Consider the following 56,572-nt stretch of genomic DNA (forward strand, 5'->3'; position numbering starts at 1 on the left):
AGAGGGCGTTGTCCGCGCCGCGGACGTAGATATTGCAGACGGTGTTGTTGCGGGAGACGATCGACGGTCCGCCGGTGAACCCGCCGGCGGGGGCTCCGTGGTTGAACCAGCCGGACCAGCCACCGCTTCCGGTCCAGGCTTTGGACCAGACGTTGCCGTCGGTGCCGCGCACGAAGACGTGTTCGTGGTTATCTCCCATGGACCCAGGGGCGGGTTCGGAGGCGAGAACACCGCCGTCGTTGTGGCGTCCCCAATCGTGCCAAGCGCCGTTCCAGAAGGCTTTCTGCCAGAGGGCGTTGTCCGCGCCGCGGACGTAGATATTGCAGACCGTGTTGTTGCGGGACACGATCGACGGTGCACCGGCGAAACCGCCGGTCGGGGCACCATGGTTGAACCAGCCGGACCACGTCATTGAGAACTCCTCAACCTTTGGAGCCGCCGCCGGTGGACCAGGCGTCGCTCCGCATCGACTCAGGGCGAAACAGACCCAGTGTGGACCAGACGGTGTTACTGAGGCGTTACCGCGGCCGTCGGCGCAACCGGCGCCCCGCCTCTGCGCGCCGGGCAGGGCCCCCTTGTGGATTGCGTCGTAAGGCAACAAGCTGGCAGGACCATCCAGGACACCCGGCCATCAGAACACGCAGGGGAGGGGATATGACCATCGCGGCCCTCATCCTTACCCTCGCGCTGCTCGGCGCTCTCACGGTGATGCAGTTCCTGCTCATTGCTGGGGCGCCGATAGGCCACTATGCCTGGGGCGGCAAGCACCGTGTGCTGCCGGGCAAACTGAGGATCGCTTCCGGAGCCGCGATTGTTCTGTATGGAGTCTTCGGGGCACTCCTGCTGAGCCGGGCAGGAGTCGTTCCGGGTGGTGGTGACCCCCCGGTGATCGTGGCCACCTGGTTCCTCTTTGCCTACTCGGCTCTCAGTGTTGTGGGCAACCTGGCATCCCGCAGCCGACAGGAACGGCTCGTCCAGACTCCTGTCAGTGCCCTGCTAAGCATCGGAATCCTGATCCTGGCGCTTGCTCCTGCTCCCTAGCGCCAGGACCGAAGTTCTGGCTCAGTCGTCCGACACCATGACCAAGACGTCAATGTTGCCTTGGACGGCGTTGCTGTAGGGGCATACCTGGTGGGCCTTGTCCGCCAGGGCCTGTGCCTCGTCCTGTGACAGGCCGGGCACCACCACTTCGAGGGTTACCTGAAGTGAGAAGCCGCCGTTGTCGTTGCGGCCCAGACCCACCTTCGCACCCACACTGGAGTCTCCCAGATCTGCTTTGGCCTCGCGGGCGACCAGTTGCAGTGCCGAGTGGAAGCAGGCCGCATATCCGGCGGCGAACAGCTGTTCGGGGTTTGTCCCAACACCCGAACCGCCGAGTTCCTTCGGCGCTGCCAGGACAAAATCGACCTGGCCGTCGTTGGTGCGGGTCCGGCCGTTCCGTCCGGCTCCGGTGGCGATGGCCTCGGCGGTGTAGATGGCGTTCATGGTTCTCCTCGGTGATAGGTCAAGCGGTTGGTGGATGGTCTGGGGATGATCTGGCAACATTGCAGAAGCGCGCTGCGAGGACGTGGAGCGCAGCGAGTTCCTCATCGCTCATCGCGAGTTGGTCCCGTAGGTCCCCCTGAAGGGAGGAAGCCCGGGATTCGAGCCCCGCGCCCCGCTTGGTCAGTCGGATGGTAACCGTGCGGCCGTCCTGGCTTTCCCGGCGACGCTCCACCAGTCCGAGAGCCTCAAGCCGTTTCAGCAGCGGCGAGAGGGTGCCGCTATCCAGGTGCAGCCGTGACCCCAGTTGCGACACGGTGCTTCCGTCCTTTTCCCAAAGGACTAACAGCACGAGGAATTGCGGATAGGTGAGACCAAGGGGTGTGAGCGCCGCCTGATAGGCGCCGGCCATGGTTCGTGCGGCGTCGTAAAGCGCAAAGCACAGTTGATTCTCGAGCCGAAGGTCACCTTCCATTCCCTCATCCAATCACCAAACTAAATTGTGCACAACTTATCGTGGCGCCGACCGGCGCGATCGGCCCGGAAGAGCGCAACGGGCGCCCGCACCAGTTAATGCGGGCGCCCGTAGAGCTTGCGGGAGTGTCTTTTGGCTGAGGGCCTAGTGGAAGGTCTTCCCATTGACTCGCTCGGATGCGCCCACCCGATCCAGGTAGGGGGTGATCCCGCCGAGGTGGAAGGGCCAGCCGGCACCGAGGATGACGCACAGGTCGATGTCCTCGGGTGCGGACACCACTCCCTCATCGAGCATCCGGCCGATCTCGTCGGCGAGGGCGTCCTGGGTCCGGCGGAGCACCTCGGCGCTGTCCGACGGCTTGTCCCCACGGGACATCAGCGCCAGGGTTGGCTCGGGCACCGTCTCGGTGCCGTCCTCGCCCTTGACCCATAGTCCCTTGATCCCGGCGTCGATCAGCTTCTGCTGGTTGGCCGAGACGTGGAACCGCTCGCCAAACGCGGCGTGCAGGGATTCCTGGACGTGCTGACCCACCGGCAGGCCCACCAGGGCGAGCAGACGGAACGGGGTCATCGGAAGCCCCATCGGGCGCAGCGCATTGTCAGCAGTCGCCGCGTCGGTGCCCTCATCGAACACGGCCGTGATCTCACCGAACATCCGGCCCAGGATGCGGTTGACCACAAACGCGGTCGCGTCCTGAACCAGTACTGCGGACTTCTTGAGTTCCTTGGCCAGTGCAAAAGCCGTGGCCAGAACGGCGTCGTCGGTGTGTGGTGCCTTGACGATCTCCAGCAGGGGCATGGCTGCCACGGGGTTGAAAAAGTGGAAACCTACCACCCGTTCGGGGTGGGCGAGATCGGCGGCCATGTCGGTGACCGACAGGGAGGAGGTGTTGGTCGCGAGGATGCACTCGGGAGACACCACTGCTTCGACCTCCGCGAAGACCGCCTTCTTGACGTTGAGCTCTTCGAAGACCGCCTCGATGACGAAGTCGGCGTCAGCGAACGCCTGCTTCGAGACCGAACCGGAGACCAGCGCTTTGGTCCGGTTGGCAACATCGGGTGAGAGCCGCTTCTTCGACAGCAGTTTGTCGACCTCGGCGTGGACATACGCCACTCCCTTGTCGACCCGCTGCTGGTCGATGTCGGTGAGGACCACCGGGACCTTGAGCTGCCGGGCGAACAGCAGCGCCAACTGCCCCGCCATCAGACCGGCGCCGACGACGCCTACCTTGGTCACCTTGCGGGCGAGCTTGCGGTCCGGAGCCCCTGCGGGACGCTTGGCCCGCTTCTGCACCAAATCAAGGAACGCGTACACGGTCGAGTGGAACTCGGGCGTCTGCATGAGGTAGGTCAGGGCCTCGCACTCGGCGGCCGCCGATTCCTCGCGGGTAAGGTTCTTCCCCGCTTCAAAGAGGTCAAGGACCTTCCCGGGAGCGGGTGCGGCGTTGGACGTCTTGGCTGCGACGAAAGCCCGGCCAGCCGCGGCTGCCGCATCCCAGTCACCGTCAGTGTAGGTGGCATGCCCGGCACGGCGGGCGTCCACGGCTGACGGGTCTTTCAGGACGCTGGCCGCCCAGGCGAGGGACTGCTCTAGGAAGTCGGCTGGTTCCAACAACTCGTCGGCGATGCCGAGCCCGAACGCGGTGCGCCCGTCGAGCATCCGGTTGTTGCTGAGTGGGTTCTCGATCATCACCTTCATGGCCGCTGCCGGACCAATCAGCCTCGGGAGGCGATAGACGCCACCCCACCCGGGGACGAGCCCAATGAATGCTTCGGGCAGGCCGATGCCGTTCGCGCCGGTGGAAATGGTGCGGTAGTCGGCAGCGAGGGCCACCTCCAGTCCACCACCGAGCGCCACACCATTGATGAACGCGAAGCTCGGGACGCCAAGGTTCCCCAGAAGGTTGTAGGCCTCGTGCCCCAGCTCAGCCATCAGGGCACCGTACTCGGCGGCTTTGAGCGATTTGACGGTCGACAGGTCGGCACCGGCAACCAGGAAGTACGGTTTTCCGGTGATGCCGACGGCGGCCAACTCGCCGTTGGCCGCGCGCGCCTTCAGGCCTTCGAGCACCCGGCCAAGTTCGATGAGCGTGTTGGGCCCGAGGGTGGTGGGCTTGGTGTGGTCCAACCCGTTGTCCAGGGTGATCAGCGCGAGGGTCCCGCCACCGTGGGGCAGGTCGATGTCCTGCACCTGGGAGTGGGTGACGACCTCATCAGGCACCAGCGCTGCGAGTTTCTCATAACGGTCAAAGCTCATGCTGCGTCCTCCGCTGCGTTAGACGAATAGTCAGGGTGGTGGGGGTTCTCCCAGATCACCGTGGCGCCCATGCCAAGCCCGATACACATGGTGGTCATGCCGTACCGCACCGACGGGTCCTCCTCGAACTGACGTGCCAGCTGCAGCATCAACCGGACTCCGGAGGACGCCAGCGGATGGCCGACCGCGATCGCGCCGCCATACCGGTTGACGCGCGGGTCGTCGTCGGCGATGCCGAAGTGGTCCAGGAAGGAGAGCACCTGGACGGCGAACGCCTCGTTGATCTCAAACAGGCCGATGTCCTCGATGGACAGGCCCGCCTGGCGGAGGGCCTTCTCGGTGGCGGGTACCGGTCCGATCCCCATCACCTCGGGCTCGACCCCGGCAAAAGCGTAGGCGACCAGTCGCATCTTGGCGGGAAGGCCCAGTTCAGCGGCGGTGTCGGCGGAAGCGAGCAGGGCAGCGGTGGCGCCGTCGTTCAGGCCCGCAGCGTTGCCAGCGGTAACCCGGCCGTGCGAGCGGAACGGGGTGCGCAAGGCCGCCAGGTCCTCGGTGGTGGTGCCCGGCCGGGGCGGCTCGTCAACAGTATTGAGGGTCCATCCCGTGCCCTCCTTGCGGGAAGCGACGGGTACCAGATCGGGCTGGATCTGTCCTCCCGCGTAGGCGGCGGCCAGCTTTGTCTGGCTGGCGACGGCGTACGCGTCAGCGCGGTCCTTGGTGATCGCGGGGAAGCGGTCGTGCAGGTTCTCGGCGGTGTTACCCATGTTCAATGCGGCAGGATCCACGAGACGTTCGGACATGAACCGCGGGTTCGGATCGGTGTCGGCACCCATGGGGTGGTTCCCCATGTGCTCGACGCCGCCGGCGATCACGACGTCGTAGGCCCCGAAGGCGATGCCCGACGCAGTCGTCGTAACGGCAGTCATGGCGCCGGCACACATCCGGTCGATCGCGAAGCCGGGCACCGTGCGGGGGAGGCCAGCGAGGAGGGCCGCTGTGCGACCGATGGTGAGCCCCTGATCCCCAGTCTGGGTGGTGGCGGCGATGGCGACGTCGTCAATCCGCTCAGCCGGGAGCGTCGGGTTGCGGCGCATCAGGTCCCGGATGCATTTGACCACCAGATCGTCGGCACGCACCCCGGCGTAGATTCCCTTTTCGCCAGCTTTGCCGAACGGGGTTCGGACGCCATCGACAAAGACGACGTCCCTGATCCGGCGACCTGTAGCGGTCCGTGCTGGCACTGTGTTGGTGCTCACCTGTTGCTCCTCATCGAGTCTTCGTGCGATCTGCGATTGCGATTCGACCTTATGTTACTAGCGGGTAACTTAGCCTGCAAGAAGGCCTCACCATCGCGGGTCCCGCCGGAAGCCCTCAGCGGTTCGGATCGGCCGTCCGCGGTGCCTTCCCGGGGAGGGGATCGGGGTCCAGGAAGGCGACGGTGAGGACGGCAGCCGTCTTCTCGATCTGCCAGGGGCGTGCACCCAGCTCAGCGAGGGCTGCGCTGATCGACTCAAGCGTGATCTCCGCCGGTGGCCGCCAGGCCACCCGCCGCAGGTAGTCGGGGGTCAAGAGGTTCTCGATCGGCAGGTTCAGGCCCTCAGCAACCGCCGCCAATCGGGGACGCGCGGTGGCCAGGCGTGCTGCTGCCTCGGGGTCCTTGTCCGCCCACACCCGAGGGGGTGGCGGCGAATTGGTGGGTAGCTGCATCTCCGGCAGGTCGGCAAGGGCTCGCGCCTCGCTGATGCAGCGCAGCCAGCGCGGGGCCTCCCTCGCGGCGGCGCGACCGTGAAAACCGGTCGTTCCGAGCAACTGGGGGACCGTGCTGGGCATCGCCTTGGCGGCGGCCAGGATCGCCGAGTCCGGGATCAGGCGACCGGGCGCGATGTCGCGGTTCTTCGCCAGGTCCTCGCGCTCAAGCCACAGCTGTCGCACTGCTGCCAGCTGCCGCCGGTCCCTGATCTGGTGCAGGCCGGACGTTCTGCGCCACGGATCGACCCGCGGTTCGGCGGGCGGGGTGCTTCGGATGTGCTCGAACTCCTGTTCGGCAATTTCGAGCTTGCCGTCGCGGGAGAGCAAACTGATCAGCTCGGTGCGCAGTTCGGTGAGGACCTCGACGTCGAGCGCTGCGTACCGTAGCCACGGCTCCGGCAGGGGACGCCGGGACCAGTCGGCGGCTGAGTGTTCCTTGGCAAGGGTGTACCCCAGCAGGCTTTCGATCACGGCGGCGAGACCCACCCGGGGCATCCCGGCAATCCGTGCCGCGAGTTCGGTGTCGAATAGCCGGTCGGGCCACATGCCCAGCTCTGACAGGCAGGGCAGGTCCTGGGAGGCGGCGTGGAGAATCCATTCGACTCCCTCCAGCGCCTCATCGATGATCCGTAGGTCGGAAAAGGGCTCAGGGTCAATCAGCCAGGTGCCCGCCCCGGCCCGGCGGATCTGCACCAGGAAAGCCCGCTGCCCGTAGCGGAAGCCGGACGCGCGCTCGGCGTCAACCCCTGCGGGACCGGTGCCCTGGGCCAGCGCACGGGCCGCGCGTTCCAGACCCGCCTGCGTGTCGATGACCAGCGGTACGCCGTCACTGGGTTCGTTGAGCAGGGGAAGGGGGAGCGGTTCAGCGACGTCCTCAGCTGGCGCGCCAGCATCCGGGGTGCGATCGTCAGGATGCTCAGAAGTCTGCGAGGTCATGATGGATCCAGTCTAGCCGCGCCGTTAACGCGGCTGTGCCAGTGGGCGCACGCGTCAGTTGAAGCCATGGGCGGGCGGCCCTAGTTGCGGCGCCGGTTGGGCAGCGAAGTCACTCCGTCGGGCAGGGGCGGGAGGCCAGCGAAGGTGCAGACCATGTCCGCCCACGCCTCCAGATGGTTCCGTACCCTCGGCGTCTCAGGGGTCCAGGATGCCCTGAGCTCAATGTCGATGCTGTCGGGCCGGTCGGTCAACGTGCCGTAGCTTTCCGACAGGATGCGGGTCGCGGTTCCGCCGGCCGAGCCGTACTCGGCACCGTGGTTCTGCAACGCCTCGACCAGCCAGGTCCAGGCAACCGAACCCAGCAGCGAGTCGTTGCCCATCTCCGGTTCAAGCTGAGCCCTGATATAGGTGACCACCCTGAAGGTACCGCCCCACAGGTCCGAGCCGCTCGGGTCGTGCAGGAGGATAAACCGCCCGGTGGCCAGTTCCTCGGGTTCGGTCCCCGCGAACGCGGCACGAGCCGGTCCGTGCACGGGCATCCGCTGGGGTCCGGTCTGGAAGACTTCCGCTCCAAGGGCCACGGCAAAGGGTGCCAACCGCGAGGGGGCAGGTATTTCATCCAGCCGGATCTCGCTGCGGCATTTTGCCTCCCGGAGTTCGGTCAGGGCCGACTGGAACTCGCGGGGCATGGGGGTCAGATCGCCAATTGCGCTCACTCAGGAAGGCTATGGCACTTGCGCCCGCGCACCGGTCAGGCTCGCCGATGTGTCAGCAGCTGGTTGAGCTAGCCCTGGGGGATGCTGGCGGCCGTTTCGCGTCGGATTGCTTCGGCAAAGGCGTCGACGTCCTCGGCGGTGGTATCGAACGAGCACATCCAGCGCACCTCGCCGGTGGCAGCGTCCCAGTCGTAGAACTTGAACTGTTCACGGACCCGGTTGGCCGCATCCCGGGGAAGCACCGCGAAGACGGCGTTGGCAGCTGTCTGTTGGGTGAGCTGCACCCCCGGGATCTCCTGCACCAGCAGGGTGAGCCTCGCGGCCATCGCGTTTGAGTGCACAGCTGAACGCAGCCACAAACCATCCTCCAGGAGGGCGATCAGCTGGGCCGAGATGAATCGCATCTTGGAGGCCAGTTGCATGTTCATCTTGCGCAGGTAGGTCAGGCCGGTGGCCGCCTCGGGGTTCAGGACCACCACGCACTCCCCGAACAGCAACCCATTCTTGGTGCCGCCGAAGGAAAGGATGTCGACGCCAGCATCCCGGGTGAAGGCCCGCAGGGGAAGGTTCAGCGCCGCCGCGGCGTTCGCGATCCGGGCGCCGTCCATGTGGAGGTGCATGCCGCGGGCATGGACATGATCGGCGATAGCCCTGATCTCTTCGACCGTGTAGAGGGTGCCCAGTTCGGTGGTCTGCGTGATCGACACGGCCAGCGGCTGGGCGCGGTGCTCGTCACCCCAGCCCCATGCCTCAAGGTCGATCAGGTCAGGTGTCAGCTTCCCATCCGGGGTCGGAACCGCGAGGAGCTTGATACCGGCGATCCGCTCGGGGGCCCCATTTTCGTCCTTGTTGATGTGGGCGGTTTGCGCACAAATGACCGCCCCCCACCGGGGGAGCAACGACTGCAGGCTGAGGACGTTTGCGCCGGTGCCATTGAAGACGGGGAACGCCTCGGTGCCCGCGCCGAAGTGTTCCTGCATGATTTCCTGCAGGCGGTGCGTGTACACGTCGTCGCCGTAGGCGGTCTGGTGTCCGCCGTTCGCAGCGGCAAGCGCGGCGAGGACTTCAGGATGCACGCCCGAGTAGTTGTCCGAGGCAAAGCCGCGGATGTCGGGGTTGTGCAGGGAGGCTGTGGGGGCGATGGTTTCAGTCACTTCTCAATTATCACCTAGGCAGCGCTCGTGGCGAGCGTTGGCGTCGCGGTCCCCGGGGCCCAGCGGGTTCACCGGCGTCAGGCGGAGGCATAACGATCCGGTGCCGGCGGCCGGGGATCTGTTGAATGAGGCTGTAATCGGTACTACGCTCTTGTGGGCCCGAACACTGGTTGGATGCCCCGGGCGTTCAGCTCACTATGCAGCCATCCAGGAAGGCAGAGGGTTCAATGCTTGACCGTATGTTCTCGGTGACCCGGCGGGTCGGCGTCGTCGTGGGATGGATCGTGGTCCATGTCCTGATCGGGATCGGGCTGGCCCTGCTCCTTGCCGCCGCCATCATCCAGTTCTTCTGGGGCGAGATTTCGGTCAACCAGATGCTCCTGAACATTGTTGCAGTGGAAACCGATGGCGGAGGCGGACCCATCGTCTGGGTGAGCATCCTGGGGATCGGTGTGGCCCCGTTGCTTATAACGGTGGGGCTTGCTCTCTGGCTGTACTTCCGCCGCCGCAAGGTCCGCCACAGCGGCGGCTCCATCCAGCCACGCCGCCCACCCTGGATCATGCGCATGGTCTCCACGGTTCTGGTGGCCGCAGTGGTTATCGGTGGCTCCACCGCTTTCGCCGCGACCGTGGGGGTGGGGGACTACCTCGACGCGGTCAACTCCGATTATGAGGTCGGCGACTTTTATGTGGAGCCGACAGTGACCAGCGACGCGGACAAGCGCAACCTGGTTCTCATCTACCTCGAGTCGGGTGAGGGAACACTCGCGGACGACGAATTGTTCGAGAAGGACGCGTTCGCCCCCCTTAAGGCCGTCACCCCGGCAGCGGACGGCTGGCAGACCGTCGAGGACCTGCAGCAATACGAGGGCGGAGGCTGGACCATGTCCGGCATCACCTCGACGCAGTGCGGTATCCCGCTCAAGGGTATTGGCTCCAGTTCCGGCGGCGGCGCCTACAACGCGCTGGGTGGAAATGTCCAGACTTACCTCGACGGGGCGACCTGCCTCGGAGATGTCCTGGGCCAGCACGGCTACACGAGTGTTTTCCTGGGTGGCGCAAACGCCTCGTTCGCCGCGAAGGATGTTTTCCTGGACAGCCATGGCTACGCCGAGGTGAAGGACCTGTCCTACTGGCGCACCCTGGGCGAGCCAGCCACAGCCTTCCGCACCGACTGGGGGCTGAGCGATGAACGCCTCCTGGCTCATGCCAGGGACGAGGTTGACGAACTGCACGCCACTGCCGAGAGGACCGGCCAGCCCTTCAACCTCTCGCTGTTGACCCTGGATTCACATGAGCCGGTTCACATCTACGACTATTGCGAGGTGGACACCCGGAACGAGGTCACCTCCGCGTTCTTCTGCTCGATGACTCAGGTGGCGGGTTTCGTGGAGCACATGGAGCAGCAGGGCTACCTAGAGGACACGGCCGTGGTGATCATGGGCGACCATCTCAAGCAGATCGGCGGCGGCCATGCGTTCCAGGATGAGCTGGAGGACCACGGCAACCGGACCATCTTCAATCGGATCTGGGTGCCGGGCGGGGACGGGGATGCAGATCTGCGCCCCGGTGTGGACCAGCTGAGTATGTACCCCACCATCCTGGAGGCTGCAGGGCTGACACTGTCGGGTCGGGAAGCTGGCCTGGGCGTCTCAGCCTTTGCCTCGGAAGCGCCCCCCGGATCGGCGCAGGCGATGGACCCGAGCCACTATGCGGAACTGGTGACCTCGCTCTCCCCGGAGTTCTACGCGGAGGCCTGGAGCGGTGAGGACGCCGCCGCTCAATAGTGCTGGCCGCAGTTACCCGGCCAGGACGATCCGCTCACCGTTGATCGACTGGGCGTCCGCGGCATACAGTTCGGCCACCGCTGTCGCCAGCTCATCGACGTGGGTGTAACCCGGGAACCTGCGTTCCGGATGTTTCGCCCGTAATGCGTCATCCAGGAGCGCCTTGACCACCAGGATGGTGGCAGCGGCAGTGACCGGGGCGCCATCGTCCCCTGCCTGCTGATCGGTCCGGAAACCTTCAGCAACTGCGCGCGTCCAGGTCTCCGCCGCCGACTTGACCGCGGCATAGGAGGCGACTGCCGCCGTCGGGCGGTCGACGGCGGTCGAGGAGACGATCGCCAGCCTGCCCGTCGACGACGCGAGGAGCGGGGCGTAGAAGGCGCGGCTGGTATTACGCAGCGTGGTGAGGCCATGGGCGTGAAGCGCATCGTAATCGTCGTCGGTCTGTCCCGTGATCCTGTTGCCACCGCGCCATCCGCCCACCAGGTGGATCAGTCCATCGACCGACGGATAGTCGGTGCTGAGTGCTGTGGCGACCGCGTTCACGGCAAGGACGTCAGTGAGGTCGCACACGCGGCGGTCGACACGGTCGAGGTGGCCGAGGGCAGCCTCGAGCCGGCCGGCATGGGATCCCAGAGCGACCACCGTCGCGCCGTATTCCGTCAGGAGGGTTGCACACGCTACCCCTGACGCTCCGGCAGCACCGGCGACGACGACGGTCAGGCCGTCGAGTGAGGGCACCGCTGCGTTCACGCTGCGGTCCCGGTGATGCCGGCAGTGGATTCGATGACTGGTTTCATCTTGCGGTCCAGCGCTTCGAAGAACATGGACAGGGGGAATTCATCGTCCAGGACGGCATCGGTGAGCCCGCGGGGCGGGCCGGTCAGTTCGAGCGCGTCGGGGCCCTTCGCCCACACCGACGCCGGGTGCGGCGTGACGGTGTCGGTCACCAACTGGTAGGCAGCAAGCCAGTGGGCGATCTTGGGCCGGTCGATTGAACGCCAGTACAGCTGTTCGATCTTCTCGCCCAGGGCGATGACGACGGCGGGAACCTCCGCCCAGTCGATGCTCAGGCGGCTGTCGGTCCAGTGCAGGACGTGGTGCTGGTGCATCCACGCGAACAGGAGCTGACCTCCCAGACCGTCGTAGTTCCGGACGCGGCTGCCGGTGATGGAAAAGCGGAAGATCCGGTCGAAGATGACCGCGTACTGCACCAGCCGGGCATGACGGCGGGTCTCATCGGGCGCCGATTCGTCCTGGGCGATCCGCACCGATTCCCGGAAGGCTGTCAGGTCGCAGCGCAGTTCCTCGAGCGAGTAGAGGAAGTAGGGCATGCGCTGCTTGATCATGAAGGGGTCGAACGGCAGATCGCCCCGCATGTGGGTGCGGTCATGAATGAGGTCCCACATCACGAAGGTCCGCTCCGCCAGCTGCTGGTCCGCGACGAGTTCCGCTGCTTCGGCGGGCAGGTCTAGTTTGGTGATTTCGGCCGCTGCGGTGACCACCCGGCGGAACCGTGCCGCCTCACGGTCGGCGAAAATGGCGCCCCAGGTGAACTGCGGCGTCGAACTCACAGCAACCGTTTCGGGGAACAGGACAGCCGAGTTGGTGTCGTAGCCGGCGGTGAAGTCGAGGAACCGGATGGGGACGAAGAGCCTGTTGGAGTAGTCCCCGGCCTCCAGTTCGGCGATGAACTCGGGCCACAGCACCTCGATCAGCACTGCTTCCACCAGGCGGTTGGTGCTGCCATTCTGGGTGTACATGGGGAACACCACCAGGTGCTGGAGCCCGTCCACCCGGTGCTGCTGGGGCTGGAATTGCAACAGGGAGGCAAGGAAATCGGGAACACCGAAGCCCGTGTCGCGCCAGGACGTGAAGTCTTGCACGACGGCAGTGAGGTAGCCGGCGTCGTGCGGAAAGAGTGGGGCAAGCGCGTCAATGGCTTCGATAATTGTGTCTACTGACGAGGATGCTGCCGGATGGTCGGCTGACTCAGGGACCGAGCCGTCCTTGATCTGGAGAGCCTGGAGGGCCGACGCGGCGGCCTTGAGCCGATGCCACGCAGGCGTACTCTCGGGAGCGCCAGCGGGCCGGCCCGTGACGGGGAGGGTTGTCGCTTCTGCTAGCAGGAGGCTGGGGTTCGTCGTCGTCGTGGTCATGGAAGTGAGCGTAGCAACCCTCAAGGTTTCCTTACCCAAGATCCAGCCAAGAGTAAGCAACTCTTATGATTCTCGAGCCGGGCGTGGCGGGGAGACCCAGACATGCTGGACCTCCCCTGCGGGTTTACCTAGGCCTGTTCCACCAGTTTCATCGAGACTGAATTGATGCAGAACCGCTGGTCGGTGGGGGTGCCGTAGCCCTCTCCCTCGAACAGATGGCCAAGGTGTGAATCGCAATTGGCGCAGCGGACCTCGGTGCGCTGCATGCCCATTGAGTTGTCGTGCAGATAGCGGACCGTGTTCTCAGCCAGCGGCGCCCAGAAGGAGGGCCAACCGCAGTGCGAATCGAATTTCTCGTTGCTGGTGAAGAGCTCATGCCCGCACGCACGGCACTGATACACACCCTTGGTAGTGGTGTCGTAATACTCGCCGGTGTAGGGCCGTTCCGTGCCAGCCTGACGGAGGACGCGGTATTCCTCACTGGTCAGCTCGGAACGCCACTCGTCGTCGGTCTTCTGGACAGGGACTTCGCTGGGTTCTGTTGTGCTCATGACTTCTTCAACGCCTAGGAATCCCCAATAAATCCCGAACCGGAATAGAGATGCAGCACAGGCACCCCGAGCCGGTCCTGGGCCTGGTTCGCCCAGTCGGTGTGGAGCGTGTCCGCGACGGCGTGTGGCCGGGTGATGACCACCGCCTGCCGGGCACCATGCTGGCTCACGGCGTCGACCATTGCCTCGACGGCGTTGCCGGTGGCAATGAAGCCACGCGCAGGGAGCCCATGGGCTTCGGCGACCCGCATGGACGCCTCAAGGGCGGCCTCCGCACTTTCCCTGGATTCCTGGGCCGACTGCTGCCCCTGGGACAGATCGCGGAAGGCGTCGGCGAACTCCAGCAGGCTCAGGTGGTGGAAGAACTCGACCATCACATTCTTGTGCCGGTCATCGGGAATCAGCACCAGCAGCGTTGTCTGTTCCTCACCGACAAGGGTCAGCAGGTTCTTTGCGTCGCCATCGTTGAGGCTCTCTTCGGTCAATACCACTATCGTCTCAGCCATGAGCCAAGACTAGTGCTCAACGTCCCGCCACCCTAGCGAGGACACCTGAGCCTGCGACACCCCGCAGGCGTTTGTCACCGAACACTGGGATCACAGGCAAGAATGGGGTATGCGAAATTTCCCCGTCACCGCGCCGGAGTCTTCCACCACCGCCCCGTGGCTCCGCTGGACGATGCTCGGGGTAGGGATTGGCACCGCGGTTGGCTCCTCCGTCGCGGTCGCCACGTCGGGACTCGCAGCACATTTCGCCCGGCAGGTAGTCACTCCGGCACGCGTCAGGGACGAGAACCTGGACATTCTGGCCGTGGTCGGCACGGGCACGGGCCAGCAGGTCATCCTCCCCGCCAATGACGACACCACTGTCGAGGGCACCTACAGCCTGTACTTTGACGGCGGCCGTGGCCACGCGCGCATCGGAGCGATCCGCTCCTACGTTCCCCGGGAGGGGACTGTGCAGCGGGAGGTGGAAACCGTGTATTCGGGCAATCTTGCCGGGGCCACCCGCGGGTGGTGGAGCGGTGCTGTCTTCCCTTCGCCGTCGGCTGTCGGGTTTGCCGATGAAGAGGTGGGCATCCCGGTGGATGGGGGAGTCGCGCCAGCCTGGCTGATCCGTGCCGAGGAAACCTCAAAGGACTGGGCGGTGATGGTGCACGGCAGGGGAGTGCAACGCACCGAAGGGTTGCGGGCCGTGCGGCTGGCGCGCTCGCTCGGGATGACCTGCCTGCTGGCGTCCTACCGGAACGACGGCGAGGCTCCGCACGCCGCTGACGGCAGGTACGGGTTGGGGATGACCGAGTGGCGCGACGTCGAGGCGGCCATTGACTACGCGGTGGCCCACGGCGCCGAGGGCGTGGTGCTCTTTGGCTGGTCGATGGGTGGCGCCATTTGCCTGCAGACCGCCGATCTCTCCCGGCACCGGCAACGCATCAGGGCCCTGGTCCTTGATGGGCCCGTGATCAACTGGATCGAGGTCCTTGCCTATCACGCACAGCTCAACCGCATCCCCGCACCGATCGGGAGGCTGGGGCAGTGGCTTTTGACCAACCGTGCCGGCCGCAAGGCCACCGGCCTGGCGGCGCCGCTCGACCTGAAGAGTCTCGACTGGGTGGCACGGGCCGAGCAGCTGACCATTCCCACCCTGATTATCCACAGCGAGGACGACGAGTTTGTCCCGGTGGGCGCTTCGGCAGAACTCGCCGAGCGGAACCCGGCGTTTGTCAGCTTCGAACGGTTCCATCGGGCCCGGCATACCAAGGAATGGAACGTCGACCCGGTGAAGTGGGAGCAGACCGTCGCCAACTGGCTGGCGCCGGTGCTGCACGGCCGTGCCCGGCCAGGGGTCAGGAACTGACCGGGCCGCTGCGCTAGGCCGGCTGGCCCGCGCGCACCGTCCGTTTGATCCGGCCGAGCATGGCTGTCATGCCGCGCATCCGTAGCGGGGTGATCGCCCGGGTCAGGCCCAACCGGTCCGGAACGTCGTCGGGGACGGCGAGGATCTCCGCCGAGGGAAGTCCGTCCAGGCCCTCATGGAGGACCCCTGCGAACCCACGCGTGGTGGGAGCCTCCGGCGGCGCCGAGAAGTAGAGGTGCACAATCCGCTCGGGGCTTTCGTCGATCTCCACCTTGAGGAACAGCGGGGTCTGGCACTCCACAACCTGCTCCAGCAACTCCGGGTGCTCCAACAGATGCGCGGGGAGTGCCGGGAGACCCTGGGAGAACTCCAGCAGCAACTGCAGCCGGTCGGGCTCGTCCAGCGCCTGGAAATCCTCGACGATCTCGTCGAGTTTGGCTGGTAGCGGCGCGGTCATGACGTGGGAACCTCGCCGCGCTCTTCGCCCTTGACGATGGGGACCCGCACGGCGTTGCCCCACTCGGTCCAGGAGCCGTCATAGTTGCGTACCTTGCTGAAACCGAGCAGGTAGAACAGGACAAACCAGGTGTGGCTGGACCGTTCGCCGATGCGGCAGTAGGCAACGACGTCGTCGTCGTCCTTCAACCCGACCTCGTCACGGTAGATGGCATCGAGCTCGGCCCTGCTGCGGAACGTCCCGTCCTCGGCAGCCGCGCGCGCCCAGGGGACGGATGCGGCGGAGGGGATGTGCCCGCCACGGAGTGCGCCTTCCTCGGGGTAGGCCGGCATGTGGGTGCGGACACCGGTGTATTCGTCGGCCGAGCGGACGTCGATCAGGGGCTTGCCCAGGTGGTCGAGCACATCGCTCATGTACGCGCGGATCGGAGCGTCGTTGCGCTCGACCACCGGGTACTCGACGTTCTGGGTGGCAGGCACGTCAGTGGTGGTCGGGCGGCCCTCCGCGAGCCACTTGTCGCGGCCGCCGTCGAGCAGCCGGACATCCTCGTGGCCAAAGAGGGTGAAAACCCAGAGGGCGTACGAGGCCCACCAGTTGCTCTTGTCACCGTAAATGACAACTGTCGAGTCACGGGTGATGCCCTTGGCTGACATCAGGCGGGCGAAGGCGGCGCCGTCGACGTAGTCACGGGTGACCTCATCATTGAGGTCAGTGTGCCAATCCACCTTCACCGCACCGGGGATGTGGCCCGTGTCGTAGAGGAGGACGTCCTCGTCCGACTCGACCACCACCAGGGAATCGGTGTCGAGGTTTTCCGCCAGCCAGGCGGTGGAGACGAGCCGTTCGGGGTGGGCATAGTGTGCGAACTTCTCATCGGGATCTGCTGCGACTGACATCCGTAGGCCTTTCTCGCGAAGAATATGTGGTCTCTACTAGCGTAACCACGCCTGCCCGCAAATATTTCCGGGCGGTTCACCGCACGCCACAAAAGGCGTGGGGCGGGCGGTCACGAAGCAGTGGTCAGCTGAACGTGCCGTATTCTTGCCTACCGTGGCAACTATCGAACAGCTCTCCCAGCGCACCCCCAAAGTTTCGGTCGACGAACTGCTGACCGGGTTCTATCCGTCCCCCCGGTTCGGCGACGTGTCCTTTGACAGCTACCGTCCCGATCCCAACCAGCCGTCCCAGGCTGCGGCAGTGAAGGCGCTGTCCGATTTTGCGGACACCGTCAACCAGCCGGAACCGACTGGACTGCGCAAACTGTTCGGCGCGAAGAAGGCGCCAACGCGTGCGGGGATCTACCTGGACGGCGGGTTCGGCGTCGGCAAGACCCACCTTTTGGCATCCCTCTGGCACGCCACCTCGGGCAAGAAGGCCTTCGGCACCTTCGTGGAGTACACCAACCTGGTGGGTGCCCTCTCCTTCCGGCGCGCGGTGGACGCGCTCAGCGGGTACGCGCTGGTGTGCATCGACGAGTTCGAGCTAGACGATCCGGGGGACACGGTGCTGATGTCCCGGCTGATGCGTGAGCTCGCCGACGCCGGGGTCAAGCTCGCGGCGACATCGAACACACTGCCCGGGTCGCTCGGCGACGGACGGTTTGCTGCAGTCGACTTCCAGCGGGAAATCCAGGTGCTCGCCGACCAGTTCGATGTACTGCGCATCGACGGTGAGGATTACCGCCACCGCGGTCTTCCGGAGGCTCCCGAGCCCTTCAGCGAGTCGGGTCTCCACGACCGTGTGCGTGAGCTCAAGGGCGGGCCCGACGGCATTCTCGCCGAGGATGTTTTCAGCGACCTGGTGAAGCATCTCTCAGGAGTGCACCCGAGCCGCTACCGCCAGTTGATCGACGGTGTGGACTACATCGCCTGGCACAACGTGGGCACCATCTCCGAGCAGGCCGTGGCACTGCGGTTCGTGGTCCTCGCTGACCGGATCTATGACAAGGACATCCCGGTCCTTGCCAGCGGCGTCGCGTTCGACCAGCTGTTCACCGAGGAAATGATGACCGGCGGCTACATGAAGAAATACCACCGGGCCGTCTCCCGGTTGACTGCCCTGGCCCGTCAGGGGAGCGAGGCCTAGCTCGCCAGCCCGGGCGGTAGAGACCCAGCGGATTCCTGCCAAACCGGGTAAGCATGCAAAAAGTGCCGGTACTGCCTCACGGCAGGACCGGCACTTCTTTGTCGAGCAATAGGCCTTATACGGCCGGAGGAACTCCAGGGCCAGCTGGCCGGTTGGTGTCCCCGCGGTCGGTCTTGTCAACCATTTCGGAGGCTTTGGTCTGAACCTTGTCGATCTTGTCGGCGTACTTGCCTCCGGTCTTGCTGTCAACGAAGTTGCCAGCGTGACCGATGCCTTCCTTGATCTTTCCAGAGTTCTCGCCCACCAGCTCGGTTGCCTTTTCCTTCAGCACTCCGGCCTTGCCTTTGAGCCCGTCAAATACAGACACAGGCACCTCCTTTCGATCCGGGAACCTGTTGTTCCCTCTGCGAGATATCTTAGGGCGCTCCATTGGCAGTTCCAAGGACGTAGCCTGTGGTTTGCCTGAGTGTCCGCCATCGGCGTATTTCCGGACGGTATTGCCCGGGGTACGCCGATGTGACAGCCTTGGAGGGCCAGATGGCACCCGGACGAGGTGCGCCGTACCCGGTCAGCGACAAGACGGCGTTTCAGGAGTGAGACTGTCATGGCATGGATTGTTCTAGTGGTATCCGGCGTCCTTGAAGCCGTCTGGGCCACAGCCCTCGGCAAGTCGGAGGGATTCACCCGGCTGGTTCCGTCAATCATCTTCGGTGTGGCGGTAACGCTCAGCATGATTGGCCTGGCTTGGGCGATGCGCACCCTTCCCGTGGGGACCGCCTACGCGGTCTGGGTGGGAATTGGCGCGTCCCTGACCGTGGCGTACGCGATGATTTTCGACGGCGAAGCCGCCTCGGTGATCAAGGTGCTGCTCGTGCTGGGCATTGTGGCCTGCGTGATCGGCCTGAAACTGCTGCACTAGCAGCAGGGCCCTGCTGGAAGCGAACAAGCGTGTTGCTGTTCCGCGATCCCACCGTCCGAGGCTGGTCGGTGGGATTGTCTAGACAGTCCCACTGACGAGGCGCGTTGGGTGGGATGCAGCACGCGTGCTGGCGGCGTGTGAACTGCGATGGAAGTGGAGCGGACGACGGGATTCGAACCCGCGACATCCACCTTGGCAAGGTGGTGCTCTAGCCAGCTGAGCTACGTCCGCGAAAAAGCGGTACCCGGTGATTCCGGAGAATCACGGGAACCGCTTGGAGTGGGCGATACTGGGATCGAACCAGTGACCTCTTCCGTGTCAGGGAAGCGCGCTACCGCTGCGCCAATCGCCCATCGAAATGGGTGCAAGCTCCGTACTGGAGGTGGGGACGGGATTCGAACCCGCGTATACGGCTTTGCAGGCCGCTGCCTCGCCTCTCGGCCACCCCACCGTACCTAGTAAAACCAGGACCGTCGAAAGGTGCTCCGACAGTTACAGTGACTTGCGAGCGGACGACGGGATTCGAACCCGCGACATCCACCTTGGCAAGGTGGTGCTCTAGCCAGCTGAGCTACGTCCGCATGTTGATTGTTGATTCACAACCGCGTGAAAATCCGTGGATTTACAGGGTTATTCGTCGTTTTCCAACGAGTAAAAACTCTATAGGAGGAAATGGGGTTCGTCCAATCCGGGTCCGGCGACGCCGGAATGTGGCCAAATATAGATTGTCAGTATCCGGTGTCAGACTGGATGTATGACTCAACCGCTGCTGGCTCATTCGACTGAGCACGGACGCATGTATTCCCGTTCGACCACCGACCGTCCGATCGTCCCGTCGATCACCACGGTCATCTCGCAGGCCACCACCTCCCTCGACGGCTGGATCGGCTACATGGCTGCGAACGCCGTCGCGAACGACCCGCGGGTACCCGCAGCTCTCGGCAACCCCTCGCAGCTGCGCACCGTGGTCAAGGACGCTTCCGTCGCCGCGGAACGCTACCGGGATGAGGCCGCCGACCGGGGCACCCGGGTGCACTACTACTGCGAACAGGTTGCCCTTCGGGACCTGGAGAAGCCCCACGACGTCGACGGCGCCCGGGCGGCCCTCGCGGAGAACGGCGAGGAGGCCTTCGCTGCCCGCTTCGATGAATGGTGGACCCTGTACCAGGTGAGGCCGATCGCTGCCGAACTCACCGTCTGGAACCATGAAGTCGGCTACGCCGGCACCCTTGACCTGCTCGCCGAGATCGGTGGCAGGCTATGCCTGATCGACTTCAAGACGAAGAACACCGACCGAGACGGGCAGGTGAAGCCCCTCGACGACAAGGTGGTGATGCAGCTCGTCGCCGGTATGAAGGCCCAGGAGTCACTGGTCGACGGCGAAGCCGGTACCTGGGAACCGTGGAAGTATGACCACGAACTGATCCTGCTGGGCGTAGCCATCGGCAAGACCGAGGTGCGCGCCATGCGCGCCAACCCGGAGGTTCTCAAGGAGCACTGGTTCCGCTTCTGCGCATTGCGCCGGTCGTGGGAGGCCGGCCTGGATGCCGCCGCCGCCGGGCGGGCACTGCTCCCCATCGGTCCACCACCCGTCACGGCCGGTGGCGCCGTCGCCAGCGGATCTGCCCGCTAGGAACTCCCCGACTGGGGGTGCGGCCGGATTCCCGCCTAGAATTGCATCGCATCACACCATCCCCAACGTTAGGACCACTCACAGCATGGCCGTCTTGAGCATTCGGATCATCGGTGACCCGGTATTGAGAACCCCAGCTGCCGAGGTCACCCAGTTCGGCCCCGAGCTGGCCCGGTTGGTCGCCGACATGGTTCAGACCATGGACGACGTGCATGGTGCAGGTCTCGCGGCGCCCCAGGTGGGTGTGAGCCTGCGCGTCTTCACCTTCAGGATCGGTGACGCTTCGGGCTACGTCGTGAACCCGGTACTTGAGGTGGGCACCGAACTTGTGCCCGAAGAACCGGAAGGGTGCCTGTCCATCCCGGGACTTGGGTACCCAGTGCCACGTGTGAGTTGGGCCAGGGTCACCGGCGTCGACCTCAACGGAGAGCCGGTCGAGTATGAGGGAACCGGGATGCTCGCCCGCTGCTTCCAGCACGAGACCGATCACCTGAACGGCTCGCTGTACATTGACCGCCTGGTGGGGGAGCACCGTAAGGCAGCCATGCGCGCGATCCGGAGCTCCACTTACTCATCGGTGGCGGACCAGACCGCCCGTGAACGGGCGGAAACCATCGGCTCAAGTTTCGGGCTCGGCGCTGCCTCAACCCGGCAGGACGGCCAGCCCAGCGGACGCGGATCCAGACGATGAGGATCCTCTTCGCTGGGACGCCGGGTGTCGCGGTTCCGTCTCTCGACGCGCTCGTCGATGCCGGGTTCGACGTCGTCGGGGTGCTGACGCGCGAGGACGCCCCGCTGGGGCGCAAACGCATCTTGACGCCCAGCCCCGTAGCGGCACGGGCGGCAGACCTGGGTTTACCCGTCATCCGCGCCAACCGGATCGACGACGCAGTGACCGAGCAGATCTCCGCCCTGAATACCGACGTGGCGGCAATTGTCGCGTACGGCGGACTAGTCCCGCAGCCGGCGCTGGACGTCCCGGTCCACGGCTGGATCAACCTGCATTTCTCCCTGCTGCCCGCCTGGCGCGGAGCGGCCCCCGTCCAGCACGCGGTCATGGCCGGTGATGAAATCACCGGAGCCTCCACCTTCCGCCTTGAGGCGGGCCTCGACACGGGCCCCGTCTTCGGAACGATGACCGAGGCGGTCCGCCCCAGCGATACCAGTGGTGAACTCCTGGAGCGGCTCGCCCACAGCGGCGCAGTGCTGCTGGTGCAGACCCTTTCAGCTGTGGCAACCGGTCGGGCCGACGCAGTCCCGCAGCAGGGAGAGGTGAGCCTGGCGCCCAAACTCACCATTGATGACGCCCGGGTGGATTGGACCCAGCCAGCACTGGCGGTGCGGCGCCGTATCAACGGGGTCACCCCAGAACCGGGGGCCTGGACCCAGTTCGGCGACCAGCGGGTCAAGATCGGCCCGGTCTCGCCGTGGACCCCCGATCCGGAGCTGCCCCCTGCGGCGGTGGTTGACCTCGCACCCGGTGAAGTGGCGATGGACGGGACCTCGGTCCTGGTGGGAACCGGATCCTCGGCGGTAGTCCTGGGCGAGGTCCAGCCGGCGGGCAAGAAAATGATGCGAGCACAGGACTGGGCGCGCGGCGCCCTACAACAAGGAGAGCTGGTTTTTTCGTGACGAGGCACATCCCGTGAGCAATCCCGGCCAAGGCAACCCTGCAGGACAAGGCAAGAATTCAGGACAAGGCAAGAATTCCGGGCACGGCAAAGCCGGCGGGCCCGAGCGGCGCCGGAATGCGGCCGGACGGGAACGCAACCGTCCCGAACCGCGTGGATTCTCGAGCGCTGCGCCCTCGGAACGGACACGACGCGCTGACCCGGCGCGGCTGGTCGCTTTCGAGGTACTGCGCGCCGTCGAGGCCGACGACGCCTACGCCAACCTTGTGCTTCCCGTCAGCATCCGCAAGCACCGCCTCGACAAGCGCGATGCGGGTTTCGCCACCGAACTGGCCTATGGGGCGCTCCGTGGCCAGGGAACCTACGACGCCATCCTGGCGAAGTGCGTCGACCGGCCGCTGGACAAGCTTGATCCAGCCATTCTCGACGCCCTGCGGATCGGCACCCACCAGCTCCTCGCCATGCGGGTACCCGCCCACGCAGCCCTGGATCAGACAGTCGGTCTGGCCAGGGCCGTGATCGGCGCTGGCCCCTCTGCACTCATCAATGCGGTCCTGCGACGGGTATCGGCCAAGTCCCTCGAGGAATGGGTCGCTGAACTGACCGCCGGGCTGACGGACGCCACGAAGATCAGCTCCCTCACCCACAGCCACCCCGAATGGATTGTCCGCGCGCTCCGCGGTGCCCTCGTGGACCATGGCAGGGACGTTTCTGAAATCGAGACGCTCCTCGCCGCCAACAACGCTGCGCCGGTGGTCAACCTGCTCGCTCTCCCCGGACTGGGAAGCCTTGACGAAGCGTTTGACGCCGGAGCCATACCGGGCGAGCTCGCCGAAGACTCAGCGCTCTTCTCGGCAGGCGATGTGGGCCGGCTTGAAAGCATCAGGGTCGGCACCACCCGGGTACAGGACGCCGGCTCCCAGCTGGTCGCCCGGGCACTGGCTGCCGTGGCCCTCGACGCCGGCGCCCCCGTCGGCGGGCAGCGCCACGAACAGTGGCTCGACCTCTGCGCCGGGCCCGGTGGAAAGGCAGCCCTGCTCGGCGCCCTCGCGCAACAGGGCGGTCACACCCTCGTGGCGAACGAACCAGCCGAGCACCGCGCCCAGCTGGTCCGCCAGGCCCTGCGGCCGCTCGATCCATCCACCTGGACCGTGCGGGTGGGCGACGGACGGACAGTCGCCGATGACTTCCCGGACACCTTTGACCGGATCCTCGTCGACGCACCCTGCACCGGACTGGGGGCCCTCCGTCGGCGGCCGGAAGCCCGCTGGCGGCGGAAGCCGTCCGATATCGGCGGACTGGGGGCATTGCAGCGTGATCTGCTCGCGGCGGCCCTCACCGCAGTCCGGCCCGGCGGCGTGGTGGCCTACGTGACCTGCTCACCGCACCCCGCCGAGACCTCGGCAGTGGTCCAGGATTGCCTTCGGCGGCGCGACGACGTCGAATTGATCGACGCGGGGGAGGCACTCGACGGGGTCAGCCTGACCGGCTCGCTGGCTGCCGGTCACGAGAAGACCGCCCAGCTGTGGCCCCACGTCCACGGCACCGACGCGATGTTCCTCGCGCTGATCCGCCGTACCGCCTAGAACCGAGTGCCCCTGCCGATCGGGGTAGGTTGTGGGAAGACCACCGACACATCCGCTTCAAGGAGTTCCATGACCGCCTGCTGCATCAACCCGAGCATCCTGTCCGCCGACTTCGCCAACCTGCAGAGTGAGTTGGGGCGCATCGCCTCAGCGGACGCCGTGCATGTGGACGTGATGGACAACAGCTTTGTCCCCAACCTGACGCTGGGCCTGCCGGTGGTCACACGGATCCAGGAGGTCAGCACTCTCCCGCTCGACGTGCACCTGATGATTGACGACGCCGACCGCTGGGCTCCCGGTTACGCCGAACTGGGTGCCGCTTCGGTGACCTTCCACGCCGAGGCTGCAGCCGCCCCAATCCGGCTCGCCCGCGAGTTGCGCAGCATCGGCTCGAAGGCCGGGCTGGCGCTGCGCCCAGCGACGCCCGTGGAGCCGTACCTGGACCTGCTGGGCGAGGTGGACCTGCTGCTGATCATGACTGTCGAACCGGGCTTTGGTGGACAGTCCTTCCTGGATGTCATGCTTCCCAAGATCCGCCGGGCAGCCGAGGCGGTCCGAGGGGCCAACCTTCCGGTCGCCATCCAGGTGGATGGGGGTATCACCGAGGACACCATTCTTCGCGCGGCCGAGGCCGGTGCAACAGTATTCGTCGCAGGGTCAGCGATCTACGGGGCGGACAACCCGGACGAGGCCGTCTCGCGGCTCCGCGAAGCGGCGCAACACGCCTCCGACGCGCGGTAGTTCCCGGCCGCTCGGCAGCCCCCATCGTTGAGGGGGGCTGCCTCAGGCGGAAGCCTCGGGGTCGCTGATCGTGATCCTGATGGAGCGGGCGTCCACCGCCGCCTGCTTGAGGATGTCCAGGCGTGGATCGGGGACCACCAGGAACCTCAACTGCGGCAGGGACTGGAACCGGCGCAACACGGGGTTGGCCAACGTTTCAGCCGCGAGCGTGCGGTCGCCGCCGAGCTGCAGGCTTCCGGGCGGGTGCTCACCGAACAGCCGTGCGGCGTGGGTTGCTGCAGCGTCGGCAAGCCCCGACGCCTGATTGGCCCGCCGCCGCGCGAACCGCTGTTGCGACCAACCGCCGGCAGCGGTCCGTGACTGGACGTACTTGGTACCGGTCTTCGAGACGATCAGCTTCCCCGCTTCGGCAACACCGGCCGCGTAACCACCCCGCCGGACCAGGAGCAGGCCGATGGGGTCTTCACTGGTCGCGGAGGCAATCAGCCCCGCTACCGACAGATTGACGCCGGACCCGGGGTCGGGGGCCTCCCGGGGCGGGTACAGTTCGGCCACGCAGCCGTTCGCCCCACGCAGCACCATACCCCCACGAGACAGGGTCTCGGCGTCATGCCCGGACGTGGACACCAACCCGCCGTTGCCCGCCGCGAACCGGTCCACCCAGCCGGGCAGCCGCTCCGGAGACACCAGCACCGTACGGGGTGATCCCACGTCTGACTCCGATCCGGCGTGACGCCGTTCTTCAGCTGGCTGGCTGCGGCCAGCGGTTGGCTGACGGCCGGTATCCCCGGCGTCAGTGCTTCACAGTAGCCTTGGCAGTGTGAATGATCTATTCAGTGCCGCCTACGGGTCTGACGACGACGATGACGACGCACCCGTCAGGAGCGCGACCAGCGCCGAACGTCACCGCAGCCCCCTCGCCGTGAGGATGCGCCCACGCTCCATCGATGAGGTAGTGGGCCAGCAACACCTGCTCGGTCCCGGATCCCCGTTGCGGACCCTTGCCGGCGACGCCGACCGCACGGGACCGGCCGGCCCGTCCTCAGTCATCCTGTGGGGCCCGCCGGGCACCGGTAAAACCACCCTCGCCCACGTGATCGCGCGCGGCCGCGGCAGGACATTCGTCGAGCTGTCGGCCATCACCGCCGGGGTGAAGGATGTGCGCCGGGTGATGGATGAGGCGCTCACCGCCCGCGACCTGCACCGCACCACCACCGTCCTGTTCCTGGATGAGATCCACCGGTTCAACAAGGCGCAGCAGGACGCGTTGCTTCCTGGCGTCGAGAACCGCTGGGTGGTCCTGATTGCGGCCACCACCGAGAACCCCTCCTTCTCGGTGGTTTCCCCGCTGCTGTCCCGGTCCCTGCTCCAGACGCTCAAGCCCCTGACCGAGGCCGACATCGCCGACCTCCTGGGCCGCGCCGTTGAGGACCCCCGAGGACTCGACGGTTCGGTCAGGGTCAGCGACGGAGCGATGGAGCATCTGGTCCGACTGGCCGCCGGCGATGCCCGCCGGGGGCTGACCGCGCTGGAAGCCGCGGCAGGGGTCGCGCATTCGGCGTCGGAGGATCCGGCGGAACCAGTCATCGTGGAGCTGGAGCATGCGGAAAAGGCAGTCGATGTGGCAGCCCTGCGCTACGACCGCGCCGGGGACCAGCACTACGATGTGGCCAGCGCGTTCATCAAATCACTCAGGGGCTCCGACGTCGACGCTGCCCTCCACTACCTGGCCAAGATGCTGGAGGCGGGGGAGGACCCCCGCTTCGTCGCCCGGCGGCTGATGATCTCCGCGGCCGAGGATGTCGGCATGGCGGACCCTACGGCCCTGCAAACCGCGGTGGCGGCAGCCCAGGCGGTGGCGCTGATCGGGATGCCCGAGGGCAGGATCATCCTCGCCGAAGCGGTGGTGCACATCGCGACCGCGCCGAAATCCAATGCGTCCTACAACGGGATCAACGCAGCAGTGGCAGATGTCAGGGCCGGGCGCGGGCAGGGAATCCCCTCGCACCTGAGGGACGCCCACTATCCTGGCGCCAAACAGCTGGGGCATGGCAGCGGCTACGTCTACTCCCACGACGAGCCTCATGGCATCGCCGCCCAGCAGTATGCTCCCGATGACCTGGCGGGCCACGACTACTACCATCCCACCGACCGCGGCGCGGAGCGGGATATCGGTTCCCGGCTGGCAAGGCTTCGCCGCATCATCCGCGGCAAGTGACGGGCAGCCGTGGCGATTCAGCGGCCGGCCCGGCGCACTGCTAGGATTGACGGTTGACTGGCAAGTCGCGTTCTGCGCAACCCATCATTGAAGGTTTGATTCAATCAAGCGTGATCCGTTTCGGCGGATCCCTTCCGTGCAGGTTACGCAAACTGCGAACTGTAGTACCGGGAAGCGGCCACTCCCGGCTCTCCGCAAGTGGAGGCCAGCGACACTGAAAGTGCCAGCCGTCCAGTCGGGTGAGACCGACTGAACGACGGCTGAGCTGCTTTGCCGCAAAAATAATGGAAGGTATTCGTGGCTAACAACACACGTGCCCGCCGTAAGGTTCGCATTTCGCGTGCCCTCGGCATTGCTCTGACCCCCAAGGCTGAAAAGTATCTGGAACGCCGGCCGTACGCGCCCGGCCAGCATGGACGCGCCCGTCGCAAGCAGGACAGCGACTACGCTGTACGGTTGCGCGAAAAGCAGCGTCTGCGCGCCCAGTACGGCATCCGCGAAGCCCAGATGACCCGGGTCTTCGAAGAAGCCCGCCGCACCAAGGGGCTGACCGGTGAGAACCTGATCGAACTGCTCGAAATGCGTCTCGATGCCCTGGTGCTCCGCGCCGGCTTCGCCCGCACCAGCGCGCAGGCCCGTCAGCTGGTTGTTCACCGTCACATCATGGTCGACGGTTCACGCGTTGACCGCCCGTCCTACCGCGTCGCCGAAGGACAGCTCATTCACGTACACCCACGCAGCGAGGTCCTCGACCCGCTGCAGGTTGCCGCCGCAGGCGCGCACCGCGATGTGCTGCCCGCAGTTCCCGGCTACCTGGAGGTCCAGCTGGACAAGCTCCAGGCTCGCCTGGTTCGCCGCCCCAAGCGCTCAGAGGTCCCCGTGACCTGTGAAGAGCAGCTCGTGGTGGAATACTACGCACGCTAGTTCCTTAGCTATTCCAGCAAGGACCTGAGCTCGAAGGCCCGCGGCACACGCCGCGGGCCTTTGAGTAGGTAAGGTACATAGGTAAGTTATTGCCGCCGGGCTGTCGAAGCCCAGGCGGCCTACCTGATTCTAAAGGAGACACGATCCATGTCTGGTGGAGATATCGCCGGTCTCATCGCGGCTGGAGTATTCGCCGTGCTGGTGGCATTGCTGGCTGTGCCGGTGTGGAAGCTCGGGAAAGTGTTCGATGAGCTTCGGACCACGATCCGGAGTGTGAGCAACGAAACCACGCCCCTGATCGAAGAAGTGACCAGCACGGTCACCACCACCCATCAGCAGCTGAAGAACGTCGACGGAATCACATCCAACGTCTCCGACGCGACAGCGAATCTCTCCGCCCTGTCGTCACTGGTTGCGGCAACGGTCGGCGCCCCGCTGATCAAGGTCGCCGCCTTCTCCTATGGTGTCCGTTCTGCCCTGGCATCACGCGGCAAGCCCGCGCCCCGCCGCCGAAGCCGCTGAGAAAACGATGAGGAAGTCAATGATCATGCGAGTCATCTGGATGGGTGCAGGCGTCGCGATCGGCGTCATCGCCGTCCGTAAGCTGTCCTCTGTCGCCGACAGCTACGGGCCAGCTGGCCTGAACCGGGCCATGGGCGAGGTCTCCGACAGCGTCGCCAGCTTTGCTGATGCCCTGCGGTCGGGGATGCAGGAGCGTGAGTCGGACCTCCGTGCCGCCCTCGGCATCAACCCCGCCGACGTCGCCCCGGAACGTCCCGGCCAGTAAGTTCGGCCGCGCCCGCCACAGGGCACCCCCGGAGAAGGCCGCCGACCCAGGTCACTGACCGGTCCGTCGTGCCACCCGACGAGGCACCCCGAGGAACCGGCATCCCGGGAACAAGGCTCCCTGGATCCCGCGCCCCAGAAAAGACCAAAAGGACTGATACTTTCCATGAAATCCCATGAGATTGCCCGCCGCTGGCTCGCGTACTTCGAAGGCAAGGGACACACGGTGGTGCCGTCGGCGTCGCTGGTGTCGACCGACCCGTCCCTGCTGTTCAACATTGCGGGAATGGTCCCCTTCATCCCCTACCTGACGGCGCGTGAAAAGGCGCCCTTCGACCGTGCCACCAGCATCCAGAAGTGCATCAGGACCGGCGACATCGAGGAGGTGGGCAAGACCGCCCGCCACGGGACGTTCTTCCAGATGTGCGGCAACTTCTCCTTCGGCGACTATTTCAAGGAAGGCGCCATCACGATGGCGTGGGAACTGTTGACCTCCACGCTCGACGACGGCGGCTATGGTCTTGACCCCGACCGCCTCTGGGTCACCGTGTACAAGGACGACGACGAAGCTCTGGCCATCTGGCGGGACCAGGTTGGCGTCCCTGCAGAACGGATCCAGAAGCTCGGCGAGGCAGAGAACTACTGGAGCACCGGCCAGCCCGGACCCGGCGGTCCCTGCTCGGAAATCTTCTACGACCGGGGGCCCGAGTACGGCATCGCTGGCGGCCCGGCAACTGACTCACCGCGGTACATCGAAATCTGGAACCTCGTGTTCATGCAGTACCAGCTCTCCGCCGTGCGCAGCAAAGAGGACTTCGACATCGCCGGCGAATTGCCCGCAAAGAACATCGACACCGGTCTGGGACTGGAGCGCCTCGCGCTGGTCCTGCAGGGTGTCGAGAACATGTACGAGACCGACCAGGTCCGTCCCGTCCTGGACCGGGCGGCTGAACTCTCCGGCAAGACCTACACCAGCGCCGAGTCCGACACCGACCCGCACCACACCGACGACGTCCGGATGCGGGTTGTAGCCGACCACATCCGCTCCGCCCTGATGCTCATCTCCGACGGCGTCACCCCCTCCAACGAGGGCCGCGGCTACGTGCTCCGCCGGCTGATCCGCCGCGCCGTCCGTGCCATGCGGCTGCTCGGCGTCGAACGTGCCTGCCTGCCCGAACTCCTCCCCGCCTCCCGCGACGCCATGAAGGGCACCTACCCGGAGGTCGAGAACGACTTCGAGCGGATCAGCCGGATCGCCTACGCCGAAGAACGCGCTTTCCTACGCACCATCGCCTCCGGAACCGCCCGGCTCGAAGGCGCAGTCGAGGAGTCCAAGGCTGCAGGCCGGCCGCTCTCCGGTGAGGACGCGTTCGCCCTGCACGACACCTTCGGTTTCCCCATCGATCTGACCCTCGAAATGGCAGCAGAGGCAGGACTCGCAGTCGACGCCGACGGATTCCGTGCGCTGATGCTCGAGCAGCGGCAGCGCGCCCAGGCGGACGCCCGCGGGAAGAAAGCAGGCCAGGCCGACCTGTCGGTCTTCACCGAACTGCTGGCAGCCGGCCAGACAGTGTTCACCGGGTATGACGAGCTCACCACCGAATCGCTGATCACCGGCATCGTCAGTGACGGGGTTGCCGTGCCCGCCGCCAGCCAGGGAGCCGAGATCGACCTGATCCTGGACCAGACGCCGTTCTATGCGGAGGCCGGTGGCCAGGCCGCCGACGTCGGACTCATCACCGGCAACGGTTTCGTGGTCGAGGTCCTCGACGTCCAGCGCCCGGTCAAGGGCCTGAGCGTCCACCGTGCGGTCGTCCGGGAGGGCGAAGTCTCGGTCGGCGCCCCCGTGGTGGCGGCAGTCGACCGGCAGCGCCGGCACGCGGGGGAGCAGGCCCACTCGGGCACCCACATTGTGCATGCAGCACTGCACCAGATCCTCGGCCCAGAAGCCCTGCAGCGCGGCTCCTTCAACAAGGCAGGCTATCTGCGGTTCGACTTCTCCTGGGGCGAGGGCATCAGCGCCGCCGCCAAGTCGGAGATCGAAGAGGTTTCCAACATCGCGATCCGCAACAACCACACCGTCGAGACCAAGCTGATGAAGCTTGATGAGGCGAAAGCTCTCGGCGCGACCGCACTGTTCGGTGAAGCCTATGGCGACACCGTCCGGGTGGTCGAGATCGACGGGGACTGGTCACGGGAACTTTGTGGTGGCACCCACGTCGGGTCCACTTCGCTCATCGGGTCGCTCACGCTGCTCGGCGAACAGTCGGTCGGATCAGGCAACCGCCGGGTCGAGGCTCTGGTCGGTATGGATGCTTTCCGGCATTTGGCTGCCGAGCGGGCCCTGGTCACCGAGCTCTCCGAGATGCTCAAGGTGCCGTCGGTTCAGCTGCCCGAACGGCTCTCCGCCACCCTCGCGAAGCTCAAGACGGCCGAGAAGGAACTCGAACGGCTGCGCAAGGAGGCCCTCAGCGCCTCAGCGGCTGCCCTCGTCGGCAGCGCTGTCGACGTCGACGGCGTCCGTCTCCTCGCACACGACGCCGGAACCATCGGAGGAGCCGATGACCTGCGGACCCTCGCGCTCGATCTCCGGAACCGGCTCGGGTCCGGTGCAGCAGTCGTCGCGACCGCAGGGGTGAGCAACGACCGTCCGCTGGTCCTGGTCGCCACCAACGAGGAGGCACGCGCCGCTGGCGTGAAGGCCGGAGCACTGGTCCGCGTCGCCGCCGGGATTCTCGGTGGCGGAGGCGGCGGCAAGGACGACGTCGCGCAGGGCGGCGGGTCCGATCCCGCCAAGGTGGCATCAGCCCTGACCGCGATCCGTGAAGCCGTCGCGGCCCGCTGAGCCAGCAGCCAAAGCGATGAGCGGGCACCGACGATGAGTGGGCACGGCACCGGAGGCGACTATCCGCGGGGCGTCAAGATCGGTGTTGACGTCGGGATGGTGCGGGTAGGGGTGGCGAGCAGCGACAGCGATTCGCTGCTCGCCACGCCGGTGAGGACCCTGAAACGGGATCTGAAGAAGAAGTCGGACCTGTTCATACTGATCCGGGAGATCATCGAGCGGGATGCCGTCCAGGTGTTTGTCGGGCTGCCGCGAAACCTCAGTGGTACCGAGTCGGCGTCGGCTGAGATGGCGCGCGGGTACGCCCAGGAGCTGGCCAACGCCATCGGCCGGGCCGGCCTGACAGCCAGTGTCCGGCTGATCGATGAACGGTTGAGCACCGTTTCGGCGCACCGGTCGCTCCGGCAAGCTGGCTTGAATACCCGCAACCACCGTAAGGTGGTAGATCAGGTGGCGGCTGTGGAAATTCTCCAGCACGCCATGGATATGCAAAGGTCACAAATGCGGGATGTGGGGGATCTGGTCGACGCACGTCGGCGGGACCATCCACAAGGGGATCCGCTGACCCCTACCAAGGAGCCAGTCATTACGGAGAACACCCGCGAAAGGAACCCGGAACTGTGAGCCACCACCACCCCCAGTTCCCGGCCGCCGACAGCGAGCCCGAGCGCCACGCCAACGACGGCGGGAATGACGACGCATACGACCACCACGACGAGCCCGTCGAACAGGTGGACCAGTTCTTCGAAGCCCCCACGGGCCACCATCGCCACCGGGCTGCCAAAGCCAAGCAGCGCCGACGTCGCCGCCGCACGGTGGTCATGCTGGTAGTCGTCCTCGGCTTCATCGGCGTGGTCGTCGCGGTCTCCCTGATGCTGCGCGACCTCCTGGGGCTCGACGACATCACCGACTATGCCGGACCCGGTGAAGGCAGCGTTGTCTTCACGGTCCCCGACGGCGCTGGCCCCCTCGCCATCGGCACGGGCCTTGAGGCCCAGGACATCGTCGCGGACGGGTCCGAGTTCGTTGCCGCCCTCCAGCAGGTGGCGGACGGGCGCGAGGTCCAGCCCGGCGAATACGAGTTGAGCTACCAGATGTCCTCCGAGGGCGCCGCGCTGGCCCTGCTCGACGTCGAAGCGAACCAGGTGCTCTACGCGGCCGTCGCGCAGGGTCTCCGACAGGGTGAGACTCTCGACATCCTCGCCGAATCGACAGGTGTCCCGCGGGAGGCCTTCGAGGAGCTGGCAGCAGACCCCACGCAGTTTGGTATCCCCGAGGTTGCTCCGAGCCTGGAAGGGTACCTGGCGCCGGGAGAATACCGGTTCGACATCGGCACCACTGCGGTGGAAATGATCCAGATCATGGTCGATAACAGCTTTGCCTTGCTAGAGGAAGCGGGCGTCACTGACCCGGCCGAGCAGTTCCGGATTCTCACCATCGCCAGCATTATCGAAGCCGAAGCCGGGGAAGCCGACTACGCAGCAGTGTCCGGATCGATCGAGAACCGCCTCCGGGAAGACAACACGGAGACCAACGGGCTGATCCAGTCCGATGCGACTGTCACCTACGGGCTGGACCGGCGGAGCTTCGACTTCACCGAAGAGGAACGCCAGGACGATTCCAACCCCTACAACACGTTCGCCAACCCGGGACTACCCATCGGACCCATCGGATCGCCCGGTGCGGAAGCCATTGATGCGGCAGTCAACCCCGCCGACGTCCCGTTCTACTACTGGGTGACCGTCGACCTGGACACCGGCGAGACCAAGTTCTCCGAGACCCTCGCCGAACACGCCGTCTACGTTGCCGAGTACCAGGCCTGGTGTGCCGACAACCCTGGCAGGTGCAGCTAGGTGACCCCGACGGCGCACTCCGCCGCCGGACCAGCCGCCCGCCCGCACAGTCTGCGGGCCGCAGTGATCGGATCACCGATTGGGCACTCCCGGTCACCAGCCCTGCACCGGGCCGCCTATGACCTGTTGGGCTTCGACTGCAGCTACGAGGCGGTCGACGTGACGCCGGAGGATCTCCCGGCATTTGTCGCCGGTGTCCGCGGCTCCGGAAACTGGCGGGGACTGTCGGTCACCATGCCCCACAAGACCGCGATGGTGGATCTGGTGGATTCAGTGACTTCCCTGGCGGGCGTGTTGGGAGTGCTGAACACGGTGACAGTTGACGCTTCGGGACCGGAGGCGGTCCTGACCGGGCACAACACTGACGTCGCCGGGATTGTTGGCGCCCTCCGGCACGGTGGGGTGCTCGAAGCACCCCGGTCAGCGGTGATCCTCGGTGGCGGCGGCACCGCTGCGGCGTCGCTGGCGGCCCTGCAGTTGCTCGGCGCCACCGGGGTCACAGTGTTCGTCAGGTCGCTCGGGCGGGCTGCTCCGCTGAGCGTCCTCGGCGACACCCTGGGTCTTCAGGTGCAGCTGCGCGAATGGAACGGGGCTGCCGCAGGACTCCTGGCCGCCGACGTCGTCATCTCCACCCTGCCCCCGGGTGGCGCCGACGCGCTGGCTGGCAGTCTGGTCGACCTGCCCGTCCCCCGGGAGCACCATCCCCAGCCGGTCCTCCTGGACGTCGCCTACGACCCCTGGCCGAGCCCCCTTGCTGCGGCCTGGGAGGCTCGTGATGGTGCGATCGTGCCCGGACTGGAGATGCTGATCTACCAGGCGGTGGAGCAGGTCAGACTGTTCACGGGATCCGACTTTCGCGATCCAGCGCTGGTGTTAAAAGTCATGTGTGACGCAGTCGGAGCCCCCGCTCGCTGAAACAGCCACGTCACCGTGGCAGGATTGGAAGCATGTTGCGTTGGTTAACTGCCGGAGAATCCCACGGACCGGCACTGGTGGGAATTATTGAAGGAATGCCTGCAGGCGTGGAGATCACGAGCAGTGACATTCAAGCTGCGCTGGCGCGCAGGCGGCTTGGCTACGGCCGCGGCGCCAGGATGAAGTTTGAACAGGACCAGGTGAGCATCATCGGCGGCGTGCGCCATGGGCTCACCCAGGGTGGGCCAGTGGCCATCCAGGTGGGGAACACCGAGTGGCCCAAGTGGGACCAGATCATGTCCGCCGATCCGGTGGACCCCAGCGAACTCGCGGAGCTGGCCCGGAACGCGCCGCTCACCCGCCCCCGCCCCGGCCACGCCGACTTCACCGGAATGCAGAAGTACGGGTTCGACGAGGCGCGGCCCGTGCTCGAACGAGCCAGCGCCCGGGAGACAGCAGCCAGGGTCGCACTCGGCGAGGTGGCCTCGCGCTTCCTGTCCGCGCTCGGAATCAGCCTGGTCAGCCACACGGTGGCGATCGCCTCGGTGGCCGTTCCCGAAGGCTCGCCTCTGCCCATCCCCACCGACGTGATCGCCCTGGACCTGGATCCGCTGCGGTGCTTCGATCATGAGACCTCCCTGGCCATGGTGTCCGAGGTCGACGCCGCCCATAGGGAAGGCGAAACCCTGGGTGGCGTTGTCGAGGTGGTTGTCTACGGGCTGCCTCCGGGACTTGGCAGCTACGTGCACTGGGACCGGCGGCTCGACTCCCGGCTGGCGGCGGCGCTGATGGGCATCCAGGCGATCAAGGGTGTCGAGGTCGGCGACGGGTTCCTCACCGCGTCCCGGCGCGGGTCACGTGCCCACGACGAGATCGTCCGCGGTGACTCCGGCATGATCGAACGCGCCAGCAACCGTGCGGGCGGAATCGAGGGCGGCATGAGCATCGGTGACACCCTGCGGGTCAGGGCGGCCATGAAACCGATCGCCACCGTGCCGCGCGCCCTGCGCACCATCGACGTCAGCACCGGCGACGCCGCCCGCGCGCACCACCAGCGGTCAGACGTCTGCGCCGTGCCCGCCGCCGGCGTCGTCGCCGAAGCCATGGTGGCCTTGGTGATCGCCGAAGCGGTCACCGAAAAATTTGGTGGGGACTCGGTCGAGGAGACCGCCCGTAACCTCCAGTCGTACCTGGCGGCCATTCCCACCGCACTGAACTCGGCCGGGAACTAATGGAGCCACCAGTCCGGGGGCCGGTGGCCTTCATCGGGCTGATGGCGACCGGCAAGTCAGTGGTGGGTGCCCAGCTGGCGTCCCGCCTGGGCTGGTCGTTCATCGACACTGACCAGTTGATCGTCGCCCGTCACGGACGGATCAGCAGGATCTTCAGCCAGCAGGGTGAGCAGGCGTTCCGGCGGCTCGAGGCCAGGGTGGTCGCCGAGGTACTCGCGGAGGCCTCCGCTGAAACGGTGGTCTCCCTCGGCGGTGGCGCGGTCCTGGACGAAGGCACCCAGGCGCTGCTCGCTGGCGCACGGGTGGTTTTCCTCGACGCGGACCTGGCCACCGTCCGTCGCCGGATCACCCGGGACAGGAGCCGGCCCCTCCTTGCCGGCGACCCGGTCGAGGCGTGGACCCGGATGGACCGTGAGCGTCGACCGGTGTACGAACGCCTGGCCGACATCGTCCTGGACACCCGCGGCCACAGCATCGACCAGCTCGTCACCGAGCTCAGCACACAACTTCAGAATCCACACGACAAGCTTCACAACAGCGAGCTTCACAACCGCAAGCTTCACAACCGCAAGCTTCACAACCGCAAGCTTCACAACAGCGAGCTTTACAACCGCAAGCTTCACAACAGCGAGCTTTACAACAATGAGGGGGACAGTCATGGCGAATGAGCCGACCGTCATCAAGGTCACCGGGACCACCACCGCCGAGAACTACGACGTCGTCATTGGACACGGTCTGCTGGAGCGGCTTCCAGCAGTGCTGGGTGAACGGGTTCGCCGGGTCCTGGTGATCCACCCCAGGGCGCTGCGCAGCACCGGCGACACCGTCAGGGCCGAACTTGCCGATGCCGGGTTCACCGCAGTGACCGCCGAGATCCCCGACGCCGAAGAGGGCAAGCACATTCAGGTGGCTGCCTTCTGCTGGCAGGTACTCGGCCAGAACGACTTCACCCGCTCCGACGCGGTAGTGGCAGTCGGTGGCGGCGCGGTTACTGACCTCGCCGGTTTTGTCGCCGCAACCTGGCTGCGCGGCGTCAAGGTGGTCCACCTGCCGACCAGCCTCCTCGGCATGGTCGACGCGGCCGTGGGCGGGAAAACCGGGATCAACACTGCCGAGGGCAAGAACCTGGTGGGGGCGTTCCACCCGCCCGCCGCCGTCCTAGCGGACCTCGACACGCTGCAGACCCTGCCGCGCAACGAACTTCTCACCGGCATGGCCGAGGTGGTGAAGTGCGGTTTCATCGCCGACCCGAAGATTCTCGACCTGATCGAAGCCGACCCGGCAGCGGTGTCCGACGGCGGATCCGCAACGGTCCGCGAGCTGATCGAACGGTCGGTCGCGGTGAAGGCCGACTTCGTCTCCGGGGACCTGAAAGACCACGGCCGACGCGAGTACCTCAACTACGGGCACACCCTCGGGCATTCAATCGAACTGGCCGAACGGTACTCCTGGCGGCACGGCGCCGCCGTCTCGGTGGGTCTGGTGTTCGCCGCTGAGCTCTCCCGTATGGTCGGCCGGCTCGGCGACGAGGCAGCTGACCGTCACCGCAGCGTCCTGGAGTCTTTGGAGCTTCCGGTCACCTACCGCAAGGACCGCTGGGCTGCCCTGCTCGACGGTATGCGCCGGGACAAGAAGTCGCGCGGGGACCTCCTGCGGTTCGTCGTGCTCGACGACGTCGCGCGGCCCAGCATGCTGGAGGTGCCGGACACGTCGCTCCTGTTCGCGGCCTACCAGGAGATTGCTTCCTAACCAGCCGTCGCGGCACCGCCGCAGCCGCGGGCTGTCCCACAAGGTAGAATGGGCTCTGGACTTTTCCCACCCCACTGCATGTGGCCCCGGATCCTTACTGCCCGGGGAACGATGTGTTCGAACGAAAGAGACCCTGTGGCTACCACAAACGACATCAAAAACGGCACGGTGCTGAAGCTTGAAGGCAACCTGTGGAACGTTCTCGAGTTCCAGCACGTCAAGCCCGGCAAGGGCGGCGCCTTCGTCCGCACCAAGCTGCGCAACATCCTCTCGGGCAAGGTGGTCGACAAGACCTTCAACGCCGGCCTGAAGATCGAGACCGCCACAGTGGACCGCCGCGACTACCAGTACCTGTACAAGGACGGCGAGGACTTCGTGTTTATGGACACGTCGGACTACGACCAGCTCACCGTGCCCGGAAAGACCGTCGGCCAGGCCGAAAACTTCATGCTTGAGAGCCTCATGGTCACCATCGCCATGCATGAGGGATCAGCCCTTTACGTCGAGCTGCCGCCGTCGGTGGTCCTTGAGGTCACCTACACGGAGCCGGGCCTGCAGGGCGACCGCTCCACCGGTGGCACCAAGCCAGCCACAGTCGAAACCGGCTACGACATCCAGGTTCCCCTGTTCCTGGAGACCGGCACCAAGGTCAAGGTCGACACCCGCACCGGAGACTACCTGGGACGCGTCAACGAGTGAGTGCCCGCAGTAAAGCCCGCCGCAGGGCACTCGATATCCTTTTCGAAGCGGAACAGCGTGCCGTTTCACCCCTTGAAGCCTTGAAGGCCCGACGGGAAAAGACCGACACGATCGTGGCCCCCTACTCGGTGGATATCATCGAGGGAGTCATGACCCAGGGCGAGCAGATCGACGAGTTTCTCGGTACCTACTCGCAGGGCTGGACTCTTGACCGGATGCCGGCAGTGGATCGGATGATCCTCCGTATCGGTGCATGGGAACTGCTCTACAACTCTGACGTGCCCGACGGCGTCGCGGTCAGCGAGGCTGTGGAACTGGCGAAAATGCTCTCCACCGACGAGTCGCCGGCCTTCATCAATGGCCTCCTCGGTCGCCTTCAGCAACTGAAGCCAACGCTCCTCGCCTAGACGCGTCCCTGCCCGTTTCCCGCTCCCTGCCAGGCGCGTTTCGGCATGGCCCTACCCGGCAATGAGTAATAACATTAGTTATTATTATCGGAATCACTGGCAGGGAGTTATGTGATGAAGACGAGAAGTGGATTCGGGATGGACACCCTTCGCCAGGGTGTCGAAGGACGTGATGCGACCCTGTTGGCGTCGCTCTACGCGGAGAACGCCGAGGTCACCGAAGTGGACAACGACCATCCGCCGGCGCGGCCCCGCACCTTCATCGGCGGGGAGCAGATTGCGGAGCACCTCCGTGACGTGTGCTCCCGCGAGATGACCCACCGGCTAGAAAATCCGATGGTGAGCGGGAACCGGTTGACCTTCACTGAGGCCTGCCGCTACGACGACGGCACCGAGGTTTTGTCGATTGCCACCGCCGAGATTGACGACCGGGGCAAGATTGTCCGCCAGCTGGCAGTCACCGCCTGGGGCAGCTGAGGAGGCTTTCCGGCGATTGCCCCCTCAGGCCCGGGCTGCGCGCCCACCAATCCTCTCAGGCGTTGGTGTGACGGCGGGACGCGGTGAACAGTTCGTTCCGTAGCCGGGTGACGTCGGCCAACAGCAGTTGTTCGCGGGAGAGGTTCAGTTGCCGGTCGTGGCCAGCGACAATGCGCTGGCGGGTGAACGCCAGCCGGGTGGCCGAGCGGATGAACGCCTTCATGGTCTGCTGACGGCCAAAGCGCCGCGCCCAGCCGAGCGCCTGTGAGCGCCCCCCGGGGGTAGCCAGCATCTGCACCTCCTGGCCGGTGAACCACCCGGCCTCCGCATAACCGCCCAGCCGTTTCTCGGTCAGTCGCCGTTCGGCACGCCGGAGTGCCATGATGCTGGCGAGGGCAGCGAGGAACAGGGGCAGCTGGATGAGGAAATAGAACTCGAAGAAATCGGTGAACAGCACCAGCAGGCCACCGTTCCACAGCATGTGCCCGGCGATCGCGGGAACCAGACCTAGGAGGAACGCTGGGAAAATGTAGCGTCTGCCGCTACGGGCCACCGCCAAGCCGATTACGGCCCCGAGGGCAGCGGTGAACATCACGTGGGCGAACGGCGAGAACAGTCCCCGGATCACGAACACTGACACCAGCCCACCCAGCCCGCCGCCATCCAGCGCGGCTGCGCCGAAGTACAGAATGTTCTCGCTGAAGGCAAAGCCCGCTCCCACCATCCCGGCGTACACAATCCCGTCGACCGGCCCGTCGAAGTGGCTGCGCCGGGAGAACACCAGAATCAGCACGCCCAAGCCCTTGGCAATCTCTTCCACGAGGGGTGCCTGCAGCACCGGACCAATCACGTCCGACGGGGTGGACGCCAGCGCCAGGGACAGCAGTTCAGTCACATAGGTGCCCAACACGAGGGCAGCCACCACCGAGATTCCGGCCCCCCACAGGAACGCGAACCAGAGCGCGCCCCGCGGTTCGGGGTCCCACCGGTCGATCCACATCAGCCCCGCCACGCAGATGGACAGCGGGATCAGCGCAAGAATCCCGCACAGGATCAGGGCGACGCCGCCGAGGGTGGTGCTCAGGAACCAGGCGAGCACCACCAGGACCAACGCGGCAACCGCTACGAGGAGGACATTGACGACGCCGGGCCCCCGACGCACCCCCTGTTCCCAGACCGGGTGGAGGGGCTGCGAGGATTCCCAGGGTGGCGGGGCGGCGATGTTCATCCTCACACAATAGATCGTCGTGGCAGGAGCGTCACAGAAAGGATCGGCACCCGGGGCGCGGCGCCCGCTGTGATAGTTTTGACAGCGCAACCAACCTTTAAGTTCCGTCCTGTGAGGCGGGGAAGGAGGAAGCGTCAAATGAACATGCCTGCACCTCAGTCTGAGAGTGTCCTCTCGCGTGTCGTTCTCGCCGAAGCCGATATTGACCGTGCGCTCACCCGCATTGCCCACGAAATCCTCGAGGCCAACAAGGGGACCGCCGACCTGGTGCTGCTGGGCATCCCACGCCGCGGGTACCCCCTCGCCCAGCGTCTGGCCCGCAAGATCGCTGCCGCCGAGAACCAGGCCACCGGCTCGGTGCTCGATCCCGCCGCCATCGTTGGGCAGCTCGACGTGACCATGTTCCGGGACGACCTTCGCCACCACCCGACCCGCCCGCCGCTGCGGACCCAGCTGCCGCCGTCGGGCATCGACAACAAGGTTGTAGTGCTCGTCGACGACGTCCTGTACTCCGGGCGGACCATCCGTGCCGCACTCGACGCCCTCGTGGACCTGGGACGGCCACGGGCCGTCCGGTTGGCCGTCCTGGTGGACCGCGGGCACCGTGAACTTCCCATCAGGGCCGACCACGTGGGAAAGAACCTTCCCACCTCTTCCGTCGAGAAGGTCCGCGTTCACCTCGCCGAAATCGACGCGGTGAACGGCCAGCCGGTCAACGAGGTTGTCATCGAGGGCCCCGCATGAGGCACCTGCTGTCCACCCGCGACCTGTCCCGGCTGGACGCCATCCGGATCCTCGACGTCGCCGAGGAAATGGCTGCAGTAGGGGAGCGGGAGATCAAGAAACTGCCCACCCTCCGCGGACGCACGGTGGTGAACCTGTTCTTCGAGGACTCCACCCGGACCAGGATCTCTTTCGAAGCGGCAGCGAAACGCCTGTCCGCTGACGTCATCACCTTCGCGGTGAAGGGGTCGTCCGTGTCCAAGGGCGAGTCGCTGAAGGATACCGCGCAGACCCTTGAGGCCATGTCCGCCGACGCTGTGGTCATCAGGCACTGGGCCTCCGGCGCGCCCGCCCGGCTGGCGACATCGGACTGGATCGACGCTGCGGTGATCAACGCAGGGGACGGGATGCACGAACACCCCACCCAAGCACTGCTGGACGCCTTCACCCTGCGGCGCCACTGGGCGAAGATCAACGGCATCCCCTCCCACGGGTCCGACCTGTCGGGGATGGCGGTCACCATCGTCGGCGACGTGCTGCACTCCCGGGTGGCGCGGTCCAACCTGTGGCTCCTGGTGACGCTCGGCGCGACGGTGACGCTGGTGGCGCCGCCCACTCTCGTCCCGGTCGGCGCAGAACACTGGCCCTGCCGAATCACCTACGACCTGGACGAAGCCCTCGCCGCCGGCCCCGACGCGGTGATGATGCTCCGGCTCCAGGCCGAACGGATGAATGCCGCGTTCTTCCCCTCCACCCGCGAATACTCACGCCGCTGGGGATTCGACGACGCCCGGCTGGCGGCGCTCGACACCCACGGGCTCAATGACACCGTCATCATGCACCCCGGGCCAATGAACCGCGGCCTTGAGATCTCCGCGGCAGCAGCCGACTCGTCCCGCTCGACCGTACTGGCGCAGGTGCGCAACGGCGTCTCAGTCCGGATGGCCGCGCTGTACCTGCTGCTCGCGGGCGAGGACCAGACGGGTCCCGCTCCGGCACTTCCCACCCCCACCCAGGAGAACCACCGATGAACGCACCAGCACGCTACCTCATCCGCGGCGCAGCACTGCTCGGCCAGGAACGCGCCGACCTGCTGATCGCAGACGGAGTGATCGCCGGTGTCGGACCGGGCCTCACGGCTGCCGGGGCAACGGTGATCGACGCCGACGGCCTCGTCGCGCTGCCCGGCCTGGTGGACCTGCACACCCACCTCCGCGAACCCGGCCGGGAGGACGCCGAAACCGTCGAAACCGGTACCCGCGCCGCAGCGAGGGGCGGCTTCACAGCGGTCCACGCCATGGCCAACAGCACCCCCGTCGCGGATACCGCGGGCGTGGTGGAACAGGTCTACAGCCTGGGCCGCCGGGCCGGCTGGGTCGAGGTCCGCCCGGTGGGCGCCGTCACCGTAGGACTCGGCGGCACCCAGCTCGCCGAACTCGGTGCGATGGCCGACTCGCGGGCCGGTGTTCGGGTGTTTTCCGACGACGGCGTCTGCGTCAGCGACCCCGTTCTGATGCGCCGCGCGCTGGAGTACGTCAAGGCGTTCGACGGCGTGATCGCCCAGCATGCCCAGGAACCCCGGCTCACCGAGGGAGCCCAGATGAACGAGGGCGCAGTGTCGGCGGTACTCGGCCTGACCGGCTGGCCCGCCGTCGCCGAGGAAAGCATCATTGCCCGGGATGTCCTCCTGGCGCACCACGTGCAGTCCCGGCTTCACGTCTGCCACGTCTCAACCGCCGGATCAGTGGAGATCATCCGCTGGGCCAAGGCCCGCGGTATCAGGGTCACCGCCGAGGTCACCCCGCACCACCTGCTCCTCACCGATGACCTGGTGCGCACCTACAACCCTGTCTACAAGGTGAACCCGCCCCTGCGCACCGGCGAAGACGTGCAGGCCCTCAGGGAGGCGCTGGCCGACGGCACCATCGATATTGTCGGCACCGACCACGCACCGCACCCGTCCGAACACAAGGACTGCGAATGGGCGCAGGCAGCCATGGGCATGACCGGGCTGGAAACCGCCCTCTCGGTGGTCCAGCACACCATGATCAACACCGGCCTGATGGACTGGAAAGGTTTCGCCCGCGTCACCTCTCACACCCCGGCGACGATCGGGGGCCTGGACCGGCAGGGCCGACCGCTGGCCGAAGGTGAGGCAGCTAACGTCACACTCGTTGATCCGGAGGCACGCTGGGTGGTCGATCCGGATAAAATGGCCACCATGGGCCGCAACAGCCCATTTGCCGGCACTGAGCTACCCGGAGCCGTCCACGCCACGTTCTTCAGGGGTCACCCAACCGTGCTGGACGGCCGCCTGAACACCCCGCACCCAACAGCAGCTGAGGAATCCACATGGACTGGCTAATGCCCGTCGCCCTCTCCACGGGCATCATCGCCGCCGCCATCGCCCTCGGGGTCCTGGGGTGGCGCGGCCGCCTCGCACGGCAGCGGGACGTCCCCGCCCCGCCCGAGGCGCCCGAGGAGCTCAGCGACCCGGCGTATGTCGCCAACGGCCAGTACGTCGTCACGACGACGGCGGGGGATTGGCTTGACCGGATCGCCGTCCACGGCCTGGGCGTGAAGTCCAACGCGACTGCCAGCGTCCACGAGGAGGGCATCATGATGGTCCGCAGCGGTGCGCGCGACCTGTTTATCAGGCGTGCCGACCTCAGGAGCGTCAGGCTGGACCGCGGGATGGCCGGCAAGTTCGTGGAGAAGGACGGCCTGGTGGTCTTCACCTGGGCCCTCAACGGGACGCCCGTCGACACTGGCTTCCGCACCCGCCAGGCCCAGGACCGCAACGGGTTACTGGACGCCGCCGCTGCCCTCGCCCCCGCCAGCACCCAGCCCTCGCCCAACACCCACACACCCCCGGCACAGCGTCAAAACCCCATGAAGGACACACAGTGACAGAATCCAGCCAGCCAGCAACCGAGAGCGCTGCAGTACTGATCCTCGAGGACGGCCGCACCTTCCGCGGCCGCAGCTACGGGGCGCAGGGCACTGCGCTGGGCGAAGCTGTCTTCGCCACCGGCATGACCGGCTACCAGGAGACCATCACCGACCCGTCCTACGCCCGCCAACTGGTGGTCCAGACGGCACCCCATATCGGCAACACCGGGGTGAACAACGACGACGCCGAGTCCCGCCGGATCTGGGTCGCCGGCTACATCGTGCGCGACGCCGCGCGCCGCCCCTCCAACTGGCGGTCCGAGCAGAGCCTCGACGGGCAACTCCGGGACCAGGGGATCGTCGGCATCCAGGGCGTCGATACCCGCGCCGTGACCCGGCACCTCCGTGAACGCGGTGCGATGAAGGCTGGAATCTTCTCTGGTCCGGCAGCCGCCGGGTCCGACGCCGAGCTGCTGGCGCAGGTCTTCGGCCAGGAATCGATGAAGGGTGCCCGGCTCGCCGAGGAGGTCAGCGCCACAGAACGCTACGTGGTGGAACCGTCCGACAACGGTTGGGAGGGTGAGCCACTGTTCACCGTCGCCGCCCTGGACCTGGGAATCAAGTCGATGACCCCCAAGCACTTCGCTCAGCGCGGGGTCCGCACGGTGGTCCTTCCCGCCAACTCCACCTTCGCGGAGGTGGCACGGGAATCACCCGATGGGGTGTTCATGTCCAACGGACCGGGCGACCCGGCAACAGCCGACCCCCAGGTCACCCTGCTGCGGGAGGTGCTCGACGCGCGGATTCCGTTCTTCGGCATCTGCTTCGGCAACCAGATCCTGGGCCGCGCGCTCGGATTTGGCACCTACAAGCTCCGTTACGGCCACCGCGGTATCAACCAGCCGGTCCTGGACCGGCGCACCGGCAAGGTGGAGATCACCTCACAGAACCACGGGTTCGCCGTCGACGCACCCCTCGACGGCCCCACCCAGGCCCCCGAAGCCCGGTTCGGGCGGGTCGAGGTCAGCCATGTCAGCCTCAACGACGACGTCGTCGAGGGCTTGGCCTGCCTTGACCTGCCCGCTTTCTCCGTCCAGTACCACCCGGAAGCGGCAGCCGGACCCCATGATTCGGCGTACCTGTTCGACCGGTTTATCCAGTTGATGACCGACACCCGGTCCGGTCACCAGCTGAGCAGCGACGCAAACGACAAGGAAGAAAACTAGATGCCACGCAGAACCGACCTCAAAAGCGTCATGGTCATCGGCTCCGGGCCGATCGTCATCGGCCAGGCCGCCGAATTCGATTACTCGGGAACGCAGGCGCTGCGCGTGCTGAAGGAGGAGGGCCTGCGGGTCATCCTGGTCAACTCCAATCCGGCCACCATCATGACCGACCCCGAGTTCGCCGACGCCACCTATGTTGAGCCGATCACCCCCGAGGTGGTCGCCAAGATCATCGAGAAGGAGCGCCCCGACGCACTCCTTCCCACCCTCGGTGGGCAGACCGCCCTGAACGCCGCCATCGCCCTAGACAAGAACGGTGTCCTGGAGAAGTACGGGGTGGAACTGATCGGTGCCAACATCGCTGCCATCGAGCTGGGGGAGGACCGCGAGAAGTTCAAGGGAGTTGTAGCCCGCTGCGGCGCCGAATCGGCCCGGTCCATGATCATCCACTCCATCGACGGTGCCCTTGAAGCGGCAGCCGACCTCGGCTACCCGATGGTGGTCCGCCCCTCCTTCACCATGGGTGGGCTCGGCTCGGGTCTTGCCTACAACGAAAGGGACCTGCGCCGTATTGTCGGCCAGGGTCTCCAGTACAGTCCCACCACCGAGGTCCTCCTCGAGGAGAGCATCCTCGGCTGGAAAGAGTACGAACTTGAGATGATGCGGGACAAGAACGACAACGTGGTGGTGGTCTGCTCCATCGAGAACCTCGACCCGGTGGGTGTGCACACTGGAGACTCGATCACGGTTGCCCCGGCCATGACCCTCACTGACCGCGAGTACCAGCGGTTGCGTGACATTTCGATCGCCATCATCCGGGAGGTGGGGGTCGACACCGGCGGTTGCAACATCCAGTTCGCCATCGAGCCCGACACCGGCCGCATCGTCGTCATCGAAATGAACCCGCGCGTCTCCCGGTCCTCGGCACTGGCCTCCAAGGCCACCGGCTTCGCGATCGCAAAGATCGCCACCAAGCTCTCCCTCGGCTACACCCTCGACGAGATCCCGAACGACATCACCCAGAAGACCCCCGCCTCGTTCGAGCCGACCCTCGACTACGTGGTGGTCAAGGTGCCCCGGTTCGCGTTCGAGAAGTTCCCCGCGGCTGACCCCACCCTGACCACCACCATGAAGTCGGTGGGCGAGGCGATGGCCATCGGCCGCAACTTCACTGAAGCCCTCCAGAAGGCACTGCGCTCCCTGGAGCAGAAGGGCTCACAGCTGTCCTTCGACACGTCGGTCGATATCGATGTGCCGGCCCTCATCACCGCTGCCAAGCGGCCCACCACCGAGCGCCTCGCCCAGGTGCAGCAGGCACTGCTGGGCGGTGGCACGATCGATGAGCTCTACCAGGCGACCGGCATCGACCCGTGGTACCTGGACCAGCTGGTGCTGCTCAACGAGGTGGCCGCGACCGTCCGGGAGGCGCCAGCGCTCACCGAGGAGATGCTGCGGCTGGCCAAACGGCACGGCTTCTCCGACGAGCAGATCGGCGCGCTGACCCACACCCCCGAAGCTGTGGTGCGGGGAGTCCGCCACGCCCTTGGCGTGCGCCCGGTCTACAAGACCGTCGACACCTGTGCCGCAGAGTTCGCCGCCTACACCCCGTACCACTACTCGTCCTACGATGAGGAGGACGAGGTGGGCCTGCACGCGAAGCCGTCGATCATCATCCTGGGCTCCGGCCCGAACCGGATCGGTCAGGGCATCGAGTTCGACTACTCGTGTGTCCACGCGTCCATGGCGTTGCGCGAGGCCGGCTACGAAACGGTGATGGTCAACTGCAACCCCGAAACGGTGTCCACCGACTACGACATCTCCACCCGCCTGTACTTCGAACCGCTCACCCTTGAGGACGTCCTTGAGGTGATCGCAGCCGAGGACCGCACCGGCGGCGTGATGGGGGTCTTCGTGCAGCTCGGTGGGCAGACTCCGCTGAAACTCGCTCAGGAACTGGCCGACGCCGGTATCCCGATCCTCGGCACATCACCCGAGGCGATCGACCTGGCCGAACACCGGGGTGCGTTCAGCCGGGTCCTCGACGCGGCAGGGCTGATCTCGCCGAAGAACGGCACCGCCGTGTCCTTCGAGGACTCCAAAAAGATCGCCGACGAGATCGGTTACCCGGTCCTCGTCCGGCCGTCCTACGTCCTGGGCGGCCGCGGAATGGAGATCGTCTACGACGAGGCCAACCTTTCCCGCTACATCGCCAACGCCACCGAAATCACCGAGGCCCACCCGGTCCTGATCGACCGGTTCCTTGAGGACGCCATCGAGATCGACGTCGACGCCCTCTACGACGGCACCGACATGTACCTCGGCGGCATCATGGAACACATTGAGGAGGCAGGCATCCACTCCGGAGACTCGGCGTGCGTCCTGCCGCCTATCACCCTGGGCGCCGACATCCTGCAGCGCGTCCGCGAGGCGACTCTGGCGATCGCCGACGGCGTAGGGGTCCGCGGGCTCATCAACATCCAGTTCGCGCTGGCTTCGGATGTGCTGTACGTACTGGAAGCCAACCCGCGTGCCTCCCGTACCGTGCCCTTCGTGTCGAAGGCGACCGGGGTGCAGCTTGCCAAGGCAGCCGCCCTGATCGGGACCGGGGTGTCCATCGCGGCCCTCCGCGCCGAGTATGGACTCCTCCCAGCGACCGGCGACGGTGGGGACCTGCCTCTGGACGCACCGGTGTCCGTGAAGGAAGCGGTCCTGCCGTTCAGCCGGTTCCGCACCCCCGACGGCACAGTCGTCGACTCGCTGCTTGGCCCCGAAATGCGCTCAACGGGCGAGGTGATGGGAATCGACAAGTACTTCGACACCGCGTTCGCGAAAAGCCAGTCAGCGGCCAACGCTGCCCTTCCCACCGAGGGCCGGGTATTCGTGTCGGTGGCCAACCGGGACAAACGCTCGATCATCATGCCGGTCAAGCGGCTCGTCGATCTGGGCTTCGAGATCCTGTCCACCGGCGGCACAGCCGACGTGTTGCGCCGCAACGGCATCCAGGCCACCACCGTGCGCAAGATCGCCGAGGGAACCGGTGAGCACGGCGAAGGCACAGTGGTGGACCTGATCACCGACGGCACCATCGACATGATCATCAACACCCCCTCGGGCGGCCAGGCCCGTGGCGACGGTTACGAGATCCGGGCGGCCGCTACCTCGTACGGGCTCCCGGTCATCACGACCGTCCCCGAGTTCGGCGCTGCCGTCCAGGCGATTGAGGCCATGCGCTCCTACGAGTGGTCGGTGACCAGCCTCCAGGAACACGCCGCCAACCTGCAGGCGGCAACCGAAGCCCGCAATGCCGCTCGCTAGGCCCTCGTTCGGGGTCCGGCTTGCCGCCCGCATGCAGGACCGCGGCGGCCTGTGTGTGGGAATCGACCCGCACCCGGCGCTGCTGCGCGACTGGGGGCTGGCCGAGGACGCCGCTGGCTGCGAACGCTTCGCCCTGACGGTGCTGGAGGCCGTCGGCGGAACAGCCGCCATCCTCAAGCCCCAGGTGGCGCTGTTCGAACGGCACGGTTCTGCCGGGATGGCGGCTCTGGAGCGGCTGCTGGCTGACGCTGCTGACCAGGGGGTGCTGACCATCGCTGACGCGAAGCGCGGCGATATCGGTTCCACCATGGCCGCCTACGCGGATGCCTGGCTTCGGGACGGGTCGGCCCTGGCGGCCGACGCTGTCACGCTCAACCCCTACCTGGGGTTCGAATCCCTGCGTCCCGCACTGGACCTCGCGGCCGCGACCGGCCGCGGTGTGTTTGTGCTGGCACTGACGTCCAACCCGGAGGGCGCGTCCATCCAGCACGCGCAGGTGACCGACCGGACCGGCGGGTCTGGGGCCGACGGATCAACCAGCAGCCACACCAGCGGCCAGGCGGTGGCCCGGCTGATCGCCGACGCCGCCGCCCGGGAGAACCGCGACGCCGTCGGGCTCGGATCGGTGGGCCTGGTGGTCGGAGCAACGGCTGGCGCGGCCGTGCGCACCCTGGGCCTGGACCTGGCGGAGCTGAACGGCCCCATCCTTGCTCCCGGCATCGGCGCCCAGGGCGCCGGCCGTAAGGAAGTCGCCGATACGTTCGGCTCGGCACTCCCGCTCGTACTCGGGAGCGCGAGCCGCAGCATCCTGCGGGCCGGACCTGACAGCAGCAAGCTTCGGACGGCCGCGGAACAGGCGCTGGCGGAACTGCGCAATTGATTTTGTGCCGCCTCAACAGATAGGTTCAGTGGAAGCCCATTCCACAAGAAATGCATCTACCCGAGCGTCCAGCGCGGCACGGTGCCAACTGCAGGGGAGCACTTGTGAGCTTGAAGCCGCTATCGGACTCCGAACGGACTCAAGCGCGCGAGAAGGCCACTGCGGCCCGTGCGGTCAGGGCAGATCTGAAGGTGAAGCTGAAATCGGGGGAAACCACGGTCAGCGACGTCGTCAACGGTATGTCGATGGATCCCGCGGTGGGCCGGCTGAAGGTGCTGGACCTGCTGAAGGCGTTGCCGGGCGTGGGGGATGTGCGCGCGGCAGGCATCATGAACGACGTCGGCATCGCCGCGACCCGCCGTGTGCGGGGGCTGGGTGTGCACCAGCGCCAGGCATTGATCGAACATCTAGCAAAGCAGGACCCTTCGCCCTGATCGGGGCAAGGCAGCAGACCTGTAAGTAAGGAACCACGTGTCGCAGCCTCGGCTGACAGTACTCGCCGGGCCAACGGCCGTCGGTAAGGGAACCGTATCCACCTACATCCGCGACAACTACCCGCAGGTCTGGCTGTCCGTCTCAGCCACCACCAGGCCACCGCGGCCGGGCGAGGTGGATGGAGTCCACTACTTCTTCGTGAGCAACGAGGAGTTCGACGACCTGGTAGCCACCGGCCAGATGCTCGAGTGGGCGCTGGTCCATGGCCGCAACCGCTACGGCACCCTCCGGCGGACTGTCGACGCGGCGATGGCCGATGGGAAATCGGTGCTGCTGGAGATCGACCTGCAGGGAGCCCGGCAGGTCAAGGAGTCAATGCCCGAGGCTAATTTCGTGTTCCTGACACCGCCCAGCTGGGACGAGATGGTGCGCCGTTTGGTCGGCCGGGGGACCGAAACTGAGCAGGAACAGCAGCAACGGCTGGAAACCGCTAAACTAGAACTTGCCGCTGAGCCTGAATTCGACCACACGGTGGTCAATGACAGTGTTCAGCGCGCAGCGGACGAGCTTGTATCACTGATGGGACTAAGCCCTCAGGCACGTTAGCGCGTGACCTGGTAGCCGCTGTCCCACCAACAATCTGAACCATTTACGGAGTATTTGTGTCAACACAGCCTGAAGGCATCATCAACCCGCCGATCGACTCCCTGCTGGAGGCTTCGGACTCGAAGTATGCCCTGGTGATCTACGGTGCCAAGCGCGCCCGGCAGATCAACGCATACTACTCCCAGCTGCATGAGGGCCTGTTCGAGTACGTTGGCCCCCTGGTCGACACCCGCCTGAACGAGAAGCCGCTCTCGATCGCCCTGCGCGAGATCAACGAGGGCATGCTCGTCGCCACCCCGGTCGAATCAACCGAGCAGTAGTTTCTGCTGTTCTTGTGATTGCAGCCGAGCCTAACCGAACGCTGAGCAAGTGCGCGTAGTTCTGGGAGTCGGGGGAGGGATCGCCGCCTACAAGGTGGCTTCCCTCCTCCGACTCTTTACTGAGGCGGGGCACAACGTCACAGTCATTCCCACGGACGCGGCAACCCGGTTTGTCGGGACCGCCACCTGGGAGGCACTCTCCGGGAACCCGGTCAGCAACAGCGTGTTCGACGACGTCGACAAGGTCAACCACGTGCGTCTCGGCCAGCAGGCCGACCTGGTGGTCATTGCCCCTGCCACTGCGGACCTGATTGCGCGGGCCGCCGCCGGGATGGCCAACGACCTTTTGACCGGGACCCTGCTGATGGCCCGCTGCCCGGTCCTGATGGCACCCGCCATGCACACCGAGATGTGGAACCACCCCGCGACCGTCGCCAACATTGCGACCCTCCGCAGCAGGGGCACGCTGGTGCTCGATCCCGCCTCGGGACGGTTGACCGGCACCGACTCCGGCGCTGGCAGGCTACCCGAGCCCGCCGACATCTTCGCCTCCGCAATGGCGGCTTACGAGGGCGCCAATCAGGACATGTCCTCCTCGGGTACGGCACAAGGCTCACTCGCCGGCCGGCACCTAGTGATCACCGCTGGTGGCACCCGCGAACCCATCGACCCAGTCCGCTATCTCGGTAACCGCTCGTCGGGCAAGCAGGGGATGGCACTGGCCGCGGCCGCCCTCGCGGAGGGCGCGACCGTCGAATTGATCGTCGCCCATGTGGAGGTCCCCGCCCCCGACGGCGTCGATCTGGTCACGGTCGAAACTGCCGAGCAGCTCAGGACCGCGACACTGCGCGCAGCGAAACAGGCCGACGCGCTCATCATGGCCGCTGCGGTAGCCGACTTCCGGCCGGCCGAGCAGGTCCTCACCAAGATCAAGAAACGCGCCGACGGCGTCGACCCCGTGATCACCCTGGTGCGCAATCCCGACATTCTCCGGGAAGCCGTTGAGCAGCGTGACGCCGCGGGTACCGGGCCGGTCATTGTGGGATTCGCGGCCGAAACCGGCGACGCGACGTCGGACCCGTTGGACCACGCCCGCCAGAAGCTGGCCCGGAAGGGCTGCGACCTGCTGGTGCTTAACCAGGTGGGTGACGGCAAGGTGTTTGGGCTCGATGACACTGCCGCAACCATCCTCGATGCCCGCGGCGCCGAACCAGTTGAGGTTGCCGGTACCAAAACCGACGTCGCCGCCGCAGTGGTGGCCCGGGTGGCAGCCGCGCTGGCGGGCCGAGGCTAACCAGGCCCTGGTTCGCCGGCCTGTGCGTTTAGACCCCAGTTGTAGTTCTTTGGTAAGCCCAGCCCATCAGTCACACAGTCCGTCACACAAGCCGCAAATCTGTCGGTCGAACCAAGTAGAGTGATCAAGTGAATTCAGCCAATCCCGTTCGCAGCGATCTGCGCCTGTTTACCTCGGAATCCGTCACCGAAGGCCACCCCGACAAGATCTGCGACCAGATCAGCGACGCCATCCTCGACGCGATGCTGGAGAAGGACCCGAAGTCCCGGGTCGCCGTCGAGACCCTCGTGACCACTGGGTTGGTGCACGTCGCCGGGGAGGTCACCACCGAGGCGTACGTCGAAATCCCCGAACTGGTCCGTCAGACGCTCCTGAACATTGGCTACGACTCATCCGCCAACGGGTTCGACGGCGCACGCTGCGGCGTCTCGGTCTCCATCGGGCAGCAGTCGCCCGAAATTGCCAGCGGAGTGTTCAACTCGTTGGAGAACCGCCAGGGAACCAGCGCTGACCCTTACGACGCGCAGGGCGCCGGTGACCAGGGCATCATGTTCGGCTACGCAAGCGACGAGACAGCTGTGCTGATGCCCACCCCCATCTGGCTGGCCCACCGGCTCTCCGAGCGCCTGACCACCGTCCGGAAGGACGGCACCCTTGACTACCTCCGGCCAGACGGCAAAACCCAGGTGACCATCGGGTACGACGGCGATGTGCCAGTTTCAGTGGACTCGGTGGTGGTCTCCTCCCAGCATGCGCAGGGCGTCAACCTCGACCAGTTGCGCGCCGACCTGGCGACCCACGTGATCGATCCCGTGCTGGCGGCATCCGAGCTGGACATCAGCAATGTGCGCCACATCCTGAACCCGGGGGGCGACTTCGTCATCGGCGGCCCGGTGGGCGACGCGGGCCTGACCGGACGCAAGATCATTGTCGACACCTACGGGGGAATGGCCCGGCACGGCGGCGGCGCCTTCAGCGGCAAGGATCCGTCCAAGGTTGACCGCTCGGCGGCCTATGCCATGCGCTGGGTCGCGAAGAATGTGGTCGCGGCTGGCCTGGCCAAGCGCGCCGAGATCCAGATCGCCTACGCAATCGGGATGGCGCAGCCCGTGGGCATCTACGTGGAGACCTTCGGCACGGAGACAGTTGACCCAGCTGCGATCGGCGCCGCGATCCGCGAGGTCTTCGACCTGCGTCCGCTCGGCATCATCAACGCGCTGGACCTGCTGCGGCCCATCTACCAGAAGACCGCAGCGCACGGGCACTTCGGCCGTGAAGACGTCGGCTTCAACTGGGAACTGACCGACCGTGTGGACAAGCTGCGGAGCTATTTCAACGCCTAGCACGCGCCCGCCCGGCAACGGCAACAGGGACACTTCCGGCGGACGCGCACCCCAGCAGCCTCCCGGCACCGACCCGCGCTTATCTACAGCCGGTATCTCCGGCGATCAGGGCGCGGTGCAGCTGTCCCTGCTGCAGGGATTCCCGGCGGCACCACGGGCAGCCGGCGCGCCGGTGCCCGCCGGAAAGCTGCCGGTGGCGCAGGTCCTGCTGGATTCCCCGCTGCCCCACCTGGACCGGGTGTTCGACTATGCAGTTCCCGAGGAGCTGGCGGAGTCTGCCCAGCCCGGGGTCCGGGTCAAGGTGCGTTTCAGCGGCCGGGAGTTCACCGGTTTCATCGTCGCCCGGGCGGCGACCACCGACAGCACCACCCGGCTTCTGACCCTGGGCAAGGTTCTCTCCACCCAGCCGGTCCTCACCCCTGAGGTGCTGGCCCTCAGCCGTGCCGTCGCCGCGCGGTACGCTGGGACCGTCAGCGATATCCTCAGGGTCGCCATCCCGCCGCGGATGGCGCGGGTAGACGCGGCCTTCGATGAGACAGACGAAGTGGACAGTGCCTCACACAGTGCCTCCTCGGGCAGCGCGGCGGAAGCCAGCGCTAAGGATTCGAACGATCCAGAAAGACACTCCGCCCCGCTGCTGACCCGCTATGCCAACGGCGCCAGCTTCCTCAGGCATGTGGCCGCCGGGCATAACCCCCGGGCGGTCCTGACCAGCCTGGGAGGCTACGGAGCGCGGGACTGGCCAGCGGAAATCGCTGAGGCGGTCGCCACCGTCTGGCATGCAGGCCGGGGCGCCGTCGTCGTCGTGCCCGACCAGCGGGACCTGGCCCGGGTCGAGGCCGCCCTGGCGCGGCGGCTGGGCACCGACAACTTGGTGCGCCTTACCGCCGAGGACGGGCCGACGCCGCGGTACCGCAACTTCCTGAAACTCCTGCACGGGCAGGTACGGGTGGCGGTCGGCACCCGGTCGGCGGCCTATGCTCCGGTGCAGGACCTGGGACTCGTGTGCATCTGGGATGACGGGGATGACCTGCACCAGGAACAGCGGGCGCCCTACCAGCATGCCCGCGAAGTACTGCTGCTCAGGGCGGAGCTTCAGGGCTGCGCGGCGCTGCTCGCGTCCGGATCGCAGAGCACGGAGGCGCACCGGCTGGTGGCTACCGGCTGGGCGCAATCGATCGCCGCGGACCGCGCCGAGGTCCGCCGCAGCAGCCCACGGGTGATCCACACCGGGGACGAGTTCCAGACTGCCCGCGATCCGCTGGCGGCGCGCGCCCGGATCCCGCATGCGGCGTGGAAGGCTGCCTCCGACGGGCTGGCCCGGGGGCCAGTGTTGCTGCAGGTGGCGCGGACCGGATTCTCACCGGCCCTCGCCTGTGAGGACTGCCGTGAACCGGCCCGCTGCACCGTGTGTACCGGACCACTGGCCCAGACCGGGCGGGGTGGTGCTCCCGGGTGCCGCTGGTGTGGCCGGCCTGACCCGCGGTGGACGTGCGCCAACTGCGGAAGCCACCGGTTGCGTGCCACAGTGGCTGGTGCCACCCGGACCGCCGAGGAACTGGGGAGGGCCTTTCCCGGGGCGACGGTCTACTCTTCAGCCGGAGAGCACATCCTGGACACGGTGCCCGACCGTCCCGCCGTCGTCGTCGCCACGCCGGGGGCTGAACCGCTTGCCCCGAACGGCTACGCGGCGGTAATCCTTCTGGACGGGTCGGCAATGCTGTCCCGGGAATCCCTGCGGGCGGGGGAGGACACCCTGCGGCGCTGGCTCACCGCGTCGCTGCTGGCGCGCCCCGCGAACGACGGCGGCCTGGTGGTCATCACCGCCGATGATTCAACAGCAGTGGGTCATCTGGTCCGCTGGGATCCACAGGGCGCCGCCGGGCGGGAGCTTTCCACCCGGACCGACCTGGGCTTGCCGCCGGCAGTCCGGTTCGCTGCCCTGACCGGATCCCGTGAGGCCCTGACCGCGTTTACTGCCGATCTCGATCCGGCCCTGTTTCTTCGCACGGTGGGCGCCATGCCGGTCGCACCCCAGCCAGGCCGCGCCCCGGGGGGACGTCAGGCCGGACCACCGGGGCGCCGCGACGCGGCCGACACCCAGACCTCCAGCGCGGACCAGCACCGGCTGCTGCTGTTCTTCAGCTACCGCAGTGCGCCGGCGGCGACCGCCCGGCTGAAATCCCGCAAGGCAGCACTCTCGGCGAAGGGGACATCCGAACCGGTCCACATCCGCTGTGATGCAGCGGACCTGATTTAGGGCAGTCGGGTCGCAGATTCGTCGCCGGCCGTCACTGGCGCCGGAGCAATCGGCCGAGGCCTCGGCGCCCGGCGTGTTCGACGGTGGCGATGGCGGCTGCCTCCAGCAGCTGGTCAGCGGAGCGGTCCCAGGAGTAGGTGCCTGCCTGCGCCTTGCCGGCGCGGGAGGCGGCATCCCACCGGTCGGGTGCGGCGAGTGATTTCACCGCTGCGGTGAACGCCGAGGGGTCGTCGGGGTCCACGTACAGCGCGGCATCGCCGCCGACCTCCCTGAAGATCGGTGTGTCGGCGGCAATCACTGGGGTTCCGGCCGCCATCGCCTCGATCACCGGCAGCCCGTACCCTTCGGCGCGGGACAGGGTCACCAGCGCCGCCGCCGAGCGGAGCAGCTCCTGGTACTGCCCGTCGGTCACACCGTTGTGGAAGACGACGCGTTGCCCCGGCGGGACAAGCCGAACGAGCTCCGCCCTCCGGTCAGCGGTGATCCGGCTGAGCAGGTGCAGCGTATACCCGTCGAGACCATTCATGCCCGCCACAATGGTCTCGACGTTCTTGTAGGGCATGAACGACCCCATGTAGAGCAAGTCTTTGCTGGGCGGGACTCCCTCGGGGCGGACCTCCGTGTCTGTCTGGGGCGCATTGCTGACGAGCCGGACCGGACGTCTGGTCAGCCGGTGCTCCTTCATCAGCTCCCGGGTGGTCTCCGAGATGGTGGCGACGACGTCGGCCCGGTTCAACAGGAGGCGTTGCGGCCAGTAGGCCAGGTGGTAGAGCCGCCACAGGGCGCGGACCGGCAGGGGCAGGAATCCGGGTGGCTGGGGGTTCTGGTAATAGATCAGGTCATGCAGGGTGAGTACCAGCGGGTACTGCCGTCCCCAGCTCCCCATGGTCTGCATCGGGCAGATGACGACGTCGGGCGACAACCGGTTGATCGTCGAGGCCACGAACAGTTCCCGGGGCGAGAGCGGCGAAGTGATTAGGACGTGGGGGACAGCGGGCAGCAGGTCGAGCTGCCGGGGGTCAGAAATCAGCATCGCCACGTCGGCCCGCTCCGCGACGGCGGCAATGAGGCTGGCCCCGTAGCGGCTGATTCCGTCGTGCTGGTCCAGCCGGGTGAACCGGGCGTCGAACAGGATCCTCATGCGGGTGTCCCTTCCAGGAAACTCTCGATCAGGCGGGTCGCTTCGTGGGGGGTCTCATAGTGCACCAGGTGGCCCACCCCGTCGATGATCTCCAGTCGGGAATGTGGGATCAGGCTGGCAAGTGCACGCTGACCTTTCACTGAACCCAGGTCATCCTTCTCGGCGGCAACCAGCAGGACGGGCATCGTGAGCCGCGCCGCATTGTCCCTGACCGTGCCTGTAATTGATGCCTGGAACGCTTCGAGCAGCACCCGGCGGCTGGCGTACTTGCTGAAGTAGCTCAAGTGCTGGCCGTGAATGTACTTCCGGAGTGTTCGGTCCCTGGTTTTCGCCATCAGTGAGCTCATTCCCAACACGATGAGCCGGTTGCCGAGGAGCGCCAGGCCCAACCGCTCAGGGAGTGCAGCCCCTACCCGGTAGTACAGGGCAGCCGCCATGGAGGCGAGCCGGTTGGAACCTTCCAACGCAGGCTCGCAGATGGGATTGATCAGGATCAGGGCGGCAACCGCCGCCGGGTTGTCAGCAGCCCACCGCGACGCGACGATTGAGCCGAAGGAGTGGCCGAGCAGTACCGTGTCGGAGCCCAACCCGAGCTCCGCCAGGCTGAACCCGACAAACCGTGCGTACGCG

55 protein-coding genes, 4 tRNA genes, 1 pseudogene and 1 riboswitch (1 of these 61 cut by a window edge) are annotated in these 56,572 nt (G+C 66.3%); of the genes and pseudogenes, 37 read left to right on the forward strand and 23 right to left on the reverse strand.

All coding sequences use genetic code 11. The annotated features are described in order from the left end of the window. Nucleotides 1-412: pseudogene (locus HMI57_RS16450) on the reverse strand (hypothetical protein); the annotation flags it as partial. 242 nt (nt 413-654) lie between these two features. On the opposite strand from HMI57_RS16450, the gene HMI57_RS16455 reads away from it, so the two are divergent. After that, on the forward strand, nt 655-1,041 hold the full coding sequence (locus HMI57_RS16455; protein ID WP_171587090.1) for a hypothetical protein: 387 nt from the start codon (nt 655-657) through the stop codon (nt 1,039-1,041). 21 nt (nt 1,042-1,062) lie between these two features. Here the strand turns inward: HMI57_RS16455 and HMI57_RS16460 are convergent, their stop codons facing one another. The 7 genes from HMI57_RS16460 to HMI57_RS16490 all read right to left on the reverse strand — a co-directional run bounded on the left by HMI57_RS16460 (nt 1,063) and on the right by HMI57_RS16490 (nt 8,768). Further along, complete coding sequence (locus HMI57_RS16460) at nt 1,063-1,485, reverse strand: organic hydroperoxide resistance protein (protein WP_171587091.1); 423 nt, start codon at nt 1,483-1,485, stop codon at nt 1,063-1,065. Between the two features lie 19 nt (nt 1,486-1,504). Continuing rightward, nucleotides 1,505-1,957 (reverse strand): MarR family transcriptional regulator, encoded by a 453-nt coding sequence (locus tag HMI57_RS19455; protein ID WP_171587092.1) that lies wholly within the window; start codon nt 1,955-1,957, stop codon nt 1,505-1,507. Between the two features lie 144 nt (nt 1,958-2,101). Then, nucleotides 2,102-4,213: a 3-hydroxyacyl-CoA dehydrogenase NAD-binding domain-containing protein gene (locus HMI57_RS16470; RefSeq protein ID WP_171587093.1), complete on the reverse strand. Its 2,112-nt coding sequence runs from the start codon at nt 4,211-4,213 to the stop codon at nt 2,102-2,104. Further along, nucleotides 4,210-5,469, reverse strand: coding sequence for an acetyl-CoA C-acyltransferase (locus HMI57_RS16475; RefSeq protein WP_171587094.1), 1,260 nt, complete (start codon nt 5,467-5,469; stop codon nt 4,210-4,212). The genes HMI57_RS16470 and HMI57_RS16475 overlap by 4 nt, the downstream gene beginning before the upstream one ends. 115 nt (nt 5,470-5,584) lie before the next feature. Next, the gene (locus HMI57_RS16480; RefSeq protein ID WP_171587095.1) at nt 5,585-6,898 is read right to left on the reverse strand and encodes an HRDC domain-containing protein; all 1,314 of its coding nucleotides are present in this window, start codon (nt 6,896-6,898) and stop codon (nt 5,585-5,587) included. A gap of 80 nt (nt 6,899-6,978) precedes the next feature. Next, on the reverse strand, nt 6,979-7,587 hold the full coding sequence (locus tag HMI57_RS16485) for a DUF3000 domain-containing protein (protein ID WP_171587142.1): 609 nt from the start codon (nt 7,585-7,587) through the stop codon (nt 6,979-6,981). Nucleotides 7,588-7,682: 95 nt separating this feature from the next. Further along, nucleotides 7,683-8,768: a beta-eliminating lyase-related protein gene (locus HMI57_RS16490; protein ID WP_171587096.1), complete on the reverse strand. Its 1,086-nt coding sequence runs from the start codon at nt 8,766-8,768 to the stop codon at nt 7,683-7,685. 227 nt (nt 8,769-8,995) lie between these two features. Here HMI57_RS16490 and HMI57_RS16495 point away from each other — a divergent pair, with 227 nt between their 5' ends. Continuing rightward, entirely contained in the window at nt 8,996-10,555 is a 1,560-nt protein-coding gene (locus HMI57_RS16495; protein ID WP_228721170.1) for a sulfatase-like hydrolase/transferase, read from the forward strand. A 12-nt stretch (nt 10,556-10,567) separates the two neighbouring features. On the opposite strand, the gene HMI57_RS16500 is transcribed toward HMI57_RS16495, so the two are convergent. The 4 genes from HMI57_RS16500 to HMI57_RS16515 all read right to left on the reverse strand — a co-directional run bounded on the left by HMI57_RS16500 (nt 10,568) and on the right by HMI57_RS16515 (nt 13,771). Beyond that, entirely contained in the window at nt 10,568-11,308 is a 741-nt protein-coding gene (locus tag HMI57_RS16500) for an SDR family NAD(P)-dependent oxidoreductase (protein WP_171587098.1), read from the reverse strand. Further along, nucleotides 11,305-12,714, reverse strand: coding sequence for a DUF6421 family protein (locus tag HMI57_RS16505; RefSeq protein WP_228721171.1), 1,410 nt, complete (start codon nt 12,712-12,714; stop codon nt 11,305-11,307). The genes HMI57_RS16500 and HMI57_RS16505 overlap by 4 nt, the downstream gene beginning before the upstream one ends. Nucleotides 12,715-12,842: 128 nt before the next feature. Then, entirely contained in the window at nt 12,843-13,265 is a 423-nt protein-coding gene (gene msrB, locus HMI57_RS16510; RefSeq protein WP_171587099.1) for a peptide-methionine (R)-S-oxide reductase MsrB, read from the reverse strand. Between the two features lie 14 nt (nt 13,266-13,279). After that, complete coding sequence (locus tag HMI57_RS16515; RefSeq protein WP_171587100.1) at nt 13,280-13,771, reverse strand: hypothetical protein; 492 nt, start codon at nt 13,769-13,771, stop codon at nt 13,280-13,282. 172 nt (nt 13,772-13,943) lie between these two features. Here HMI57_RS16515 and HMI57_RS16520 point away from each other — a divergent pair, with 172 nt between their 5' ends. After that, nucleotides 13,944-15,122, forward strand: a complete 1,179-nt coding sequence (locus tag HMI57_RS16520) for an alpha/beta fold hydrolase (RefSeq protein WP_228721172.1) — start codon at nt 13,944-13,946, stop codon at nt 15,120-15,122. A 13-nt stretch (nt 15,123-15,135) separates the two neighbouring features. Here the strand turns inward: HMI57_RS16520 and HMI57_RS16525 are convergent, their stop codons facing one another. Both HMI57_RS16525 and HMI57_RS16530 read right to left on the reverse strand, forming a co-directional pair. Further along, complete coding sequence (locus tag HMI57_RS16525) at nt 15,136-15,579, reverse strand: SufE family protein (protein ID WP_171587102.1); 444 nt, start codon at nt 15,577-15,579, stop codon at nt 15,136-15,138. Beyond that, nucleotides 15,576-16,475, reverse strand: coding sequence for a sulfurtransferase (locus tag HMI57_RS16530; RefSeq protein WP_171587103.1), 900 nt, complete (start codon nt 16,473-16,475; stop codon nt 15,576-15,578). The genes HMI57_RS16525 and HMI57_RS16530 overlap by 4 nt, the downstream gene beginning before the upstream one ends. A gap of 154 nt (nt 16,476-16,629) precedes the next feature. Between HMI57_RS16530 and zapE the strand changes: the two genes are divergently transcribed. Beyond that, nucleotides 16,630-17,664, forward strand: coding sequence for a cell division protein ZapE (zapE, locus tag HMI57_RS16535; protein WP_171587104.1), 1,035 nt, complete (start codon nt 16,630-16,632; stop codon nt 17,662-17,664). Nucleotides 17,665-17,779: 115 nt separating this feature from the next. Here zapE and HMI57_RS16540 read toward each other — a convergent pair whose 3' ends face one another. Continuing rightward, nucleotides 17,780-18,031 (reverse strand): antitoxin, encoded by a 252-nt coding sequence (locus HMI57_RS16540; protein WP_171587105.1) that lies wholly within the window; start codon nt 18,029-18,031, stop codon nt 17,780-17,782. A gap of 160 nt (nt 18,032-18,191) precedes the next feature. Then, nucleotides 18,192-18,253, forward strand: a riboswitch (guanidine-III (ykkC-III) riboswitch). Between the two features lie 15 nt (nt 18,254-18,268). On the opposite strand from HMI57_RS16540, the gene HMI57_RS16545 reads away from it, so the two are divergent. Continuing rightward, nucleotides 18,269-18,583, forward strand: coding sequence for an SMR family transporter (locus tag HMI57_RS16545; RefSeq protein ID WP_171587106.1), 315 nt, complete (start codon nt 18,269-18,271; stop codon nt 18,581-18,583). 154 nt (nt 18,584-18,737) lie between these two features. Here the strand turns inward: HMI57_RS16545 and HMI57_RS16550 are convergent. The 4 genes from HMI57_RS16550 to HMI57_RS16565 all read right to left on the reverse strand — a co-directional run bounded on the left by HMI57_RS16550 (nt 18,738) and on the right by HMI57_RS16565 (nt 19,164). Further along, nucleotides 18,738-18,814, reverse strand: a tRNA-Gly gene (locus HMI57_RS16550). Nucleotides 18,815-18,863: 49 nt separating this feature from the next. Further along, nucleotides 18,864-18,935 (reverse strand) — tRNA-Val (locus HMI57_RS16555). Nucleotides 18,936-18,960: 25 nt separating this feature from the next. Further along, nucleotides 18,961-19,034 (reverse strand) — tRNA-Cys (locus HMI57_RS16560). Nucleotides 19,035-19,090: 56 nt separating this feature from the next. Continuing rightward, nucleotides 19,091-19,164: transfer RNA gene (locus tag HMI57_RS16565), tRNA-Gly, on the reverse strand. 173 nt (nt 19,165-19,337) lie between these two features. Between HMI57_RS16565 and HMI57_RS16570 the strand changes: the two genes are divergently transcribed. From HMI57_RS16570 to rpe, 5 genes are all read left to right on the forward strand, one after another. After that, entirely contained in the window at nt 19,338-20,216 is an 879-nt protein-coding gene (locus HMI57_RS16570) for a cytochrome (RefSeq protein ID WP_171587107.1), read from the forward strand. A gap of 85 nt (nt 20,217-20,301) precedes the next feature. After that, nucleotides 20,302-20,907, forward strand: coding sequence for a peptide deformylase (gene def / locus HMI57_RS16575; RefSeq protein WP_216607627.1), 606 nt, complete (start codon nt 20,302-20,304; stop codon nt 20,905-20,907). Continuing rightward, nucleotides 20,904-21,848, forward strand: coding sequence for a methionyl-tRNA formyltransferase (gene fmt / locus HMI57_RS16580; protein ID WP_171587109.1), 945 nt, complete (start codon nt 20,904-20,906; stop codon nt 21,846-21,848). Before def ends, fmt begins: the two co-directional genes overlap by 4 nt. A gap of 13 nt (nt 21,849-21,861) precedes the next feature. Next, nucleotides 21,862-23,433, forward strand: coding sequence for a transcription antitermination factor NusB (locus HMI57_RS16585; protein WP_171587110.1), 1,572 nt, complete (start codon nt 21,862-21,864; stop codon nt 23,431-23,433). A gap of 69 nt (nt 23,434-23,502) precedes the next feature. Beyond that, nucleotides 23,503-24,174 (forward strand): ribulose-phosphate 3-epimerase, encoded by a 672-nt coding sequence (gene rpe / locus HMI57_RS16590; RefSeq protein WP_171587111.1) that lies wholly within the window; start codon nt 23,503-23,505, stop codon nt 24,172-24,174. Nucleotides 24,175-24,216: 42 nt separating this feature from the next. Here rpe and HMI57_RS16595 read toward each other — a convergent pair whose 3' ends face one another. Beyond that, complete coding sequence (locus HMI57_RS16595) at nt 24,217-24,885, reverse strand: acVLRF1 family peptidyl-tRNA hydrolase (protein ID WP_171587112.1); 669 nt, start codon at nt 24,883-24,885, stop codon at nt 24,217-24,219. A 109-nt stretch (nt 24,886-24,994) separates the two neighbouring features. Here HMI57_RS16595 and HMI57_RS16600 point away from each other — a divergent pair, with 109 nt between their 5' ends. The 14 genes from HMI57_RS16600 (at nt 24,995) to HMI57_RS16665 (ending at nt 38,279) form a co-directional block, all read left to right on the forward strand. Then, nucleotides 24,995-26,392, forward strand: coding sequence for an AAA family ATPase (locus tag HMI57_RS16600; protein WP_171587113.1), 1,398 nt, complete (start codon nt 24,995-24,997; stop codon nt 26,390-26,392). A gap of 297 nt (nt 26,393-26,689) precedes the next feature. After that, entirely contained in the window at nt 26,690-27,316 is a 627-nt protein-coding gene (rpsD, locus tag HMI57_RS16605) for a 30S ribosomal protein S4 (protein WP_019482828.1), read from the forward strand. A gap of 147 nt (nt 27,317-27,463) precedes the next feature. Continuing rightward, nucleotides 27,464-27,838: a DUF948 domain-containing protein gene (locus tag HMI57_RS16610; RefSeq protein WP_171587114.1), complete on the forward strand. Its 375-nt coding sequence runs from the start codon at nt 27,464-27,466 to the stop codon at nt 27,836-27,838. Between the two features lie 19 nt (nt 27,839-27,857). After that, a complete protein-coding gene (locus tag HMI57_RS16615; RefSeq protein ID WP_171587115.1) occupies nt 27,858-28,103 on the forward strand; it encodes a DUF6167 family protein in 246 nt (81 codons plus the stop codon). A 165-nt stretch (nt 28,104-28,268) separates the two neighbouring features. Beyond that, nucleotides 28,269-30,947 (forward strand): alanine--tRNA ligase, encoded by a 2,679-nt coding sequence (alaS, locus tag HMI57_RS16620; protein WP_171587116.1) that lies wholly within the window; start codon nt 28,269-28,271, stop codon nt 30,945-30,947. Nucleotides 30,948-30,980: 33 nt separating this feature from the next. After that, complete coding sequence (ruvX, locus tag HMI57_RS16625; RefSeq protein ID WP_171587117.1) at nt 30,981-31,571, forward strand: Holliday junction resolvase RuvX; 591 nt, start codon at nt 30,981-30,983, stop codon at nt 31,569-31,571. Further along, nucleotides 31,568-32,800 (forward strand): endolytic transglycosylase MltG, encoded by a 1,233-nt coding sequence (mltG, locus tag HMI57_RS16630; RefSeq protein ID WP_171587118.1) that lies wholly within the window; start codon nt 31,568-31,570, stop codon nt 32,798-32,800. The genes ruvX and mltG overlap by 4 nt, the downstream gene beginning before the upstream one ends. After that, nucleotides 32,801-33,715: a shikimate dehydrogenase gene (locus tag HMI57_RS16635; RefSeq protein WP_171587119.1), complete on the forward strand. Its 915-nt coding sequence runs from the start codon at nt 32,801-32,803 to the stop codon at nt 33,713-33,715. Between the two features lie 32 nt (nt 33,716-33,747). After that, nucleotides 33,748-34,947 carry a chorismate synthase gene (gene aroC / locus HMI57_RS16640; protein WP_171587120.1) on the forward strand — a complete coding sequence of 400 codons (1,200 nt, stop codon included), beginning with the start codon at nt 33,748-33,750 and terminating at the stop codon, nt 34,945-34,947. Then, nucleotides 34,947-35,615, forward strand: coding sequence for a shikimate kinase (locus HMI57_RS16645; RefSeq protein ID WP_171587121.1), 669 nt, complete (start codon nt 34,947-34,949; stop codon nt 35,613-35,615). Before aroC ends, HMI57_RS16645 begins: the two co-directional genes overlap by 1 nt. Beyond that, a complete protein-coding gene (gene aroB, locus HMI57_RS16650; RefSeq protein WP_171587122.1) occupies nt 35,605-36,696 on the forward strand; it encodes a 3-dehydroquinate synthase in 1,092 nt (363 codons plus the stop codon). The genes HMI57_RS16645 and aroB overlap by 11 nt, the downstream gene beginning before the upstream one ends. A gap of 135 nt (nt 36,697-36,831) precedes the next feature. Further along, complete coding sequence (gene efp / locus HMI57_RS16655) at nt 36,832-37,395, forward strand: elongation factor P (protein WP_019482818.1); 564 nt, start codon at nt 36,832-36,834, stop codon at nt 37,393-37,395. Continuing rightward, nucleotides 37,392-37,802 carry a transcription antitermination factor NusB gene (gene nusB, locus HMI57_RS16660; protein ID WP_171587123.1) on the forward strand — a complete coding sequence of 137 codons (411 nt, stop codon included), beginning with the start codon at nt 37,392-37,394 and terminating at the stop codon, nt 37,800-37,802. The genes efp and nusB overlap by 4 nt, the downstream gene beginning before the upstream one ends. A gap of 114 nt (nt 37,803-37,916) precedes the next feature. Next, nucleotides 37,917-38,279: a nuclear transport factor 2 family protein gene (locus tag HMI57_RS16665; RefSeq protein ID WP_171587124.1), complete on the forward strand. Its 363-nt coding sequence runs from the start codon at nt 37,917-37,919 to the stop codon at nt 38,277-38,279. Nucleotides 38,280-38,334: 55 nt separating this feature from the next. Here the strand turns inward: HMI57_RS16665 and HMI57_RS16670 are convergent, their stop codons facing one another. Continuing rightward, the gene (locus tag HMI57_RS16670) at nt 38,335-39,507 is read right to left on the reverse strand and encodes a PrsW family intramembrane metalloprotease (RefSeq protein ID WP_171587125.1); all 1,173 of its coding nucleotides are present in this window, start codon (nt 39,505-39,507) and stop codon (nt 38,335-38,337) included. Between the two features lie 144 nt (nt 39,508-39,651). On the opposite strand from HMI57_RS16670, the gene pyrR reads away from it, so the two are divergent. The 13 genes from pyrR to HMI57_RS16735 all read left to right on the forward strand — a co-directional run bounded on the left by pyrR (nt 39,652) and on the right by HMI57_RS16735 (nt 54,801). Then, nucleotides 39,652-40,251 (forward strand): bifunctional pyr operon transcriptional regulator/uracil phosphoribosyltransferase PyrR, encoded by a 600-nt coding sequence (gene pyrR, locus HMI57_RS16675; RefSeq protein ID WP_171587145.1) that lies wholly within the window; start codon nt 39,652-39,654, stop codon nt 40,249-40,251. Continuing rightward, a complete protein-coding gene (locus HMI57_RS16680; protein WP_171587126.1) occupies nt 40,248-41,261 on the forward strand; it encodes an aspartate carbamoyltransferase catalytic subunit in 1,014 nt (337 codons plus the stop codon). The genes pyrR and HMI57_RS16680 overlap by 4 nt, the downstream gene beginning before the upstream one ends. Then, the gene (locus HMI57_RS16685; protein WP_171587127.1) at nt 41,258-42,595 is read left to right on the forward strand and encodes a dihydroorotase; all 1,338 of its coding nucleotides are present in this window, start codon (nt 41,258-41,260) and stop codon (nt 42,593-42,595) included. Before HMI57_RS16680 ends, HMI57_RS16685 begins: the two co-directional genes overlap by 4 nt. After that, nucleotides 42,583-43,140, forward strand: a complete 558-nt coding sequence (locus HMI57_RS16690) for a hypothetical protein (RefSeq protein WP_225668003.1) — start codon at nt 42,583-42,585, stop codon at nt 43,138-43,140. Before HMI57_RS16685 ends, HMI57_RS16690 begins: the two co-directional genes overlap by 13 nt. Next, nucleotides 43,137-44,348 (forward strand): glutamine-hydrolyzing carbamoyl-phosphate synthase small subunit, encoded by a 1,212-nt coding sequence (carA, locus tag HMI57_RS16695; RefSeq protein ID WP_171587128.1) that lies wholly within the window; start codon nt 43,137-43,139, stop codon nt 44,346-44,348. The genes HMI57_RS16690 and carA overlap by 4 nt, the downstream gene beginning before the upstream one ends. Next, nucleotides 44,349-47,663: a carbamoyl-phosphate synthase large subunit gene (gene carB, locus HMI57_RS16700; RefSeq protein ID WP_171587129.1), complete on the forward strand. Its 3,315-nt coding sequence runs from the start codon at nt 44,349-44,351 to the stop codon at nt 47,661-47,663. After that, nucleotides 47,650-48,543: an orotidine-5'-phosphate decarboxylase gene (pyrF, locus tag HMI57_RS16705; protein WP_171587130.1), complete on the forward strand. Its 894-nt coding sequence runs from the start codon at nt 47,650-47,652 to the stop codon at nt 48,541-48,543. Before carB ends, pyrF begins: the two co-directional genes overlap by 14 nt. A gap of 104 nt (nt 48,544-48,647) precedes the next feature. Beyond that, the gene (gene mihF, locus HMI57_RS16710) at nt 48,648-48,977 is read left to right on the forward strand and encodes an integration host factor, actinobacterial type (RefSeq protein WP_171587131.1); all 330 of its coding nucleotides are present in this window, start codon (nt 48,648-48,650) and stop codon (nt 48,975-48,977) included. 37 nt (nt 48,978-49,014) lie between these two features. Beyond that, complete coding sequence (gene gmk, locus HMI57_RS16715) at nt 49,015-49,584, forward strand: guanylate kinase (RefSeq protein WP_171587132.1); 570 nt, start codon at nt 49,015-49,017, stop codon at nt 49,582-49,584. Between the two features lie 56 nt (nt 49,585-49,640). Then, nucleotides 49,641-49,904 carry a DNA-directed RNA polymerase subunit omega gene (gene rpoZ / locus HMI57_RS16720; protein ID WP_019482806.1) on the forward strand — a complete coding sequence of 88 codons (264 nt, stop codon included), beginning with the start codon at nt 49,641-49,643 and terminating at the stop codon, nt 49,902-49,904. Nucleotides 49,905-49,953: 49 nt separating this feature from the next. After that, nucleotides 49,954-51,198 (forward strand): bifunctional phosphopantothenoylcysteine decarboxylase/phosphopantothenate--cysteine ligase CoaBC, encoded by a 1,245-nt coding sequence (coaBC, locus tag HMI57_RS16725; protein WP_171587133.1) that lies wholly within the window; start codon nt 49,954-49,956, stop codon nt 51,196-51,198. A gap of 128 nt (nt 51,199-51,326) precedes the next feature. Continuing rightward, complete coding sequence (metK, locus tag HMI57_RS16730) at nt 51,327-52,541, forward strand: methionine adenosyltransferase (RefSeq protein WP_171587134.1); 1,215 nt, start codon at nt 51,327-51,329, stop codon at nt 52,539-52,541. A gap of 115 nt (nt 52,542-52,656) precedes the next feature. Beyond that, on the forward strand, nt 52,657-54,801 hold the full coding sequence (locus HMI57_RS16735; RefSeq protein ID WP_346655245.1) for a primosomal protein N': 2,145 nt from the start codon (nt 52,657-52,659) through the stop codon (nt 54,799-54,801). Between the two features lie 31 nt (nt 54,802-54,832). Here the strand turns inward: HMI57_RS16735 and HMI57_RS16740 are convergent, their stop codons facing one another. Further along, on the reverse strand, nt 54,833-55,942 hold the full coding sequence (locus tag HMI57_RS16740; RefSeq protein ID WP_171587135.1) for a glycosyltransferase family 1 protein: 1,110 nt from the start codon (nt 55,940-55,942) through the stop codon (nt 54,833-54,835). Next, nucleotides 55,939-56,572, reverse strand: partial view of an alpha/beta hydrolase gene (locus HMI57_RS16745; RefSeq protein ID WP_346655246.1) — the 3' portion only. It continues 239 nt past the right edge of the window; only the last 634 of its 873 coding nucleotides appear in the window; its start codon lies off the right edge, out of view — the gene reads right to left on this strand; the stop codon is at nt 55,939-55,941. Before HMI57_RS16745 ends, HMI57_RS16740 begins: the two co-directional genes overlap by 4 nt.

Source organism: Arthrobacter sp. 260 (assembly GCF_013116745.1).
GTDB lineage: Bacteria > Actinomycetota > Actinomycetes > Actinomycetales > Micrococcaceae > Arthrobacter_D.

Excerpts from the sequence above, each read along its gene's own strand:
- HMI57_RS16455 (WP_171587090.1), top strand. The coding sequence starts at position 655 with ATGACCATCGCGGCCCTCATCCTTACCCTCGCGCTGCTCGGCGCTCTC.
- HMI57_RS16460 (WP_171587091.1), bottom strand. The coding sequence starts at position 1,485 with ATGAACGCCATCTACACCGCCGAGGCCATCGCCACCGGAGCCGGACGG.
- HMI57_RS19455 (WP_171587092.1), bottom strand. The coding sequence starts at position 1,957 with ATGGAAGGTGACCTTCGGCTCGAGAATCAACTGTGCTTTGCGCTTTAC.
- HMI57_RS16470 (WP_171587093.1), bottom strand. The coding sequence starts at position 4,213 with ATGAGCTTTGACCGTTATGAGAAACTCGCAGCGCTGGTGCCTGATGAG.
- HMI57_RS16480 (WP_171587095.1), bottom strand. The coding sequence starts at position 6,898 with ATGACCTCGCAGACTTCTGAGCATCCTGACGATCGCACCCCGGATGCT.
- HMI57_RS16485 (WP_171587142.1), bottom strand. The coding sequence starts at position 7,587 with ATGCCCCGCGAGTTCCAGTCGGCCCTGACCGAACTCCGGGAGGCAAAA.
- HMI57_RS16495 (WP_228721170.1), top strand. The coding sequence starts at position 8,996 with ATGCTTGACCGTATGTTCTCGGTGACCCGGCGGGTCGGCGTCGTCGTG.
- HMI57_RS16505 (WP_228721171.1), bottom strand. The coding sequence starts at position 12,714 with ATGACCACGACGACGACGAACCCCAGCCTCCTGCTAGCAGAAGCGACA.
- msrB (WP_171587099.1), bottom strand. The coding sequence starts at position 13,265 with ATGAGCACAACAGAACCCAGCGAAGTCCCTGTCCAGAAGACCGACGAC.
- HMI57_RS16515 (WP_171587100.1), bottom strand. The coding sequence starts at position 13,771 with ATGGCTGAGACGATAGTGGTATTGACCGAAGAGAGCCTCAACGATGGC.
- HMI57_RS16520 (WP_228721172.1), top strand. The coding sequence starts at position 13,944 with ATGCTCGGGGTAGGGATTGGCACCGCGGTTGGCTCCTCCGTCGCGGTC.
- HMI57_RS16525 (WP_171587102.1), bottom strand. The coding sequence starts at position 15,579 with ATGACCGCGCCGCTACCAGCCAAACTCGACGAGATCGTCGAGGATTTC.
- HMI57_RS16530 (WP_171587103.1), bottom strand. The coding sequence starts at position 16,475 with ATGTCAGTCGCAGCAGATCCCGATGAGAAGTTCGCACACTATGCCCAC.
- HMI57_RS16545 (WP_171587106.1), top strand. The coding sequence starts at position 18,269 with ATGGCATGGATTGTTCTAGTGGTATCCGGCGTCCTTGAAGCCGTCTGG.
- HMI57_RS16570 (WP_171587107.1), top strand. The coding sequence starts at position 19,338 with ATGACTCAACCGCTGCTGGCTCATTCGACTGAGCACGGACGCATGTAT.
- def (WP_216607627.1), top strand. The coding sequence starts at position 20,302 with ATGGCCGTCTTGAGCATTCGGATCATCGGTGACCCGGTATTGAGAACC.
- fmt (WP_171587109.1), top strand. The coding sequence starts at position 20,904 with ATGAGGATCCTCTTCGCTGGGACGCCGGGTGTCGCGGTTCCGTCTCTC.
- rpe (WP_171587111.1), top strand. The coding sequence starts at position 23,503 with ATGACCGCCTGCTGCATCAACCCGAGCATCCTGTCCGCCGACTTCGCC.
- HMI57_RS16610 (WP_171587114.1), top strand. The coding sequence starts at position 27,464 with ATGTCTGGTGGAGATATCGCCGGTCTCATCGCGGCTGGAGTATTCGCC.
- HMI57_RS16615 (WP_171587115.1), top strand. The coding sequence starts at position 27,858 with ATGATCATGCGAGTCATCTGGATGGGTGCAGGCGTCGCGATCGGCGTC.
- alaS (WP_171587116.1), top strand. The coding sequence starts at position 28,269 with ATGAAATCCCATGAGATTGCCCGCCGCTGGCTCGCGTACTTCGAAGGC.
- ruvX (WP_171587117.1), top strand. The coding sequence starts at position 30,981 with ATGAGTGGGCACGGCACCGGAGGCGACTATCCGCGGGGCGTCAAGATC.
- aroC (WP_171587120.1), top strand. The coding sequence starts at position 33,748 with ATGTTGCGTTGGTTAACTGCCGGAGAATCCCACGGACCGGCACTGGTG.
- HMI57_RS16645 (WP_171587121.1), top strand. The coding sequence starts at position 34,947 with ATGGAGCCACCAGTCCGGGGGCCGGTGGCCTTCATCGGGCTGATGGCG.
- aroB (WP_171587122.1), top strand. The coding sequence starts at position 35,605 with ATGGCGAATGAGCCGACCGTCATCAAGGTCACCGGGACCACCACCGCC.
- HMI57_RS16665 (WP_171587124.1), top strand. The coding sequence starts at position 37,917 with ATGAAGACGAGAAGTGGATTCGGGATGGACACCCTTCGCCAGGGTGTC.
- HMI57_RS16670 (WP_171587125.1), bottom strand. The coding sequence starts at position 39,507 with ATGAACATCGCCGCCCCGCCACCCTGGGAATCCTCGCAGCCCCTCCAC.
- pyrR (WP_171587145.1), top strand. The coding sequence starts at position 39,652 with ATGCCTGCACCTCAGTCTGAGAGTGTCCTCTCGCGTGTCGTTCTCGCC.
- HMI57_RS16680 (WP_171587126.1), top strand. The coding sequence starts at position 40,248 with ATGAGGCACCTGCTGTCCACCCGCGACCTGTCCCGGCTGGACGCCATC.
- HMI57_RS16685 (WP_171587127.1), top strand. The coding sequence starts at position 41,258 with ATGAACGCACCAGCACGCTACCTCATCCGCGGCGCAGCACTGCTCGGC.
- HMI57_RS16690 (WP_225668003.1), top strand. The coding sequence starts at position 42,583 with ATGGACTGGCTAATGCCCGTCGCCCTCTCCACGGGCATCATCGCCGCC.
- carB (WP_171587129.1), top strand. The coding sequence starts at position 44,349 with ATGCCACGCAGAACCGACCTCAAAAGCGTCATGGTCATCGGCTCCGGG.
- pyrF (WP_171587130.1), top strand. The coding sequence starts at position 47,650 with ATGCCGCTCGCTAGGCCCTCGTTCGGGGTCCGGCTTGCCGCCCGCATG.
- HMI57_RS16740 (WP_171587135.1), bottom strand. The coding sequence starts at position 55,942 with ATGAGGATCCTGTTCGACGCCCGGTTCACCCGGCTGGACCAGCACGAC.